Source organism: Haloarcula pelagica (genome assembly GCF_030127105.1).
In the GTDB taxonomy this organism is placed as follows: Archaea; Halobacteriota; Halobacteria; order Halobacteriales; family Haloarculaceae; genus Haloarcula; species Haloarcula pelagica.
The window spans coordinates 991,771-1,045,034 of record NZ_CP126161.1 but is presented as its reverse complement, the minus strand read 5'-3'; the positions used below and the strand labels follow the sequence as shown (position 1 = coordinate 1,045,034).

Here is a 53,264-nt window from a genome sequence, read left to right as displayed (position 1 = left end):
ACGGGATCGACCGCTTGAACGTCGAGACGGCGAAGGAGACGATTCCGCCGACCAGCATCGTCGCCACGGCGGTCCGTGCGGTGAAAGTGCCGTCCCGGACCAGCGGCGAGAGCACCGTCGCGCCGCTGGTGGTGTCGAGGGCGAACGCCGCTACCACGGGAATCGCCGCCCCGGGCAGTCCGAGCAGGCTCGCCAGGCCGTCGGCGGCGGTCGTCACCGTCGTCCCGCCCTGTCCCAGCGCCGCCATGATCGGATCCGCATAGGCGACGAGCATCGAGACGACGACGTAGATGGCCGCCAATCTGGGGAGGATCTCCCGGACCTTCTCGCGGGTCTCGCCGAGCGCTTCCCGGACGGCCGCCTCGTGGCCCTCGGGCCGGTCGTCGAGCGCGTCCCGGTCGCCGTGACCGCCGTCTGGAGCGGTCGCGCTGGCGGCTGTCTCGACTGTCGAGCGGGCGAGCAGGACGCGGCCGGCGGCGATTCCGGTGAGCGTGATCGCCAACGCGACCAAGCCGCGCATCGTGACGTACAGCAGGCCGACCCGGAGCCCGAGGATCGGGATCAGGATCGGCGCGTAGAAGGTGACGATGTGCTGGGCGAACCCGAAGAACGTGTTGATGGTCACGGCCACCAGCGTCGCCCGGTCGTCCAAGGTCCCGGATTCGCGGAAGTCCGCGAGCATCCCGTAGCCAGCGGTCGGCGAGGCCGTCGTCGTCAGGATGGCGGTCCCGACCTCGTCCGGGAGGTTGGCTGGCGCGGTGAGATACTGGGAGACGACGGCGATTTTCTCGACGAGACCGAACGCGACCGCCAGGTTCGCCAGGAACACCCCGAGCGAGAGGAAGACCGTGATCCGCAGGACGCGGACGGCGACATCGGTCAGCAGGTCGACCAGCACGGGCACACGCGAGCGTACGCCCGGCGGGCGCAAAGGAGCGTCGGTTCGACCGGAACGTTTTCCGGGCTCGATGTCGTCTCTGTGGGCTATGGACGACGGGTCGTCCGCGGTGATCGATGTGTGTTACGTCGATCTCCGACCGTCGGTGGCGTCGGCTGTCGAACCGCCCTTCGGGAGCGACCGGATCGAGCGTTCGACGGCCGTCGACGCCGACCGGGCGCTTGCGGCCCTCGCGGACGGCGCCGTCGATTGTCTGGTCGTCGTCTGCCGGGCGGTCGACGACGGCTCGCTCGCGCTCGTCGAGGCGGCGAGTTCGACCGCCCCCGAAGTCCCGCGACTCGTGGTCACGAACGGGGCTGCCGGCCTCTCCGACGCCGCGCTCGACGCCGGCGCGACCGACTGTGTGGTCGCCGAGGGCGCGGACCTGCGGGCACTGCTCCCGCACCGAATCCGGTCGGCCGTCGAGGACGGCCAGGTGGCACGCGAAACCCGCGCCGACGCCGCCCGCTTCGAGTCACTGACACAGAACACGAGTTTCGCCGTCGTGACGATCGACGAGGAGAGTACGGTCCAGTACGCCAGCGAGGCCGTCGACGACCTCTTCGGGTACGCGCCCGCGGAACTCGTCGGCGAATCGCTCACCGCGATCATGCCCGAGCGGTTCCACGACGCCCATCACGCGGCCGTCTCGGAGTACCTCACGACGGGCGAGCGCGCGCTGGCGTGGGACTGGATCGAACTCCCCGGCTGTCACCGCGACGGGACGGAGATCCCGCTGGGTGTCTCCTTCGGCGAGCGCGATGCTCCCGACGGCCACCGGTTCACGGCCGTCATCCGGGACATCTCCGAGCAGCGCGACCGCGTCGAGCGACTCGACCGACTGGCGACGGCGATGGAGGAGTCGATGGACGGAGTCGCACTGCTGAACGAGGACGGGGAGTACGTCTCGGTCAACGAGGCCCACGCCGACATCTACGGCTGCGACGCGGACGACCTCGTCGGCGAACACTGGTCGATGCTGTACGACGAGGACGAGACCGAACGGTTCCGCGACGAGATCATGCCCGTGGTCGAGCGCGAGGGCGAGTGGCGCGGGGAAGCACAGGGTCGGCGGGCCGACGGCTCGCCGTTCCCTCAGGAACTGTCGCTGACACGCCTCGACGAGGACGCGCTGGTCTGTATCGTCCGCGACATCACCGACCGGGTACAGCGCCGCCGGGAACTCGAATCGGAACGCCAGTTCGTCCGGACCGTCATCGACACGCTACAGGATGTCTTCTACGTCCTCGACACCGACGGCTGTTTCACCGAGTGGAACGACCGGATGGCGGAGGTGACCGGCTACACCGACGAGGAACTCGACGGGATGCCGGCGCTGAACGTCATCCCACCGGAGGATCGGGAGCACATCGCCGAGAACATCCACGCCGTCGTCTCCGAGGACGCCGACCGGACGCCACGCTCGGCGCTGCTGACAAAACAGGGCGACCGCATCCCCTACGAGTTCACTGGGAGCCAACTCACCGACGCCGACGGCGAGGTCATCGGCCTGACGGGGATCGGCCGGGACATCGCCATGGAGACGCTGCGCGAACAGCGGCTCTCGGTGCTCTCGCGTGTCCTCCGGCACAACGTCCGCAACAGGCTCACGGTCGTGCTCGCCCAGGCCGAACACATCGTCGAGACGGCCGACAGCCCCGCCTCGCGTGAGGGGGCCGAACGCATCCAGCGGGCCGGCTCGAACCTCCAGCGCGCCGCCGAACAGGCACACCGCGCCGAGACGCTGCTCCGGGATCGGCCGACGAAACAGCGGGTCGATCTGGTCGAGCAGGTCCGGGCCGGACGCGACCACGCGGCGGCCGACCCCGACAGCGTCGATCTGGTGCTCCCGGAGACGGCGCCGGTCGTGGCGACGCCGATCGTCGAGACGGCCGTCGCCGAACTGCTGGAGAACGCGCTCACGCACGTCTCGGATCCCACGGTACAGATCCACGTCAGCGTCGGCGAGGAGACGACGCGGGCGGTGGTCGCCGACGACGGGCCGGGACTCCCGGACCACGAGCGGGCAGCGCTACTGGGCGAGAGCGAGACCCCGCTCGAACACGGCACCGGACTGGGGCTGTGGCTCGTCAACTGGATCGTCGCGGCCTCGGGTGGCCGGGTCGCGGTCCCCAGCGAGGGCGGCGGTACCACCGTCGAACTCGCCTTCCCGACGGCCGAGTGACTCAGACGAGTAATCGAACGACGCCGAAGAGGACCAGCACGCCCAGCACGTCACAGAGGTTCGTCACCACGGGGATCACCACGTCGTCGGGGTCGAGTTCGAACCGATAGGCGGCGTAGGTCGTCGCCGTCGTGACGACGACCGCCAGCACGGCGAGGACGACACCGCTGAGGGTGGCGACCGCCACGACGGTCCGAAGGTCGAGGCGCGCCCCGCCAAGCAGCGTCTGTACCAGCCATGCGCCGGCACCCACGAGCGGGAAGACGGTCAGGGCCAGTCCGACGGTGGCGACGGCGTTCCCGCCCAGTCGGTCGTCGGCCGGCGAGAAGGAGACCAGGCCCAGGTGGACCGCCGTCGAGAGCCGGGCGGCGAGGATACTCCCGAGGTTCCCGGCCATCCCGATGGTCACCGGGACCAACACGAGCAGCGACGGGTACTGCAACAGCGTCGTCTCGAAGGTGTCCAACACCAGCCCGCTCCCCAGTTCGATGGCCGTCAGGACGATCAGGACGGGGAGCATCGTCCGGACGATACCACGGACCGACCACTGTGTCTCGTAGCCGGCCACGTCAGCCCCCTCCCAGCGCCAGCACCAGCCGGGTCGCAAGCAGGAGCGTCGCGATACCGACCACGTCGCCGGTGGTGGTCACGACCGGCCCCGCGAGCGTGTCGGGGTTCAGTCCCCGCCGGTAGCCGACGAAGACGACCGAGACGACCGCGACGGTGAGCAACAGGCCGGAGACGAGGCCGGCGATCAGGGCGATCCCGACGAGTGTCGCGAGCGGCGCCGACGGCCGGCCCAGGACCGCCAGCAGGGCGACGGTCATCACCGCGGCCAGCCCGCTGACGAGGACGCCGTTTGCCAGCGCCGCCGAGACGGCCGCGTTGACCCGGTAGTCGCCGGTCGAGAACCGCGGATCGATCAGCCCCTGGTGGAGCGCAGAGCCCAGGCGGGCCCCCAGGGAGCCGTAGACGTTGCCACGGGTCGCAAGCAGTGCGGGGACCAACACGAGGAGACCGGCGACCTGCTCCAGTTCGGCGTCCATCCCGCCGAGGACGACGCCGGCGAAGAGGCCGCCGACGGCACTGAGCCCGAGCACGGGTAGGGCCTCCCGGTAGGCCTCGACGGCGACCTCGCGGACGGTCATTGTCGGACGCAACTTCTCCCATCGGCAAAAAGGCCCGCGATGCCTCGGTCACCGCGGGATCGACACGTCAGGTGTCCCGACCGCTACAGACCAGCACGGGCCGGTCGGTGTCGAGGACGACCCGCTGGGTGACGCTGCCGAACAGCACCTTCCCGGTGGGCGTGCGTTTGCGGCCGGCGACGACGATGAGGTCGGCGTCCCGCTCGTCGGCCGTATCGAGGATCCCGTCGGCGGGGTTGCCCGTCGACGAGGCCAGCGACACGTCGAGCCCGCCGCCGGTCAGCGTCTCGCGGGCCTGCTGGACCGCGGCCACGTCCTCGATGTCGTGGTCCTCCCCGGCGTCCTGGAAGGTGTGTTGCAGCGTCACGTGGACCGTCTCGTCCGCGAAGGGCATATCGAGCACCTCCTCGGCCTGGATGCGAGCCCGGTTCTCGTTGTCGTCGATGCCGATGACGATCTCGTACATATCTGGATCGTGGGTCCGCTCCCTCCTCATACTACTGGTCACTGGCGTCGGGACCGAAGCGTTGACCCGGCCCGCTCCCCGACTGGGAGACGATGGCCGAGCCACAGGTCCTGCTGACCAACGACGACGGGATCGACGCGCCGGGGCTGGCGAGCGTCTACGAGGAACTGTCGGCGGTCGCGGATGTCACCGTCGTCGCTCCAATGGAGAACCAGAGCGGCGTCGGGCGGACCCGCAGCCACCGGACCGCCCGGGAGTCACACCCCTGGGGGTACGCGCTGGCCGGGACGCCAGCCGACTGTGTCGCCTACGGGCTCCGGGGGGTAGAGACCGACTTCGACCTGGTCGTCTCGGGCTGTAACCACGGGCCAAACGCCGGGAACTACCTCGTCGGGCGCTCTGGCACCGTCGGCGCCTGTATCGAGGCGGCCTTCCTCGGCACGCCGGGGATCGCCGTCTCGGCGTACCACGGCGAGGACTTCTTCGTCTCGCCCGCGGAGTCGTACGACTTCGACCGGCCGGCCCGCGTCACCCGCGAAGTGGTCGTCCGGGCGCTCTCGGAGACTGCCTTCGACAGCGCGGACATCCTCAACGTCAACGTCCCCGTCGACGTAGCCGATCCGGCGATGCGCCTGACCGATCCCCACCACGACTACGACCTGGTCGTCGACCACGAACCCGCCGAGGAAGGCGGGGACAGCGACGCCTCGACGGCCGTCGGCGCCGACGGCGACACCGGCGACATCGCGCTCCGGGACGTGGTCTGGCCCGACACCGTCGGCTGGGAGAACCCCTTCGGGACCGACGCCGCTCTCGACGACCGCTACCCGGTCGGGAGCGACCGCCGGGCGCTGGTCGACGGCGAGATCAGCGTCTCGCCGCTGTCGGTCCCCGCCTCGGAGGTCGCGGACCCCGCCCTGGACGCGCTGGTCGAGGGGTTCAACGAGAACGAGGCCGCCCGCCGCCGGGCCGGAGAGAACTGATTAGGGGCTGGCGACCGTAGCGCGGGTATGGCACTCGACCGGAACGTCGGCGGCATCGACCGCCTCGGCCGCGCACTGCTCGCAGTTGTCCTGACCGTCGTCGCGCTGGGCGCGCTCACGAGCGGGCGCCGAACCGTCGGCCTGCTGGCCGGCCTGGGCGCGCTCGGCGCCGGGTTCAATGCGACCACCTGTTTCTGTGGACTCAACGCCGCGCTCGGACTCGACACGACGAGCGACGGGGACTGAGCGACCGGGTATTTGTCGGTCCCCGCTGAACTCCTCCCCATGCAGGTCAGTCGGGACCGGGTCAGAACGGTGGGGTTGGCGATCGTCCACGAGGTCAGGACCGAGAAGATCACGTTTCTCGCCGGGTCGATCGCGTATCACGCCTTCCTCTCGATCCTGCCGCTATTGTTGTTGTTGCTTGCGATCCTCCAGCAGGCACAGTCGGTCGCGCTGCGTGATTCGATCGTCCGGATCATGCAACTCGTGTTGACGAGCCAGGCCAGCGACGTGATCCAGGAGGGGCTGGCACAGGCCGACACCTCCGTGTCGCTGCTCGGGGTGGCGATCCTCGTCTGGGGTGCCCTGCGGATCTTCCGCGGGCTCGACACCGCCTTCTCGGACATCTACGAGACCGAGCGGGCCAACACCTTCGTCGACCAGCTCGCCGACGGCCTCCTCCTGCTCGTGACCGTCGCGCTGGCTATCGTCGCCGCCAGCGTCCTGGGCGATCTGTTCACGGTCGAGGGCGACGGGCCACTGGCGGGGCTGCTCCGGGGGGCCGTCACGATCGTCGGGCTCTTTCTGGTCTTCTACCCGATGTACTACATCTTCCCGGACGCCGACTGCTCGTTCGTCGAGGTGGTCCCGGGGACCGCCTTCGCGGCGGTCGGCATCGCCGTCGCACAGGTCGTGTTCACGGCGTTCAAGTCCGGGAGCGCCGGCGGGAACCTCGTCGCCAGCATCCTCGTGTTGCTCACCTGGCTCTACGTCGTCGGCCTGGTGATCCTCCTTGGCGTGGTCATCAACGCCGTCCTCTCGAACCGCTCGAAAGACGTGGACATCGAGCCCGTCGTCGGCGGGGTCCCGCGGCGCAGGGGCCAGCGCGAGGCGGCAGTCGACCGCGAGACGCTCGTGGCCGAGCTAGACGACCTCTCGGAACAGCTCCGCCGACGGGGCGAGCCCGTCCGGATCGAACTCGACGGCCGGACGGTCACGCTCGAACGGCCACAGACGGCGAGTGTCGACCGCTCGACGGCCGTCTTCGGCCTGGACAACTCCGTCGGACTGACGCTACGCTGGTGGCCAGACGGCGGTGACCGCGAGGACTGACCCGCGTTCGCCGACCCAGCGAACGCGCCACCCCCTTTTACTGACGGGGGCCGGTAGCGTCGGGCGTGGCCGGTGACTGTGACCCCGCTGCCGTGTTCGCCCTCCTCGACGACGAGTACGCGCGCTCGCTGCTCGCCGCCACGAGTCACGAACCCATGACAGCACCCGAACTCAGCGACCAGTGTGAGATGTCGCTCTCGACAGTGTATCGACGGCTCGACCAGCTCGAAACCTGCGGGCTGGTCGCGGCCGAGACGGTCCCCGATCCCGACGGCGACCACACCAAGACCTACGAGGCCCAACTGGACGAACTCCTCGTCACCCTGGAAGACGGGAGCTTCGGGGTCAGCCTCTCGACGACCTCGACGACGGCGGAGTTCGCCGACGCCTTCACCGACCTCTGGGAGGGACTGTGATGGAGATCGCCGGGCTCGACCTGCGGACCTGGGCACGGATCGGCCAGGCGATCTGGTGGCTCTCGGCGCTCGTCGGGCTCTCGATCGTCGCGCTCGCGGTCGCCGGCTACCGGCGAAACCGGAGCACGTCGATGCTGTTTCTCGGCGGCGGCATCGCCACGCTGACGGTCGTGAGCTTCGTGACGACGCTACTCGCCGCCCGTCTGTTCAGTCCGGCACTTCTCTCGGGGATCTTTCCCCTGCTTGACGGACTCACACAGCTGGTCGGGATGTGCCTGATCCTCTACGCGATCGTCCTCGCCCGGCGGGAGTGATGGCGCTCACCCGAACGGACCGCCGGGACCGCCCATGCCGCCCATCCCGCCACCGCCGCCGCCGCCCTGCTGTTGCATCTGTTTCATCATCCGTTCCATGTCGCCGTCGCCCATCCCCTGGAACTGCTTCAACATCTGCTCCATCTGGCGGTGCTGTTCGAGCAGTTCGCGCACCCGCTCTTTGGGCTTGCCCGCCCCCTGGGCGATGCGCTCGGTCCGGGACTGGCCGACGACGCGGGGGTTCTCCAGCTCCTCCTCGGTCATCGAGTCCATGATGACATCGAAGTCCTGCATCCGCTCCTGGGTCACGTCCATCGCGTCGTCGGGAAGCTGGTCCATGAGCCCGCCGCCCAGGCCGGGGATCATGTCCATCACCTGGTCCAGCGGCCCCATGTTGTTCATCGTCTGCATCTGCTTTCGCATGTCCTTGAGGGTGAACGGCCCCTCCATCATGTCCTCGGGGTCCCAGTCGTCCTCGTCCTCGCCCGTCTCTTCCATCGCCCGCTCGACGCGCTCGGTCAACTGCTTCAGGTCGCCCATCCCCAGCAGGCGGGAAATGAACCCGGAGGGCTCGAAGCGCTCGATGTCCTTGACCGTCTCCCCCGACCCGAGGAAGGCGATCGTCGAGTCGGTCTCGTTGACCGCCGCCAGCGCGCCCCCACCTTTCGCCGTCCCGTCGAGTTTGGTGATGACGACGCCGTCGATGCCGATGGAGGCCTCGAAGTCGGCGGCCTGGCTCTTGGCGCTTTGCCCCATCGCGGCGTCCAGCACGAGCAGGTTCCGGTCCGGGTTCACTTCCTGCTCGATGCGCTCGATCTGGTCGATGAGTTCCTGATTGAGACCGTCACGACCGGCCGTGTCGACGATCCGAACGTCGGCGTCCTGGGTCGCTTCCAGCCCCGCACGGGCGATCTCGACGGGGTCGTCCTCGTCGGGGTCGCCGTAGAAGTCGACCTCGGCGCGGTCGGCCATCTCCTTCGACTGGTCGTAGGCGCCGGGTCGGTCGGTGTCGGTCTGGATGATCGCCGGTCGCAGCCCCTTCGTCGAGAACCACCACGCCATCTTGGCGGCGGTGGTCGTCTTCCCCGACCCGTAGAGGCCGGCGAGCATGATGGTCTGTTCTTCGAGCGGGAGATCCGTCGACTCCCCGACGAGTTCGACCAGTTCCTCGTAGACGATCCGCAGGACCCAGTCGCGGGGCGTCGTACCGGCCGGCGGTTCCTCGTCTAACGCCCGGCTCTCGATGTTGTCCGAGAGCTCCTGGACGAGGCCCACGTCGACATCTGCCTGGAGCAGCGAGCGCTGGATCTCCTTGACGATGTCCTCGATGTCCTCCTCGGAGAGCCGCGACTTCCCCCGGAGGTCGTCTAAGGTCCCCCTGAGTGAACTGCCGAGATTATCGAGTACCATTTGTGCTGGGTACGCGACCGCACCGGTAAAGGCTTGTTGTCACGCCGGGAACGGACACGGTCGGTTTCCGAAGGCTCAAGCCCGCCACTCCACCAGGGCGGAACATGGAGGGAGCTGTCGGCCGGTTCGCCTATCTCCTGGGGATGCTCGCGGTGGGCCTCGGCGCCCGCTACACCGGGCTCCTCGACGAACACCGGCGCGACCGGCTCAACGCCGTCGCCTTCTACGTCGTCCTCCCGTCGCTCATCTTCGTCTCGACGTACGACCGGGCGCTGGCGACGCTGCTGTCGCCCGAACTCGTCGTCGGCGTCCTGATCGTCGTCTTCGCCACCGTCGGGATGGCCTGGGTGATCCACCGCCGACAGAGCCGGGCCGACCGCCGCGGCGTCGCGGTCGTCCAGTCGTACCACTCGAACCTGGGCTATCTCGGGTTACCGCTCGTGGCGGCGACGTTCGGCCCCGACGCCACCGCGACCGCCGGCCTCCTGCTGGGACTGGTGACGCTCACGCAGATCCCGGTCACCGTCTGGGTGCTCGTCACCGTCGCCGACGCCGAGGTGTCGGTGCTTGACCAGGTGCGCGAACTGCTCACCAACCCCGTGCTGATCGCGCTGGCGCTTGGCGTCGTCGTCGCGTGGTTCGGTCTCGGCGTTCCCGCCGCCGTCGTGACTCCCCTCTCGCTTGCGGGCGAACTGGCGCTGCCGGTCGCGCTGATCCTCGTCGGCTCGGCGCTGGACCTCGACCAGTCGGTCGTCGACCCGACGGCGACCGCGAGCGTCGTCGCGCTCAAACTCGGCTGGATGCCCCTCGTGGCGTGGCTCACCTTCTCGACGCTGGGGGTCGACCCGGCCGTGTTCACCGCCAGCGTCCTCATGCTGGGGATGCCCACGGCCGTCTCGACGTTCGTCTACGCGACGGAACTGGGCGGGGACGCCGAGTTCGCCTCGGTGAACGTCTTCGCGACGACGCTCGCCTCGGTCGGAACGTCGTTCGTCCTCATCCTCATGCTGGGATGACCGGGGCAACTGGTTTCCCCGGCCGCCGGCAACGCCGGGTATGGCCTACCACCACCTCGACCCCGACGCCCTGCCCGAGACCGAGGACTACCCCTGTGATCGGCGTGGACTCTCCGAGGCCGCCGAGTTACACGCGCTCCACGCCGCCACGTACACGATGGCGCCCGGCGAACAACTCCCGCGCACGTACCACTACCACAAGCAACGCGAGGAACTGTTCTACGTCCGCTCGGGGACGCTGTACGTCGAGACGCCCGACGGGGAGTTTGTCGTCCCCGCCGACGAGGTGTTCGTCGCCGAACCGGAGAGCCCACACCGGGCGTACAACCCCGCGGACGCCGACGAGCAGGTGCGGGTCCTGGGCGTCGGCGCTCCGAAGACGGACATCGCCCTCCCGTACGATCCCGACGGGGACTGACGGCTTCCACATACGTTTTTGCCCCCTCCCCGCGCACGCCCAGCCATGACGAGCAAACAGGCGGTCCAGCAGCAACTCGTAGACAGCGGCGTCACGGCCGTCCTCCGTGGTATCCCCGAAGAACAGATGGTCGACGTGGCGACGGCGATCCACGAGGGCGGAGTCACCGCGCTCGAACTCACCGCCGACGCCAAGCGGTGTTCGGACATGATCGCCGCCGTCGACAAGGCACTCGACGACACGGACGCCGTCATCGGCGCCGGCACCGTGATGGACGCCGCCGCGGCCCGCAACGTCATCGAGGCCGGCGCGGAGTTCGTCCTCGCGCCCAACCTCAACGAGGATGTCATCGATGTCTGCAACCGCGAGGGCGTCGTCTGCATTCCCGGCGTGATGACACCGACCGAGGCCGCCCAGGCGATGGAGGCCGGCGCGGACATCCTCAAGATGTTCCCTGCCTCGACCGTGGGCCCGGGCCACATCGGCGCGCTCCAGGGGCCGCTCGGCGACGTGCCGATCATGCCGACCGGCGGCGTCTCGACCGAGAACGTCGCGGAGTACTTCGACGCCGGCGCGGTCGCGGTCGGCGCCGGCTCCGCGCTGGTCGACTACGAGGCCATCGAGAACGACGACATGGACCAGGTCCGCGAGAGCGCCGCCGAGTTCGTCGAGGCCGTCGAGGCCGCCCGCGAGTAGCGCAACCCGAATTCTCAAGAAACCCGGCGGCCAACCCTTCGACAATGCACGTCAGCATCGTCGGCAGCGGCTACGTCGGGACGACGGTCGCCGCTTGTCTCGCGGACCTGGGCCACGAGGTCACGAACGTCGACATCGACGAGGACATTGTCGCCGCCATCAACGACGGCGAGTCGCCGATCCACGAACCGGGTCTGGACGAGTTGGTCGCCGACCACGGCGGCGACCGCCTTCGGGCGACGACCGACTACGGCGTCGTCCCCGAGACCGACCTGACGATGCTCGCGCTCCCGACCCCCTCCAACGACGACGGCAGCATCGACCTGGCGTACATGGAAGCCGGCGCCGAGTCCGTCGGCGAAGCGTTGGCCGCCGCGGCATCCGACACCGACGACCCTCACCTCGTCGTCACGAAGTCGACGGTCGTCCCGACGACGACCGAACAGCGACTCGCGCCGGCGATCGCCGACGCCGGACTCGACCGCGGGACCGACTTCCTGGTCGCCTCGAACCCCGAGTTCCAGCGGGAGGGCACCGCCGTCGAGGACTTCCTGAACCCCGACAAACTCGTCTTCGGTGCCGACGACGAGCGTTCGTTCGCGGCCCTGCGGGACCTCTACGCGCCGCTGGTCGCGGCCGCCGACGACGAGGTCCCGATCGTCGAGACCGGCATCGCCGAGGCCGAGATGATCAAGTACGCCAACAACACCTTCCTCGCGAGCAAGGTCAGTCTGATCAACGACATCGGGAACATCTGCAAGGTGTTCGGCGTCGACGCTTACGAGGTCGCCGACGCCATCGGGCTGGACGACCGCATCGGCGCGCAGTTCCTCCGCAGCGGCGTCGGCTGGGGCGGCTCCTGTTTCCCGAAAGACACGAACGCGATCATCGCCGCGGCCCGCGAGCGCGGCTACGACCCGGCGGTCCTCTCGGCGGCCGTCGAACTGAACGACGCCCAGCCCGGCCGCCTGCTCGCCCTGCTCGACGACCACGTCGATGTCGCGGGCAAGCGCGTGGCCGTCCTCGGCCTGGCGTTCAAACCCGGGACCGACGATATCCGGAACACGCGGGCGGTCCCGGTCATCGAGGGACTGCTCGACCGCGGGGCCGAAGTGGTCGCCTACGACCCCGTCGCGACCGAGAACATGCGCGACCGCTACCCCGACATCGAGTACGCCGACTCGGCGGCGGCGGCCCTGAAGGGCGCGTCGGGCGCGGTGGTCGTCACCGACTGGGACGAGTTCGCCGCCCTCGATACGGAGTTCGATGTGATGGCCGACCCGGTCGTCGTCGACGGCCGCCGGATCGTCGAACCGCGTGAGGGAATTACCTACGAAGGGCTGACCTGGTAGCTGACGGAAGCGGACTCACGCCGCCGATGTGTCCTCGTGGCGTCCCAGCGCGTACCGGTCCAGCAGGAAGACCGCGACCGCGACGCCGACCGAGAGGACGGTGACGCGGCTGTCGGCCGTGACGTAGAGGCTCGGCGTCGGCGGCCGCCAGTAGATCGGATAGAGCCAGAAGTCGCTCCGACCGTCGGCGAACGCCCGTAACCCGTCGACGACGAGCGCGCTGGTGCCGCCGACCAGCAGGGCCGCGTACGCACGGCGTCTGAGGCCGTCACCGAACAGCAGGGCGATCGCGGCGCCGATGACCACCACGCCGCCAAGCGAACTGATCGGTGACCAGGCGAACCCGTGGCCGACGAGTGACTCGACCGCCTCGGCACCTACCACGAGATCGACCTTGCTCAGGTCCGGGATCGCGGCCCCGCCCATCGCGACCGGAACCCATCGCCGATCGAACTCGACGCGCCACCCGAGGGCCGTCAACACGACGTACGGGACGAGAACGTGGGTAAGCAACTCAGCCATCCGTGTCCTCCCGCGGGACGAACGCCCACTCTCGAACGTCGGGCCGCCAGCGGCGGAAAAAGGCCGCGAGCACGAGCAGCGCACCGACGGCCGAGACGGCGTATTTCACGGTTGCCGACGCCCCTGCCGGGTTGACGACGACGACGTTGGTCGCGTCGATGGTGGCGTCCCGTTCGACCGTTCCGTACACCTGGACGGCCCCACCCGGGTCGACGACGGCGTCGAACCCGGTGACGGTGAAGTCCAGTGTGCCACTGCCGTAGTCGACGGTAATCACAGCCGTCTCGGCGGCTGGATCGACACGCTGGACTGTCCCCCAGAGGCGCGTCTCGCTCCCGACGAACCGGTCGTAGTCGGCCGCGAGATCCTCACCGTCCGGGTACGGCGAGTGCTGCTGGTCGTAGGGTCGTTCTGTCCCCGCGTGCAACCCCATCCCGAACACCAGTCCGGCGAGGACGACGAGCAACCCTACCCGACGGACGGCCGTCAGTTTCACACCGGACGGTGCCGAGGAACCCGATTAGCTGTTACGCTTTCGCACGGACCGTCTCGCCGTTCCGGAAGGGTTAAAAATATCACCGGCGTTTGCTCAAATGCTATCGCACGGGCCGGTGGGGTAGCCTGGTATCCTTCGGCCTTCGGGTGGCCGTAACCGCGATTCGAATTCGCGCCGGCCCATTTTACCTCACTTCGCAACGCCGAGCGTAGCGAGGCGTCCGTAGTGAGTGTCAAACGAACCCAAGCGAATTCGAGCAGGGAAGTCGCAGCGCGAGCGAAGCGAGCGACCGTCTTCCCGTGTTCGATGTTCGCGCCGGCCCATACCATATAAACCCTTTTCCCGGGTTTCCTGATAATTAGCGGCCGCTCTCCGGGGTGGTCGCTGTGAGTCGATCCACCGAGTCGGATCGGCCGATCTGTCGGTGGTGTGGCGAGTATATCAACGAGCCTGGGCAGTCCTGTCGGTCACTGGATGAGGGGGTGTGCCAGGCGTGACCGACCTGAGCAACTCCAACAGGGGGAGCCTCACCGCCGACGGCCCTGGCGAGTTCCGGTGTGAATCGTGTCGCGCTCGCTGTACTCGGAGTTCCTCGACCGGCATCGAGTACGGCCACTGTACCGGCTGTCCCGACCGGCCAGCGGACTTGCCCAGCGGCGGGACCTACGTCGAGCACGCGCCCCACGTCGACACAGAGGTGGCCGATGCAGCGTGAGTTCGTCCGGGCCTCGCGACTGTACGACGCCGAGGCCAGCGAACCCCGTGAGTTCGACTGGAGACAGACGCGACTTATCACCGACGGCGGCTGTCGCGAGACCCACATCGGTGAGTCCGGACTGTTCGTCCCGTCGGACCTTCGGGAGTTCGAGGGGCAGGTCGTCTTTCGGACGCCGCGGTCGACGATCCAGCACTTCGGGTCGACCGATCTGGACGCCTACTACGGCATGGTCGAGCCCGGCGACTTCGGTGATCCCGACCAGTTCCGCGACGCCCAGAACCCCGGCCTGGCTCCTGATCGCCTGACGATCAAACCCCGGGGTGAGGACCCGGTCGAGTTCGTCGTCGAGACCGACCCAGATGTGCGGTGTGACGGCGGCTCGTCCTGGAAACACCTGGGGAACCGCTGGGCACACAGCGAGGAGTATCGCTGTACCGAGTGTGGGCGCGAGCGCTCTATCTCGAACCGGTCGGACCAGTACCAGGAACACGGCGAGCCCGAGCCATGTGGCTGCACTGCTGACCAGGAGGTCGCCCGATGAGCCAGGCGTTCGCCGACCCGAAGGCGATCGGGCTGGACATCGAGGCGCTGGTCGTCTCGCAGTTCGATTCGGTCGACGCCGTCGACCGGGACGACGCCCGTCACGACGCCGTCGTGACGGGGCTCCTGGCCCCCTCCCTCCAGACCGCCGACGTGCCCGTCGTGTTCGCCGGCACGCCGCTTGTCGAAGTCGGAACCCACGTGGAGATCAAGGCGTGCAAGCGGTTCGTCTCGAACGGCTCGCGAGAGACGCGTGGCCGCTGGACGCTGAAAGGTCGGGATGACGGCCAGCACGCCGCGCTACTTGAGGCGGCATCCGTGTACGCGCTGGCAGTCTACGAGGACGACCCACGCCGGCTGGTCGCGATCGCCGTAATCCCGGCGACGCTGGTCGACGAGCACCTGCGTGGCCACTGGCGAACGACCGAGCGGTCCGAAGGGACGCTGGCACAACTGCCCTGCCGCACGTGTTGGGGACGCTCGTCGGGGGTGCGGTGTAGATGGCTACCGTCGGTGTGGGGGCTCGTGGTCGTCGGGCAAGAAGACGCTCTGACGGTCCGGGTCGAAGTAGACGTTCAGTGCCCGGAGCGTCCCGGCATAGGCTGCACCCATCACGAACACGAACCCGACGAGAGCTGGCAGGAGGAGTTGGAGGACCATCACTCGCCCAGTACGACTGCCGTCCGGTAAGGGTCTGCTGGTCATCCACCGCCGGTGTCTCTTCGAGAGGTGAGCGGTGACCGATGCCGTCAGAAGTTCAATCGGGCGACCACGACGAGCGGCTGCGCTGTCCGAAGACTCGCAAGCGCATCGGCGAAGATCCCGCCCGCTGGCTCGATCAGGAACTCGTCACCAAGGCCAGCCCGCCGCAACATCGTCCTCACGCTCATCGACGGCATGGACTCGATCGAGCGCGTTCGTGCCTGGCGAGCCTGTGAGTTCCGGCTGGCGAACCCACAGTCGACGGACACGCCGCGGAATCCGCTGGAGGAGCCGCGGGCGAAGATCATCCAGCGCCTCGACAAGCGCGAGGAGTGGCTGGAGTTGCACGGCGAGCGCCCCGAGCGGCTGCCACTCGGCCCACGCCGGCCGTGTGAGTGCTGTGACGGCGAGTCGGGAGTGACCGCCGCCGACCTGCGGGCACGCGCCGAGGACGACGCTTGGCGGCTCGTCGAAGGGTACAGTCCCGACGGCGTCGACACCGACGAGACCAGCGCACAGACCGAGGAGGCGATGCTTGGTGCGTTCGCGACTGACGGGGGTGAGCCCGAGTGACCGTTGCCTCGACGATCGAGGACGTGGTCGCACTTCGCCCCCATCGCGTCGCCGCGAACCTGCTGTTCGACGACGCCGGGTTGTCGCCGTATCACGCAGTCGTCGGGCAGTACGAACCCGACCTCGACGAGCGTGAGGAGACGTTCGGGTTCGACGGTCGTGAGTGGGGTATCACGAACTCCGTCCACTGGGAGGGGAAGATCGAATCCGACGATGCGTATTTCGGGTTCGACGGCGCCCTGAACGAGTACAAGCTGAGTGTGTACGCCGACGATGACGAGCACGACGAACGCGGCGCCGATTTCACCTTTCGCCCGGGCTTTCCCGAGGCGAAACACGTCGAGACCGGCGACATGATCCAGGGGATGCCCACGCAGTGTCCCGAATCGATCCGCGTGCAGGTCGAAGCGACGAATCTCGAACAGCGGGAGATTCTGGGGCTGTTACAATCGCTGGCCGAGCACCTCGGGATCAACGCCGAGTACTTCGCGACGCCCCACGAGTGGTCGTCGATCTACGGGCTGGAGGTGTACGGCCGCATCCGTCGAGCGGTCGCGACCGGCAAGGTCGCCGGGAAGGGTGGTGTTCTGGAGCATATCGCCCAGTTCTCGAACGGACGTGGGCGTGGCGCGTACAAGTGGGACCACGAGGAGATCGTCGGTCACTACGAGGCCGTCTCGCTCAGCCCGGCCAACTGGGCGCGGTTGATCGACGGCCAGGGGCTCGCGAAGCGGCTGAAGTGTTACCAGCCCGAGTGGGTTCGGTCCGACGGTGAGGACGATCCGCTCTACCACCACAAGATCGAGTGTCAGTACTGGAAAGGCTACTATCCCGACGGCGACGACTCGCTTCGCTGGGATGGGTACGACAGTGCGGTCCAGGAGTTGGGCGAGACGATCGTGAACGCGCTGAACTGGGCCGGCGTCGAGTTCTCGCCGACCACCGAGACGTGGGTCGCGGACCCGTATTTCGATGTCGAGCAGGGCGAACGCAGTTACGAGGTCCACTCGAACCCGATGCCCGATCTCGAAGAGCAAGAACAGGCCAGCGCTCGCGACCAGTTGATGCGTCCCGAGACGACGGCCGCCGAGTGGGACATGCTGGAGGCCATGACCGACGGCGGTTCGCGGCGCTACGACGAGCTCGCCGACGACGCCGGTCGGAGTACGTCGACGGTGTATCGGGCCGTCGAGCAGTTCGACGATATCTTAGCCGTGGACGGCGGCGAGATCCGGTTTCGGGACGGCATCGTTCGCGACCAGATCGAGCAGGTCGCCGAGTGGTTCGGTTCGACGAAGGACGCGGCCGTCGAGTCGTTACGGAACGTCGCCGATCGGGCGACGCCGCTGTCGCGAGGTGAGGAGGGTGAGCCCTCGGCGCTGGAGCGGTGGGTGAATCGGCATGGGATCGCGGTTCGGGACGCTACGGATGGGATCGAGATGGAGCTGTCGCGGCCGGTCAGTCTCCAGGAGATGTTGAAGATCGTCCGGGCCGGCCCCGACGCTGCCGAAGCGTCCCCGATGCTCACCCGTCGGTTCGAGGACGCTCAGATCACGTGGAAGGAACCCGACAGCACCCGGCACAAGGGCGAGCGGGTCGTCGTGAACCGGCGGTTGCTCGGTCGGCACAACATGGACCGGCCGATCTGGTAGGCGGCTCCGGCAGAGTGGCAACGCTATCGAGCGGCGTCGTTCCTTTATATACTATCCGCGTTGCATCGATGTTGGTCCTATAAATTATTCTGCTGACTCCTTCGTTTCACTTCGATGGTGGGGTGTCGGCTGGCGCGTTTCCCGCCGGCTGGGCACAGGTCCCTTAGGTTGTGTGGCAAAGGCCACACAATCCAAATACCCCGGGCCCTCGCTGGCGCTCGGGCCGGGGACCGCACCGCAAAACCCGCAATACTACCGCTACCGCACCGCCGTGAGTGGGACGAGGAGAAACGAAGAGGGATTCAGTACGTTGACTGATCCGCGGCTGGTAGAGACAGCGTGCTACATAGAGAGGTCGTGTATGGAGCAAGCAATCGAGATTAACTCATTGCTGGGACAGCGGTACGAGTACCCCCTCAGGTTCGTTTAGTGAGGATGCGACCAGAGTCAATTCCCCTGGATCGCGTCGATCACAGCTGTTCCTGCCACAATCGGATCAACCGGGACTGAACTGCTGTCATTAATCGTGATTTCGTATTCATCAAAGACAGCAAAGTCACTCTTAATAGTGCCAACAGAATCGCCTTCGGCATCGGTTATCTCGAATTTGTGTCCGATCCACTGTCCAACTGGCAAGAGCTTTCGTCCGACAGTAAAGGGCGTCCCACGTGAATTGATTTCAGCGAGGAGAGACCCATCTTCAGCATCCCGAATCCGCCAGGTGTCTTGGAACAGTGACAGGTCGTTATCTAAAACAACGAGTTCTTCACCAGTCTGGCTATCTGTAAGCAAGTAATCGCCAGCGATATTCCAGTTACCGCTCGCTTCGACTGTGAACAGTTCCGTACCGTCAGTATCGATGAAGGGGAAAGTATCGTTCCCCTCGTACATATTATAGGTACATCGGAATATCGTGTCGCCAGAAACATCTCTGGCTTCGTACTCTGGACGAAAGTTCTTGTCCGTTCCCGTCTGTTCGACGGTATATCGAGTACCAGAGAGACCGAGAGCAGCAGTCTCGTATCGTTGTGGAGTGTCCATCGTTCGAGAGAGTTTGCTCGAACGATAAATCAAACCGGAACTACCGTCTCTATGTGTGAAATTGTCATTTTATTGTCTGGAATCTGATCTTACGTCAGCAGGTCCTGAGTAGCGGAGCCGGTTCGGCCTCGTGTATAGTGAGACCACGCGAAGAGATCACCGAGCAGTCCCTCCGCGGGAACTCACCGGCGTCGGAGAAGTTGATGTCCGTGACGGTGAACCGATAGGGGTTGTCGGCGGAGTCGTTGACGACACCGGGCAAGCGCGTGATCTCGCCGGCGTCGTTCTCGTACTGGACGGTGTCCCAGCCCATCATGTGCGTCGCCTTTGTGGTGTTGGCCTCGATGACGACGCCGTCGTAGCTGTCGGAGTTGGGGTTGAGCGGGGTCTCGGCGGCGGCGACGGGCTGGGCGACCAGCATCAGGACGGTCAGCGCGACGGTGAGGATGCCGAGTGTCTCGCGGAGACTCATTCCGAGCCTCCGGGTCGGGTCGGGTTGGTGGTCGGTGCGGATCGGGCTGCGTGGTGGTAGCTCATGTTCTCTGAGGAGTCGGTGGCGAGTCCGGCGACACGTCAGTAGGCGGGAGGTCGCGGCTGGCACCAGCCGCGGTGGCCCGGGCTCGGGCGCGCCGTCGCTCGTCGAGGTTGCGGAAGTCGATGCGCCAGGGTCGAGACGCGGTGTTGACCGCGCTGTCCGGCGGGTCTGTCTCGCCGGACGGGGTCGGTGGCATTCGTGTAGTCCTGCCCGCGGACTGCCCGCGGGATGAGCGCGTGTTTCTGGGGTCCGCAAAAGACGCGCCGCTCAGCACCATTTCTTGGCCAAAAGCTCCCCAAGATATGGTACCGTTGGGGTCATTTATTATCCAACAGTCGGGTAATGCTGATATGCCGCAGAAGCTACAGAACAAGAACGGTTCAGGGCTGGTGACGATCCCGAAAGACTTCCTTGACCGGGACGGTCTCCTCACCGAAGACGGGAATCCAGAGGATCGAGTGGTCTCGGTCGAACGGCTCGATTCGGGCGCCTATATCCTCCGTGTGTGTGACGAGCGTGGCGACCTCCCCGAACTGGCCGAGTGTGACGCGATCCAGCGTGTCGCGGCCTAGCAGTTGCTCACCGATGACGTGTACGGTGGTCCAGCTGACGACTGAGTGAACGAACCGAACCATTCGGTACAGGCGCCCACAGATCGTTCAGTCAGGGGATTCAGGATCCAAGGGGAGACGATCCAGGCCGACAGTGTCGTAGTCCTGCTCGGTCGAGAGGACACGCTCTTCCCCGGTCGTGACGAGTCCGGCGTGGAGCGCATCGAACGGAGTGAGGTCGTACTCGTCGAGAAACGCTGCGGCGGCCAAGACCGCATCCTCATGCTCTTCCGGTACGATCGGGACCAGTTCGAGTAGATTGGTGATCGCGCGCGGCGCATCGATATCATATTCGGCGGCTTCGCGGTCGTAGAACAACACGAGAACCTCGGCGTACGCGAGTATCGAGGTATGGATATCGTCGTGCTCTTCGAGAGCGGTGATCGCGGCGTCCTGTAGCCAGTCGTCGTCTTTCACCAGTACAATGAGAAAGTCGGTCTCGACGTACACAGCTTACTCCTCGCTGTCCTGTGTCCGGCTTTCTGCTTCCGTTCGAACCTCTCGTGAGATTGCCTCGCGTGCTTGTGTCTTCAACTCGCCGGCATCCGTCTCTGCAAAGGCATCTCCAACAGCCGCTCGAAGCCCCTCCAGCGGATCCTCGTCGACGGGGAAGAGCGCGACATGGCTTGGGAGTTCGACGATTCGATACTGGTCACCGAACCGCTCACGAACATCTTTCGGGAGGTAGATCCGTCCGCGTTCGTCTGTTGACTTGGACATGAGATAATCAGATCTTGTACGGGACAGAGCAAAAGTATTCCCGTGTTTGTGAGATTTTTCCCCACCTCATCTGGTTTCCGGTTCGACTACCCATCGAACGAGAGTGCTGCTGAATTCGAATACACGTCGGGAACACGGATCGACCGCGACCGCCGGCGGTTGTGCGTCGACGTGAGCGATCGAGCCAATATGAACACGAACCCCGCCATCGATGTGTTCATATTCAGTGGGTGGGCGTGGTTCGCGGGCGGTGTTGTCTCAGATAGGTGAGTGGTTCCCCGGTGTTTCGAGTGTTCTGGAGGGTCCCAGGAGGGCGAAAAAACTAGGATTCTCGGGGTCGTGTTCACGAGCATGGGTGACGTTCCAGGGTCGATCCGGATTCGCTGTGGCGAGGAGAACGCGCATCGGTACCATGCCGTCGAAGAGGCCGCCGAGTTCTACGGGTGCAATCGATCGGACGCAGTGGCGTTTGCGTGTGACAACGTGCCCGCGCTGGTCGACGCGATCGAGGAGGTGCTGGAGCGTGAGGATTTGACGATCGCGCAGAAGCAGGAGATTGCGGCAGCTGTGTCCGTGCGTGGGTTAGAGTTCGAGGTCGACGAGGCGGTCGGCGTCGACCGCGGGTGAGTTGTGACTGGTTAAGATCGATAAACCGGAAAAGTGGTGAGTCAGTTACGCGTCGGGACCGGTGTCTTGGCCGAGTGTGGCCGAGCTGTCGCCCTCAGCAGCTTCGTAGATGACGCGGATGTCATAGGCAGAGCCGACAGGCACCTTCGCGTTGTTGCCCGCCCTGATATCGCTGGTCGGGCCGGGACTGCTGGTGATTGCCGCGTTCGTCCAGTTCCCATTCGTGCCCCAATTTCCGCTCGCGCCCGAGTCAAATTCACCCCGTACATACACTTCGTCGGCAGCGATTGAATCACCCCCGTCGTGCGTAATGGTCAGGTTGCCGTCCGTATTCGAGACGTTGCCAGTACCGAGATTAGAGGCGATGTTGCTATTCGCTTGGTAATCGAACGAGAAGCTGGCCTGCGGCGTAGCATTCTGTGTCTGGTCCCCGAGTCCGAGGACGAACGATGCAATCACGGCGGCGAGAATCACCGTAATCGCGACCATCAGGATGACGCCGATAACCGGCGACACGGCGTCATCGTCATTGAACAGTTGCTTGAGCTGCATTACACCCTTCCAATATCCATCTGGTATAATAAAGTAATACTACGTTTCATGCAGAGAAGCTGTCTCAAGTCTGCCTTGACGGTCTCAGCACGATGCTGAAAGGGTGCAAACGCACCCCTGTAATGGATCTCAGGGCGTGTTCAGCGCCCGGTAGTGCCGTATTATCCGGGATTCGGGCATCTGCCCGCGACATGGTGTATCATCTTCGTATTGAAATGACTGGCGGAATTTATGTTCCCACTAACAGGATGTATTCCGGGCACAAGCTATCTGACGCAGATTCAAGTACGTCTTGAAAGCCGGTTCAAACCACTAAAATCGCCGATGTCTCACCGATAACTCTCACTGTGATTATCCAACGTGATATTTCGGCCTGAAGCGTGAAAACTACCTCCCAGATGCGACTCTGGAGCCTGTTCAGCGCCCGACCACTCGTTCGTGACCGTGTTACAATACACCGGCGGGACCACAAGCGAAAGCGGGGTTGGCTGGCTGTGCTGAACTCACTCTCCATCTGTCGCACAGGTCCCGACCCAGTCCGGCGAGGCGTACGTGTAGTCTGGAATCGTCATCGTCTGTACGTCCGAGAGGGCGTCCGAGATGTCGTCTCGATCCCAACCCACCGGCGACAGGACACTCTCGATCGCCCGGCGCAACTGCGTCTCGTAGTAGTCGGCATCGTAGCACTCCGGTGCCTCGTGGGCGAGCGCGACACGTTCGCGGGAGGATTTCGCGTCGTCGACGACGACGTATTCGACATCCTGGCCGGGATGAATCGCGATCCCCTGGTCACTGGCTCGCTCCAGCGCTGCGACGTTCTGTGTATACTGCGTGTACCCCTCGCGTGGTTTCGAGACACGATTCCGTTCGACGAGCGTGGACGGGTCGACGGCGCCGTGCTGGAGCGCGCGGATCGCCCGCTCTAGGCGCTCGATCACTACATCGGGATCCCGCGTCGCGTCGAACCGTTCGAGACAGTCACGCTGGACCTTCTCAATAAACGGCGGTGTTGAGCGCTGTCGGGCCTCGATTCCCCGGAGCTTGAATTCCTCGGCGTCACTTACTTTCCCGAAGTACTTCGTGAGCGCCCCTGCCTCGCTGGTGCGCTGTGGGACAAAGGCTACCCAGTCGTAGTGGGCCTCGTACTCCAGTCGAATGCCGATCTCCTCGGTGAGTTCGCTCGCGATCGTCGTGAGTTCTTGGCGGTCGGCCTCGGAAACGTCCGGGTCGGGGGTCACCCAGATTGAATCGACGATCCCGTGGACGACGCGCCAGCCACCGGCTTCCAGCCGTTGCTTGGCCGTGAGCAGGATGTCGCGAGCGTAGGCGTTGATCGCCTCGTGGCACTCGATCCGCCCGAACTTCGCGTTCGAGAAGCCCTGGTACCCAAAACAGGAGACGAGGATCCACTTGATCGCGCCGGACCGCCCCTCGAGTTCGGCGATCCGGGCCTCGTCGGGGTCGGCCTTCGCTGCCTCGCGCTCGATTTTGGCCTTGATCTCCCGTCGGTCGCTGATGAGCGGCTCGAGTACGTCGACGAGGTAGCCGCGCTCGTCACAGATCGAATACCCCATCTCGGGAACGTCGGCCCGGTCGCTGTGGCAGTCACATCGGATGACATCCGGCGAGACGTTCCGGGTACAGATGATGTTGGGGTAGAGACTCGCGAAGTCGAGTTCGTGGACGTTCTCGTGGACGCCGACTTCCGGCGAGAAGATGAACCCGCCGCGGTCGGCATCGTGGAGCGTCCCCATCGGCTTGAAGAATTCGTGGCGCCAGGAGTTCCAGGGCGTCAGCACGTCACGACGGTCCGCTTCGCAGATCTGGATCGCGGTGAGGACGTTCCCGATCGACGCCCAACTGAGTTCCTGCAGTGGCTTCCGTGACCGACCGACCAGGTCGATCATGCCATCCAAGTTGGTCTCGCTGTGGAAGAACGTGTTCGACTCGTCGATGAGCACCCGGCCGGGCACGTTGTACCGGGCCGGCGAGTGCCCGACACGGCCGTAGCTGGCGTAGGTCGACCGACTGGCGAGCTGTTGATAGTCGGCATCGGGCCACCGGCTCAGCGAAAACTCGGGGCGTCCGGCCTCGGCAGCCATCTCGGACAGTGTCGGGACGAGCTCCGCCGTCGAGCAGAGCAGTACGTCGGGGTCGATGGTGGCGACCGCCGTTGTGACCCTGTCGACGATGTCACCCGGCGGGGCGGAGACTGTCTCCCCGTCGACGACGAGCTGGTCGTACGATTCCGCGCCACGCTCGGCCATTGGAACGCCCAGCCGAAGCGTCGAGAGCGAGCCGGCCGGCGTGGGGTCGATGCCCTCCTCCAGGCAGTAGCGGAACTGCCGGGAGAAATCGACGTTGAAGCAGGCGAGATCGCCCACCGGCGTCTCCGGTTGCTCGTGGACGTTGCTCGCCAGCGGCCGGACGCGGTCGATATGTGCGACATCGACGGCTAGGACCTGTTCACGGTCCCGGCGGAAGCCAGGCCGTCGCTCGACGAGTTTCGTCTGGACGACCTCGGGGTGTCGTCGATACGCCGACTCGACCGCCGACACGTCGCCGTCCGACTCGGCGGTCCGCGGTGCGACGTAGAACCGCGGCGTGTACCCGGTCCGGACGCGTGATTCAGGCCCATCGTCGGTGACGGTCCACTCGATGACGCGCCCATCATCGAGGTAATCGAGCGTGAACACCACGCTACTCCTCCCGGTCGGTGGCTCCACCGTCGGTGAGTGTGGCCTCCAGTTCGGTCAGCCGCTCGTCGTGTTCGTCGAGCCGGCGTTCTTGCTCCAGATCGATCGACAGGAGTGCCGGAAGATGCGGGGTCGAGTGGTTCAACAGCCCGGCCGCATCCGCATGCTCCCGGGCGTAGCCGAACAACTGGTCGAAGTAGGGCTGGTCACGGTTGCGGAGCGCTCGTCGGTAGTCCTGCCAGCGCTCCTCGATGGCCCGAAGCGCATCGCGAAAGGTCGGGTTCGTGCGGCCCATCACCACCCTCCCGCGGACGATTCACTGAGTGCGTCCGCGACCGGGTCGGTGCGCATCGTGACGCCACCGTCGGCGGTCCCGATCGACGGCTCGTCGTCTTTCGTGGAGGTGTCGCTGGGTTCGATGCCGGCCTGGTCGGCCCGGTGGGCGAGAATGTCGCGCCAGTAGGCCAAGGTCGTCTGGTAGGCCCCGTCGCTGACCGGATAGACGGTCGTCTCGAACTCCTCGCCGACGAAGCGTGGCCCGAGGTCGGTCAGTTCACACTGGAGTCGGGTGTTCGCCCGCTGGGCGATCGGTGCGGCGAACGCGTCGTCGGCCGAGCGGGTAACGAGTACCGGCACGTCGTAGCCGTCGGCGTACCGTGCGAGTGCTGCGAGCCCCCTCGTCTGGAGGGTCTTGGCTCGCTCATCACCGAGGGTCTCGTTCGCCCGGTAGAACGTATCCAGGGCCGGGGCAACGACGAGTGTCGGCTCGATGTGGCCGCGCTCGCCGTCGGTGTCGGGGCCGTCTATGCGGCGGTCACGAACCGTTTCGATGGGGTCGCGCGTGGTTTCGGTCTGGATGTGGTCGGCCACGGCCCGGTCGAGATCCTGGACGATGCTGTAGTGCTGGTAGGCTGTGAAGGCACGTGCGACGTGGATCCGATCGAGGAGTCGACGACTGGGTGCCAACCTGGCCAGCGCGGTCGTCGTCGCGTACCCCTGTGCGTCGGCCCAGAACACGTGGCCCTCGCGCATCAGGAGGCGGTCCAGGACCAGGGATTGCAGCACTGGTACGCCTCGGCCACCGTCGATTTCCAACAGTGTGAGCCCTGGATCCAGCGAGGGCAGGAGGATGTCTTGGTCGTCGACTATCGAGCGGTTCGTCGCAGCGTTTCGCGTCGGTTGGTCCGGCGCCAACGATCGATCCATACTCACATAGAGACAGGCCGGTTCCGTAAGGCGAGGCGTGTCGTTTCCGGATTTCCAGAAAGCGCCGGGAGTCGTGGTGTAGCCTGCTGCCGTCAGGGGGTTTGTGCCGCTTCGCTATGCGTTTCCAGCCCCGGTTCCTGAATCGAGGGTTTTGGTGGAACTCGCGGTCGTTGCGAGACGTAGGTGGTAAACAGGGCGCGCACTGTACCATGTCCAGATTTCAGGCAGGCGAATCGGTCAGTACAGGGCAAACAGAGATGATCCGTTCGGATTACTGTTGCTTGACGACGACTGTATCCGCAACGAGGTCACCGACCCGTTGATTGTCGTCTGTAAGCAGTATTGAGACCATTGCGACGAGATTGAACGTCGGAAATGAGTCAACGATCCATAACAGGTTCCGTAGTACTGACGCGCCAATCGTACAGTTTGAACCGTCGGACTTGATAACGACTAATCCAAGTAGGTATTTCCCCGGCGTGTAGCCGTACAGTCCCTCGAGTAGAAACCCGTACACGAGTGTTACAGCCAGCCCTATGAACATCAGCACGAGGGAACCGATATCGCCGAGGGCTGCCCCGGCGACGATAACTGGAAGCCAGAGTAGCCCCATGAGGATCGAGTCGACAAAGAATGCTCCGACCCGGTGCCAGATCACATCTCCGTTCGTCCCTCGTTGCGGTTGCGGATGCTTTTCCATATTCCATTTCTGTCACTCACCACTTATTAAGCCCAGATCGGTGTTTCAGAGGCAGAGATATAGTATAGTTCGCATGGCTGCCGAATGGTTAGTTCGTCGATTTTAGCCTGGAAGCGAGGCGCGTGTGGTGCATCTACGCTCTGTCCGTATCACCGCGGATTAACCGATCACCGACCACAGTGTGCCCTGCGGACCGAATCGGACGAGACTACGTGGCCCACGACCGCCCCAACCCGCTCACCCCGTCTCGAAGATGTCGGAGGTCTTCGTCGAATCGACGACCGAGTAGGTTCGATCCCGGCTGGTGCCGTCTCCCTCGATCAGGTTGTACTGCTCCATCTTCGAGAGGTAGGTCCGACAGGTTCGTGCGGTGCGTGGGTCGTCGGCCTGCTCACTATACTGCTCGTAGATATCGCTTGGCGTGAGCGGCCCCTGTTCGCGCACGATGTCGTAGACGAGTCGCTGGTGGGGCGTCAGCGAGTCGATGCTCTTCTGTTTGATCTGTGTCCGGGCGTCTTCGGCCGCGTCCAGGAGCATACTGTCGGTGATCGTATCCTTACTCTCCCGGTCGGCGCGGCTGGCGGCCGACCGGAGCATCCCGATGGCCAGCCGCGCGTCGCCGGCGGCGGCGTCGGCGATCCGGTAGAGTTGGTCGTCGCTGATCACGTCCGGGTCGAGCCCGCGCTTCGCACGGGCCCCGAGAATGTCGTAGAGTTCCGGGTCGTGATAGCGCTCCAGGCGGACGTGTTCGCTGGCCCGGAGGCGACTCACGAGCCGTTCGTCGACGCTGTTGAACAGGTCCTGCTCCCTGTTGGCGATGCAGATCAGCGCGAACTGCGGGAGGCTATGGAGGTCGTAGATGAGGTTCGGATCTTCGAGTTGGTCGACTTCGTCGAGGATGACGACCGCTCGCGGCCCGTCGTACTGCTGGAGGCGATCGACCAGTTCGTCGTGGGGTGTGGACTGGCGGTGGATGTTGATCGTCTGGCCCAGGTCGTCGAGGATCTGGTACAGCGTGCGGTAGCGGGTGAAGTTCCGCCAGCAGTTGACGTACGTGGACTCGACATCGAGGACTTCCTCGCGGAGGCGTTCGGTGACGAACTTCGAGATGCAGGTCTTGCCAACGCCGCTGGGACCCGTGACGACGGCCGTGTCGGCCGGCTCGCCGTCCGTGATGGGTTGGAGCACGGTCGAGAGGTGATTGACTTCCGCATCCCGATGCTCGACTTCGGACGGGACGAACCCGGCTCGGAGCACGCGAGCATCGCGGATCATCTGTTATCGATCCGTTCGTGGCGCCGGCATATAACCGTGGCCGGGATGTTTCCGGAAACAGTCGGTGGCTATCGTGTGTTGTGGCTGGTGAGCGGGGTGTGAGGCGCTCTCGGGGCGAATTCGGTCGTGTCTCTCGACTCGCTTTCCGGAAACGGCCACCCGACCAAGCTGTCGACGAGGCTGGGTCCGGAACTCGGGAGCGACGGCCCGGCTCTCTGTGGGTTCTGCCGGCGTCAGTCATTCCGGAACCCGGGCAAACCGCAGGAAGGGGCCGTTCCGGAAACCCGGAAACGACACGCCGACGCGTATATCCGTCTCTGCAGATGGACTGGTATGGTCCCGCTGACTGTTGGTGACTGTCGCCGACTCGAATGGACGAATAGCCGATGGCTGCCCTCGCGGCCGCGGGTGATCGGATGACCGACAGTGACTCCGGTTCAGATACCGAGCGCATCGGCGATCTGCTGGCGACGACCTGGCGAATCCGCTGCCCACACGACCAATGATCACTGACGCTCGCGCCCTGAAACCCGACTTCGTCCCGCGCGATCTGCATCACCGTGATGGCCAGATCGACCACCTCTCCGCAGCGCTGGCGCCGACGGCGCTGGATCGGGCCGAGGACGTGTGCATCTTCGGTCCGAGCGGGGCCGGAAAGACGACTATCGCGAAGTATACGCTCTCCCGGCTGGAACGCGAGCTCTTGGAGTTGCGGTGGGGTTACGTCGACTGTACGGCCGACACCACCCCCGCGGCGGTGTTGCATCGGCTGGTACGGGAGGTGGGAGTCGGTGCCGACCTCCCACGTGAGGGTATGTCGACCGCTCACGCAATCGACCGGCTCCGGGAGTGTGACGACCAGATTATCGCTGTCCTCGACGAGGTTTCCGTGTTGGCGGAGCAACCCCTGCTGGCACTCTGGGGCCTGCCCAACGTCTCGCTCATCTGTATCACGCTCCAGGAGGACGAGTGGTTCGCCGACCTCAGCGCACAGGCAACGTCCCGGATGCAGAGCGCGGCCACCGTTCGACTGGACCGGTACAGCCACGCCGAGCTGTGTGATATCCTCGACAGTCGCGTCGCACACGGGCTCCTGAAGTCTCGCGTCGAGGACGCCGCTGTCGAGGCGATCGCCGACAGTGCCGCCGGTGACGCCCGCCGGGCGATCGCGATCCTTCGCCCGGCGGCCGACCATGTCGAATCGACTGATCGACGACGGTTGACACCCGACGTGGTCGCTGCTGTGATCGAAGACGCTGAGGCCGAGATTCGCGAGCTACGGGTCCGTTCGCTTGGGACCCACCCCCGGTCGTTGTACCGGATCATCGACGAGGCTGGCGAACTCGATGCCGGGACGTTGCATGCCCGCTACGAAGCCCGGTCGGACGCGCCGAAATCCCGATCGAGTCGGCGACGATATCTTCGGAGCCTGGGCCGGTACGACCTCATCGAAACCGAGGGGACCGGCTCCGCGACTATCTACCGGTCACTTCCGTAACCGCCCGAGGGCGGCGTCTCCAGTCACTCCCGGTTACGTCCCAGTCATCGGCCGTTCGTGGGTGTTGTGGGCAGTATGTGGGCTGATCTGGGTGACGAATTTACCGCTCTGTGGCTCCCGGTTACGCGCCCGCCTCAGCGTTATTCCCCCGGGTCTAGTCGACCCGACTGCATGGCACGAACACAGCAGCCACACCGCACTGTTACCGAGCGAATCGATGGGGAGCGCGTCGTCGTTCGACTGTTCCGCTCGGACCCGGACTTTGCTGGCCGGGTTGAGATCGAAGCCGACGAGTCGTGGGCCTTTGGCGTCGACGCCGAGGGCGTGGCACGACTGTTGACGACGACCGCGACCGCGGAGTTGGCCGTCGATGTCGACCCACCCGAGTGGGTCCTGGACCTGTTAGTGGCGTTCGACGGGATCTACGTCGAGGGCGTGGAGGAGGTCTGATCGTGGGCGATGCCGTCTTTCCGTTCCCCGGTGGGAAGAGTCGCCTCGCGTCGTGGATTTTGCAGGAGGTGCCCGAGCACGAGTGTTTCGTCGAGGTGTTCGGCGGCGCCGCGGGTGTGTTGGTGAACAAGGACACCGAGCGGAGTACGGTGGAGGTGTACAACGACCTCGACGAGGACCTGGTCCACTTCTTCGAAGTCTTGCGGGAGCAGCCCGACGAGCTGGTCGAGTGGCTGTCGGCGGTGCCGTATTCGCGGGCTTTCCGCATTCTGACAGGGGTGTCTGGTGGTCGATATTAACCGACAGTGGCGTGGTGTCGGGGGCAAGTGGTTGATACTGCTGAGAATAGGACTGTCGGGATTGTTGAAATCATCAACAGTTGATGAGTTCATCGCCTCGATCGCTCAGTACAGGCGGTTTCCGTATCACACAGCTGTAGATCTACTATACCCATCCCTCGGGAAGCTCGTCTTGGTGGTCCTGAACGAGCCGAAGCGATCGGGCGGGTCAGTCGGCCCTGTGGATGACGCTGAAGGTCGTCAACAGTTCCTCCAGTTCGCTGGCCTGTTCGGCGACCCGCGAGACGTTGTTGCTCACCTCGGTCATCGACGCGGTCTGTTCCTCGACGGCCGCGGAGACGCTTTCGGCCTCGGCAGCCGACTGTTCGCTGATCGCCGTGACCTCGTCGATCATGGAGACGACCTCCTCGCTGCTTGCCGCCTGCTCGTCCGTGGTTTGGCTGATCTCCCGGACGCCGGCGTCCGTCTGGTCCGCGTTGGTGCCGACCCGCTGGAACGCGTCGGCGACCTCGTTGACCGCCTCGATCTCGTCGGCCATCCGCTCGCTCGCTCCCCTGACCTGTGAGACGACCTCGCCGGTCTTGGCCTGTGTCTCCTCGATCCGCGTCTGGATGTCGCCGGCCGAGTCCTGGGTCTCCTCGGCCAACTGCTTGACCTCGGCCGCGACGACATCGAAGCCTTCGGCGGCCCCTTCGGCCCCGTTACCGGTCGCCCGCGCGGCCTCGATGTTGGCGTTGAGCGCGAGCATGTTGGTCTGTTCCGCGATGTCGGCGATGACATCGGTTATCTCCGCGATCTCGTCCATCTGTGTCTCTAGCTCCGCGACGGTCTCGGCTGCCGTCTCGATGGACGCCTGGACCTGTTCCGCGTCCGCGATCATGTCGTCGGCCAACGCCTGCCCGTCGGTCGCGATCTCGGTCGTCTCCGCGGACACCTGTGTGACTTCCTGTGCCGAGGCGGCGACCTCCTCGACGGTCGCCGAGAGGTCCGACATCTCCCCGGCGACCTCGTCGAGCATCTGTCGTTGGTCCTCGGTCGCCGTGGCCATCTCCTGGACGGACGTGCTCACGCTATCGCTGGCCGCTGCGGCCTGCCGAGTGCTCGTATCGGCGGCGTCCGTCTGTTCCTGAACGACCTCGGCGAAAGACTGTATCTGTGCGATGGTCGTCTCGATGTCCCCGACCATCCCGTTGAACGTCTCCCCGATCCCGACCATCGCGTCGCTGTCGCTCTCGGAGTCGACGCGGACGGTCAGGTCGCCGGCAGCGACCTGTTCCATGGCGTGTTGGTACGCTTCGGCCTTCGTCTGGAGGTGGTCGTTCAACTCCTCGACCTCGGCGCGCTCTCGCTCTGCCTCGGCTTTGAGCCGTTGGGCCTCCTGTTTCTCCTCCTCGATCTCGGCCTGTCGCTTTTCGAGGTTCTCGATCTCCGTCGCGCGCTCCCGTGCCCGTTCGAGTTCGTGTTGTGCGTTGCGTCGGGACTGTTCGATCGAACTCAGGTGGACGGTGAGGGCAGCCGCCAGCATGGCGACGAACGCGCCGTGGATCAGCCCCCAGACCCACGGGTGCATCTGTGCCGCGGTGTGGTTGTACACTCTGGACGGGTCGATCGTCCCGAAGATGCCGTGGGTGAGCACGACGTATGCGATCCCGATGCCGAACGGGAGCCAGTCCTCGTAGATCGCGGCGATCCCGATAGCGACGAAGAAGTGGAAGTGCGCCTCGATGTAGCCCCCAGTGACGTAGACGAGCGTTCCGGAAGTGAATGCCAGCCCGGTGACGGCAAGGACCGTCCGGAGCCGGCGGTTCAGCCGCGGGACCGCAGCGGCCAGCGCGAACGCCGCGATGACCCCGTTCTGCAGAAGGAGCATCCCCAGCGGGATCGACGGCAGCGTTATGCCGGTCACGGTCGTCTCGGTGCCCTCGAACAGGCCCAGCACCACGAGAAACGGGACGTGCCCCAACACCAGGAGAACGAAGTACTTGTGACGTGTCTCCCAGACCTCGTCCGGGATCGTCCTCCCGTCCGGGATGAACGCCAATCGCTGTCTGATACCGCCGAGAGCTTGTTCCCCGCTCCCCAGGTCCGTGCCCATATCCGTGATCTACCGGAGTCACATTTAGCTGTGTCTCTCCTCGTATCAGAATCAAAAATTGGGCGGGAGCAGTGCCGTGAGATACGTTATCCGGGTGTCACGATTCGGGACGGCGTCGCGTGGCCGTCACGGGGCCAGCCCGGGACCCAGTCTGTGAGACCCGCGTCTCGCGACTCGAACGCGAACCCGGACACGTGACGTGCCTTTCCGCCTGTATCACGGGAACGGGGTCACGGGCCGCCCGCCATCAGACATCACGGCCGCAGGAGAGACAGACTGTCGGCAGCCAGGGTTTGTCCTCGTGGACTGGCTGTTCGCCGTTGCAGTGTGCGCAGAACTCGGTTTTCGTCGCCATCGGCTAGTGATGTGTTAGCACGGTAGTTAAAGATTAGCCTGTGAACAGGTGTTGCGGTCGGTGTCGATGCACGTAAGGCGGTGCTGACCGACGGCTCGGTATGCGCCAGTTCGTCGTCGTCGGCCACGACGCGCCGACCACGCCCGATTTCTCGCTCGACGACCTCGCGGGCGGTGCCGGCCGCCTCGATGTCCTCTGTCGGTGTGTCACCAGCGCCTTCTTCCTGAGCCACGCGATCCGGGAGACAGTCAGGACGCATCTGGTGCTTGGCGACGAGTACACGATCACCTTCGACGGGACCGATCTGCGGCGACTCAACCCCGACGAGCGCTCGACGGCGGCGCTCGTCCGGAACGCGCTCGAAGAACGCGAGGAAGCCATCGGTCACGTTCCGGTCGAGACCTCGCCGGGCGTCTCGCTCACGCGGCGCGGGTTCGCGGGACTGCTGGAGGCCGTCGCCGAGTCGGGGACGGTCGTCCAACTCCACGGCGACGGCGACCCCGTCGTCGACGTACCGACGCCGACCGACCCCGTGTTCGTGCTGTCGGACCACCACGACTTCCGCGAGGAGGAGGCGGCGCTGCTCGCGGAGTACGCCGACGAGCGTGTCTCGCTCGGCCCCGAACGGCTCCACGCGGACCACGCGATCACCGTCGCACACAACTACCTCGACACCGAGGGGTTCACGACGTACTGACGACCGGGCCGGAAGACATATGCAGCCCTACCGATAGGTGGCCGGTATGTCGATTCGCTCTGCCCCCTGTCGTGACGGCTCTCGTGTGAGGCGGGAACGATGACCCCCGAGCCCGCTGGCTCGATCGACCGCCGGACCCTGCTGCGGACGGTCGCGGGTGTCGGTGGGGCGGCGCTGGCGGGCTGTCCCGGGACCGCACCGGAGCCCGACGGCCCGACGGTCCAGGTGACCGACGGCGACGGGACGGGGACACAGACCGACGAGCCCGACCCGTATCTGGACCTCGTCAGGACGTACGCGCCGACGCTGTACTTCGACACCGACGAGCGGTGGTTCCCGACCGATCCGCGACCGTACACGAGCGAGCGCGACGGCGAGACGGTCGTCGACGGCTTCGACGCGCTCGACGGCTATCACCGCGACTACGAGGCGGACGACCCGCCCGCACCGACCGTCTTCTACAACGTCGTCGCCTACGAGGAGTCGCCGCTCGTAGCGGTCCAGTACTGGTTCTACTCGGCGTTCGACCAGTTCACGACGAACTTCCACTGGCACGACTGGGAGGTGTTACACGTCCTCGTCGACACGGAGAGCGGCGAGCCACAGCTCCACGTCGCGAGTTCACACTCCCGACGGGTGCCGAACAACGAGTTCCTCGACCCGGAGCCCGAGCAAGTCCCCCGCGTCCTCTCGGAGCTGGGTTCACACTCCAGTGCGCTGTCGGTCAACGACGTGCCGGACCAGTTTCAGCGGCTTCCCACCGACGGCAGCTTCGCCGATATCACGAACAGTGCCCTCGAAGGCATCGAAGATGTCGCGTCGGTCCCGATCGCCTACGGACTCCCCCGGGACGAGGGCTCCCGACTGCCGTACGTGATCCCGGAACTCGACGGCGAACCGCTGTACGAGCACGACCGACTCCCGAACGTCGACCGGTCGGCACTGGTCCCGTCGGAACTGACCGTCCGCTCGTTTGCCGATCTCTCGGAGCCACCGTCGGAGCTGCCACGGCGGGAGAACGGACTCGTCTTCGACTACAGCGAGCGGGCGTCGTCGGCCGATATCGACTACGACCTGGTATCGACGACTGAGCTGGAACACATCACCGACTTCACCGGGCCACAGCTCAGCTTCGAGTTCTCGGTCCCACAGGCTGCCGAGGACGCGATCGCCGGCCACATCACGACGACGGGCGCGCCGTGGAACCAGCCGCGCTACGAGAACCCGGCGGCCGACATCACGGAACCGAACCACCGGCAGGCGCTGTCGGAGCGGTACGACGCGATCGGGGCACCCGCGCCCGGGACGGTCGTCTTCGGGACGGTCGCGGAGACCGTGACCTCGCCGGACGCGCCGGAGGGCTCCGGCGTCACGACCGAATCGACCTCGTACGAGGCGGTCGCACTCCTCGAGAGCGACCCCGAGGCAGTTCCGACCTTCGCCGGGACGGCGGTCCTCCGGGACGTGCCTCCGGGAGAGCACCGCCTGACGGTCAACGCCGCCGGGACCGCCCCCCACAGCGAGCCACTCACCGTCAGCGAAGGCGGGGAACCGACCGTGGCCGGCGTCGACGGGGAAATCCCCCTCGTGGCAAACGCCGACGCGACGAAGGTCACCGTCGACCCCTCGCAGGCAGACAGCGAACTGACCGAGCTGGCGATCGCCGACGACTTCGGCGGCCGGCTGTACGACGCGCCGCTGACCGGCCCGGACGCCGTCTACGTCCACAGCGGCGGCGCCTACACCACCGAGGTCCGCGACGCCGACGGCGCCGTCGGTGCCGCCCGCGTGAACCCGGCGGCGGACGCCACCGCGGTCGCTGTCGAGCAACTCACCACCGGGAAGGCGTCGCTGGCCCGGTTCCTGGCGGCGATCGCCGAGGAGACACAGACGGACATCGTCGCGGCGACCGACATCGAGAGCGGCGATATCGACACCGGCGACGTGGTAGACGCCGTCGGCGACGCCGTCTCCGGCGGGGACGTGACGGGCCAGGCAAACGCCGTCCGCGGGCTCACACAGGCGCTCTCGGCGGTCGCCTCGGGGGCGCAGAAAGCGGCGAACAGGGCAGAATCGGGCAACCGATCCGGGGCGGACAAACAGCTCAGGGGCGTCGCGAACGCGCTCGAACAGGTCGGGGAACGGCTGTCGATCGCGCGCTCGGCGCTCCCCGACGCCATCGTCAACGCCGCCGACAGACGGCTCGAAGAAGCGACGCGCCGCGCCGAGCAAGCCCAGCAACAGACGAAGCTCTAGGGGCCTACACGCCGAGCCAGCGGGCCAGCGCGCCCGCGAGAACCACGAGCGCGCCAGTGATGAACGTCCCCGGAAGCGGGAGGACGAACAGACCGATACCGACCAGCATGACCGTCGTCGATATTCTCATGCACCGACAGTTCCGTCGCCACAGGGGTACGTCTTGTGGCACCACCGACCGTCACGGGTTTGCCGGCGGCGTCCCCAGAGCGAGTCATGCCAGACGACCTCGCCTGGGAGACGCTGTCCGCCGAGACCGCCTACGACTGTCCGGGGTTCGACGTGGTCCACGAGGACGTGCGCCTCCCCGACGGCACCGAGACGGACTTCGACTACCTCCGGGAGGGCGACAGCGTCGTCGTGCTCCCCTTTACCGGGGAGGGCGATGTCGTCGTCATCGAGGAGTGGCGCCAGGCGGTCGGCCGCGTCAACTGTGGGCTCCCCGCCGGCAGTCTGGAGGACGACGACGCCGACCCGCGGGCGGCCGTCGACCGTGAACTCCGCGAGGAGACCGGCTACGAGACCGGCGGTGTCGACTTTCTCTACACGGCGGAGCCGGCCAACGGCTACGCCGACTCCGTGTTCCACTACTTCCTGGCGACGGACTGTACGCCGACGGGCCAGCAGGACTTGGACTTCAACGAGTCGATCCGTGTCGACACGACGACTTTCGAGGAGCTGCTCGAACGCGTCCGAACCGGCGATATTCGGGACGGTCGGTCGGCGGTCGGGATCATGTACTACGCGCTGTTCGAGCGGTAGTCGGCGGCGCCCGACAACACAACCCTTAGGCACGCGCCCCGTCCACCGGAGGTAATGAGCAACTTCGAGGTCAGGACCTACGACGCCGCAGGTCGGGTGGGGGAACTGACGGTGCCCAGAGCCGGAGTCACCGTCGAGACCCCGACGCTGATGCCGGTGGTCAACCCCCACGTCCAGACGGTCGCGCCGTCGACGCTCGAATCCGAGTTCGGCGCGGAGATCCTCATCACCAACAGCTACATCCTCCACGGGTCCGACGAACTCCGGGAGCCGGCACTGGAGCAGGGCCTGCACGACCTGCTCGACTTCTCGGGCGCGATCATGACCGACTCCGGTTCCTTCCAACTGGCCGAGTACGGCGAGATCGATGTCACCACCGAGGAGATCCTCGGGTTCCAGCACGAGATTGGGTCGGACATCGGGACGCCGGTCGACATCCCGACGCCGCCGGACGTGTCCCGCGAGCAGGCGACCGAGGAGCAGGAAACGACACAGAAGCGCCTGGAGCGGGCGACCGAAGTCGACACCGGCGAGATGCTCGTCACCGCGCCGGTCCAGGGCGCGACGTACCCCGACCTCCGCGAGCGAGCGGCACAGGATGCCGCCGCGACCGGGCTGGACGTGTTCCCCATCGGCGCGGTCGTCCCGCTGATGAACGAGTACCGCTACGACGACCTGGTCGATGTCGTCGCCGCGTGCAAGCGCGGGCTGGGCGAGCGCGGGCCGGTCCACCTCTTCGGCGCCGGCCACCCGATGATGTTCGCGCTGGCGGCCGCGCTCGGCTGTGACCTGTTCGACTCGGCGGCCTACGCGCTGTACGCCCGCGACGACCGCTACCTGACGGTCCGCGGGACCGAGCAACTGGACGAACTGGACTACTTCCCCTGTCAGTGTCCGGTCTGTACCGCACACGACCCCGAGGCGGTCCGGTCGCTGGCCGACGACGACCGGGAGGAACTGCTTGCCCGGCACAACCTCCACGTCACCTACGGCGAGATCCGGACCGTCCGGCAGGCGATCCGGAGCGGGAACCTCCTCGAACTGGTCGACTCCCGTGCTCGGGGCCACCCGACGATGCTCGACGGCTACCGGACGCTGCTCGACTACGCGGCGCAACTCGAACGGACCGATCGGGTCTCGAAGGACGCGTTCTTCCACACCTCGACCGAGAGCGCCCGCCGGCCCGAAGTCCTGCGTCACCAGCAACGGCTCGACCGGTTCGAACTCGCCGGCGCGGACGTGCTCCTGACCGAGGGGAGTTCCAACAGCGACTACGACGAGACCTGGGGCGTCGTCCCGCCCTTCGGCCCGTATCCGCGGGAACTCTCCGAGACGTATCCGCTGACCGCCGAGGTACCCGACCGGACCGACCGGGCGGCGTACGAGACGGCCGCGGACGGGGTCGCGCGGCTCGTCTCCCTCCACCCCGATACGTCGTTCACGCTCGTCCACGACGACTGGCCGGCGACGGCGCTCGAACGGGTCCCCGACCGGGTCCGGCTTCGGGATCTCCACGCCAGAGCGTAAGTGAGTTCTCCCCGCTCAGTGCATCTCACCGGTGATGTCCGACGAGGAGACCATCCCGATGTAGTCGTCGTCGACCACCGGGAGGTGGTTGATCCCGAAGTTCGTCATCATCGCCGCCGTCTCCGTCAGGGGCAACTCCGGGGGGACCGTCTCGACGGATTCGGTCATCAGGTCCGAGACCAGCAGATCGGCGGTGTCTCGTTCCTGGGCGACGGCGTCGAGGATGTCCGTGCTGGTGATGATCGAGGGCGGTGCGGTCGTGACGAGCAGGGCGCTGATGTCCTTGTCACGCATGACAGCCGCCGCCTCGACGATCTCGGCGTCCGGCGAGATGCGTTCCAGCGGCGTCGTCATGATGTCTTTTACGAGCGTTCGGTCGTCTCCCATGGACCCACCAAACGACGGCCAGGGGTATTGATGTTTGTGCTGGGGAGTCCCTATCCGGTCTAACGCCGTCTGCCAGCGAGCGGTACGCTGGAACCAGTTTTCCCCGAGGATGGCCGGCACCGTGACGAATAGTAACGTTAACCCAGTTGTAGACGAAACTCACAGGTATGGCGACGGCTGTCAAGATGGACGAGGACACCAAATCAAAACTCGAAGAGCTACAAGCCGAGATAAAGCTAAAAACCGGAAAGAAGGTCACACAACAGGATATTCTCGCACGACTTGTCGAGTCAGCGATCGACTCTCGAGCCGAATTCATCGACTCGTTCCGCGAGGGAACCACCTCACTCGATGCCGACGAACTCGAACGATTCAACGGCGGGATGATCTCTTCGGGTGTCGAGACTACCGAGGCGGACATCGACGACATCCTGTACGGATGAGTGTCTTCGTCGACACTGGCGTCTTCTACGCCCACCACGACACGGACGCCAGCCGTCATGCTGTCGGTGTTGCGGCATTGAACGAAGTCCTTCGCCAGGCATCCTACGGCCAGGTACTGACAAGCGAATACGTGTACGACGAGGTGGTGACACTCACCCATCGGCGGACTGGGAACACCGCTGCCGGACAGGCGGTCGGACGGCGTCTCCGAGGGGACGGTTATCCGTCCGCGATCGACCTCCTGTATAGCTCGCCGTCACTCTTCGACGATGCTGTGGCCACACACGAAACGTACGCCGATCACGAACTCAGTTTCACCGATGCGATGACCGTTGCGATGATCGATCACCACGATATCGATGCCGTACTGAGTTTCGACGACGATTTCGACGGTATCGTCGACCGCCTCGATCCGTCGTCCGTTGCCGACCGTTAGTTAGCGCCGTCGCGTGGCTCCAACCGGCTCCCGTCCCGCGGGCAGTAGTCGTACGACTCGACGGTCGCCTGGAACCCACAGTGGGGACACTCCTGGACGACCGTCGGACCGTCGTCGCCGAGTCGTCGGAACAGGAACGGGACGAACGGGACCAACAGGAAGACCAACAGCGTGTCGAAGTACCACCACAGCGCCGCCGTCACCAGGAGACTCAGGGCTACCCCGACGGCGGCCGTCGCGGCTCGGGAGCCGACCATAGCCTGCCTACGCTGGCGACGCCGAAAAGCCCACGCACGACGCGGGCACGCGGACGCCACCGCCCGCATCCGAGCGGGCTCCGAAGAGCAAGATAGTTACTCGCCCGTGGCGGACGGGAGGACATGACCGACTACTTCGAGGTCCACGAGCGCGACGCCGCCGCGCGACTGGGCGAGCTTCGCCTCGCCGAGTCCGTGACGACGCCGGCGCTGGTGGACGACGCCGACGCGGACACGCCGGGCGAGCCCCACCGGATCCTCGCCGACGCCGGGAGTCGCTGGACGAGCGACCCCGATCCGCCCGAGGGCGACGAGTCGACGCTGACCGTCCTCCCCCACCGGGGACTCCCCGCGGGGACCCCCGACGAGGTGAGCGAGGCCTTCGCCGCCGACCCCCAGTCCGTCGACTTTCCCAGCGCCGCCGTCGTCGCGCCCGACACTGCCACCGACCACGGCACCGACGCCTACGTCCTCTCGGGGGCGCCCGGCGTCGTCGGCCACGCCGCCGCGTTCGTCGACGCGGTGACGACCGTCCGCGAGGCGGTCCCGGCCGACACGGCGCTGTATCTGCCCGGCGTCGCCACGCCGCGCAACGTCGCCACGCTGGTGTACGCCGGTGTCGACCTGGTCGACCCCCACCGCGCCGTCATCCGGGGGACCGAGGGGCGCTACCTCACGACAGACGAGGCGTACTTCCTGGAGGACCTGGACGAACTCCCCTGTGCGTGTCCGGCCTGCCAGACGCCCCGTGACGAGTTCGACCGCCAGGACTGCGTGGCCCACAACGTCTACGCGCTGGCCGCGGAACTCCGGCGGGTCCGCCGCCGGATCAGGGACGGCCGGCTTCGGGACTACGTCGAGGGACAGGCCCGCCAGGACAACTGGCTGACGGCGACGGTCCGGCGGCTGGATCAGGGGTACGGCTACGTCGAGGAGCGCACGCCGCTGGTCCGGCGGGCACAACTCGCGGCCGCCACCGAGGACGCCATCCGCCGCGTCGAGATCCAGCGGTTCGCCCAGCGGGTCACCGAGCGATACCGACCCCGGTTCGACGACCGGCCGCTCGTGTTGGTCCCGTGCTCGGCACGCAAGCCCTACAGCGACTCACAGAGTCACAAGCAGTACCACGACGCGATCCAGTGGCGCGCCCACGTCGTCTCGATGACCTCCCCCATCGGCGTCGTCCCCCAGGAACTGGAACTGACCTACCCCGCGCAACACTACGATTCGGTGGTGACGGGCACCTGGAGCGCCAACGAGATCGAGTTCGTCAGTCAGGTCCTCGAACGGTACCTCGAAGACGCCGACTACCCGGAGATCATCGCCCACGTCCCCGGCGAGGGGTACCGCGAGATCTGCGAGCGCGTCGAGGACGCGCTGGACCGGGAGTTTACCTACACCGTCACGGACCACCCCACGACGGCCGACTCGCTCGGGAACCTCGCGGCCGAACTGGAGGGCTGGGGCAAGTACCCCAAGCGCGAACGCGAGCACAACACGATCCGGGCGGTCGCGGACTACCAGTTCGGTGCCGGCGCGGGCGACGAACTGTTCGACGACCTCTCGACGCAGGGGCGGTACCCACAGCTCAGGGCCGACGACGCCGACGGCGAGCAACTGGCGGCGCTGGCCCAGCAGTACGGCACGCTGTCGCTGACGACCGCGGGGGCGCGCCACTGGGTCGACAGCGACGTGCCGACCAAGACCGTCGAGATCGAGCCGTTCGTCCCGCACGGCTCCGTGCTGGCGCCGGGGATCGTCGACGCCAGCGACGACATCCGTGTCGGCGACGACGTGGTCGTCCGGGGCGACGCGGCCTTCGGCGTCGGCCGCGCCGAGATGAGCGGCCCGGAGATGCAGTCCTCGACGAGGGGGATCGCGGTCCAGATGCGCCACACCGACGAGCGCTAACTGGACCGGACCGCGCGACTTATCGGCCGACGGGGCGAACGGGACGCCATGGAACCGTCCCGGCGCCGGCGGCACCTCCCGGCGGCGATCCTGGCCCTGTTGATCCTCGCCGCCTCGCTGGTTCCGGTACCCGAGAGCGCCGGCGACCGGGTCCCGACCCTGTTCGGACTGGCGCTGGACAAGTGGGTCCACGCGGTCGGGTACGCGGCGTTGACGGGCGTGCTCGCGTGGGCCCGGAACCCCCGGACTGCCGGCCCGGCGGTCGCGCTGACCGTCGCGGTCGTCGCCTACGGCGGCGGCATCGAACTCCTCCAGGGGCTGCTCTCCTCCCGCGGGACGAGCGGCGCCGACTTCGTGGCAAACACCACGGGCGCGCTCCTCGCCTGTGTGGCGTGGCTCGTCGTCCGCCGTCACCTCGGCCAGGCCGACTAACGCAGGAGATTTACGCCCCCGTCGGCTACCCCGCCCCAATGAGCAAGCCCAGTCCCGAGGTCTACGAGCAGGGCAAGGGCATGGACGCCCACAACGCCGTGATGCGGGAGGTTCGGTCCCGCAACGACTCCACCTACGACCCCCGCGAGCCGACCCGGGTGTGGATCGACGAGGACAACACTCCCGACGGCGTCTACCAGAGCCTGACGATCATCTTGAACACCGGCGGCTGCCGGTGGGCGCGCGCCGGCGGCTGTACGATGTGTGGCTACGTCGCCGAGAGCGTCGAGGGCGGCAGCGTCGCCCACGAGGACCTGATGGCACAGATCGACCACTGTCTCGACCACGAGGCCGAGGAGGCCGACGAGGAGAGCGGCCTCATCAAGATCTACACCTCGGGGAGCTTCCTCGACGAGCGCGAGGTGCCCGCCGAGACCCGCAAGGCCATCGCCGACACCTTCAGCGACCGGGAGCGGATCGTCGTCGAGTCGCTGCCCGATTTCGTCGAACACGAGCGGGTGAGCGACTTCGTCGACGCCGGCCTGGAGACCGACGTGGCGGTCGGCCTAGAGACCGCGACCGACCGCGTGCGCCACGACTGCGTGAACAAGTACTTCGACTTCGCGGACTTCGAGGACGCCTGCACGGCCGCCCGCGACGCCGGAGCGGGCATCAAAGCCTACCTCCTGATGAAGCCGCCCTTCCTGTCCGAGGGGGAGGCACTGGACGACATGATCTCCTCGGTCCGTCGCTGTGCCGGCGTCGAGGGTTGTCACACCGTCTCGATGAACCCCTGTAACGTCCAGCGGTACACGATGGTCGAGGAGCTGTACCACGACGGCGGCTACCGCCCGCCGTGGCTCTGGTCGGTCGCCGAGGTACTGGAGGCGACCGCGGACGAGGACGTGATCGTCGTCTCCGATCCGGTGGGCCACGGCAGCGACCGCGGCCCGCACAACTGCGGGGAGTGTGACGACCGGGTCCAGCGGGCGATCAAGGACTTCGACCTGCGCCAGGACCCGACCGTCTTCGAGCAGGTCGAGTGTGAGTGCGAAGCGACCTGGGAGGCCGTCCTGGAACGCGAGCGCAGTTACTCGCTGCCGCTGGCGCGGTGACGACCGCGGCGCCACACGAACGCACCGACCGTGATCCAGGCCGCCCCGACCGGAACCAGAAACCCGGCCGTCCGAACCACGAGGCGCCGTACCGACAGCGGGAGGACGGCGTCGAACAGCAGGAGTCCGACGACGGCAACGGGGGCGAGCAGGCACAGCGCGGCCGTGACTCGCGGTGGCGTCGCGAGGCGTCCGAGCACCGCGCCGACGGCCCCCGTCCCGCCAGTGAGGAGCGTAGCCGGCGAGCGTGAGCCACGTTCGGAGGCGGCCGGCGGGGTCCTCGCCGGTGGCCGGCACCGGAACGAGCCTCGCGTCGAGTGCGACCCGAGACAGGCGGCCACCGCGGTCGACGACGACAGCCCCGAGCCCACTCCAGGCTGTCGCCCGCCGTCGCGTCGACCGGGCGTCCATATCGGTCTCTCGCCCCACTCCGGGAAACCGTTCGTGTCGGGACTCGGTCGCCTCGGTCTCGATTCGGGCCCGGAAGCCGATACCGGGACACAGACGGCTCCCTCCGGCCACTTTCACTTTCACTCCGGTAGGATGGCCATTATAAGCGTGGCGTCCATACCTGTCGATAGGGGCCGCCGGAACCTGTCACACGCTCCAGCGACCCCACCCTTTCCCTTTGGAGCACGACACAAGACACATACCCACGGTAGCGGAGCCTCCGGTATGCGCCGCCCACTCGCAGTCGCCCTCCTCGCAGTCGCGCTCGCCACCGCCGGCGCCGCGACCGCCGGCGTCGGCCCGTTCGCGGAACCGCCCGACGTGCGGATCACCGACGAACCGCCCGACGGGGTCCTCTGGCCGTTCCTCAACGACAGCGCGAGGACGGACGAGACGATCCACGTCGGAGCGTCCGCCAGCGGTGGTTCGGAGGCGGTCGGGTTCGTCGTCGAGAACGACGGCCCAGACACGTCAGTCCCGCTTACCGTCGTCCACCGCCCGACGAACGAGACGATCGTCGACCGGACGATATCGATGCCGACCGACACGGCGGCCGTGATCGTGTTCCACCGGCCCGCCGCCTATCGGGTCACCGTCGACACAGCACAGGGGACTGCAGTCTACCCGGTCGAGCGGTCGGCGTTCGACTGCAACGACCGCTCGCTCGGGGTCCGTATCGAGGAGGGCGGCCAGACCGCGTTCACGTCGATCTCGACCTCGATGGCCTGCCCGTCGCTACCGGGCGAACCCTTCGAGGACACCCTGACCGTCGGTCCGGCCCAGGTCTTCGAGTGAGGCCCGCTCTGGGTGGGGCATCATCACGGCGACGTGCTCGGCCTCGCCGACGACACCGGCGACGCTGTGTTTCGAGCCGTTGGGGTTGGCCTCGGGGGTGACTTCCCCGTCCTCGTCGCAGTATTTGAACAGGATGCGGTCTTCGGCCTCCAGTTCGTCGAGTCGGTCGTCGGTGATCTCGTACCGGCCTTCGCCGTGGGCGATCGGGAGTTCGACGACTTCGCCCTCGTCGTAGTGGCTCGTCCAGGGCGTCTCGGCGTTCTCGACGCGGAGGTGGACGTGTTCACACTGGAAGCGAGCGCTCTCGTTCGTGGTGAACACGCCCGGGGTGAGCGACGACTCACAGCCGATCTGGGCGCCGTTACAGACACCCAGGACCGGCGTCCCGTCGGCAGCGGCCGCCCGGACAGCCTCCATGATCGGCGAGCGGGCGGCCATCGCGCCGGCCCGCAGGTAGTCGCCATAGGAGAACCCGCCGGGGAGCATGATCCCGTCGGCGTCGGCGGGCAGGCCGTCCTCGTGCCAGACGAGTTCGGCGTCGAAGCCCAGCGATTCGAGCGCCTGGACGGAGTCGCGGTCGCAGTTCGAACCGCCGAACTGGATGACGGCGACGGTCACAGTGACCACTCCGTGGGGGAACCGGGGATCGGCGTCATCGTGGCGACGGTCATTCCCGCTGGGCGACCTCCACGTCGTAGTCGTGGATGGTCGGGTTCGCCAGCAGCCGTTCGGTCATCTCCTCGGCGCGCTCGCCGGCCTCGTCGGCGCTGTCGGCATCGAGATCCAGTTCGAACACGTCTGCCGAACGCAGGTCCGACAGTTCGAAGCCGAGCCGTTCGAGCGCCTGCTGTGTCGTCTCGGCCTCGGGGTCTAAGACGCCCCGCTTGAGCCGAACGGTGACGGTGGCAGTGTAGGCGGTCATTAGTGGCAAGCGTGCGGTGGGCGGAGAAAACGCTTGCGTTATCCCTCTACGGGCGTCCACTCCGTCGGCTGGCCGGGGAGGCCTCTGACCTTGAGCTCGTGACCGGTGTCGGACTCCCGGAGGTCGATCCGACCGTCGAACGCCTGGGCGATGCTCCCCAGGACGCGCTCGTCGTGTGCCCGGGGGTCGATGACACAGACGCCGAACCCGTCGGCGGTACGGATCCGGCTCGCGACCGTGTTGACGAACCGGTACACCGGGCGAACGTCGTCGCTGTAGACGAGCAGCGGCGTCAGCGTGTAGATCCCGGTCCGGACGGCGTCGAAGCCGCGGGCGTACACCTGTTCGTACTGGCCGGCGTACTCGATCCCGACCCCGGTGAGGTCGGCGGGCGTGCCGACCGACGCGACGAACTCGCCGAGGTCGCCGTCACGATCCTGTGTGCAGTCCACGACCCGGATTCGGCCGTCCGTGGCGTCCTCGGCCGTCCGGTCGAGCCCGGCGAGGACTTCCTGTGCGCTTACGTCGGCCGTGATGACGACGACCCCGTCGTCGGTCCCCGCGGTCAGCATTTCGAGCGCGAACCGGCGTGTCCCACCCAGTATCGGCCCGGCGACGAGGATGCTCGTCCCGGGGCCGACCGGCGACAGCGGGAGGTCACCGAACCCGTACTGCGTGTCGAGTTGGTCCATCTCACATCTCCTCCCCGGATAGTCGCTTCCGGAGCCGTAGTTGCTCCTCGACCTCGTCGGCGAACCGCCGGAGGTCCGCGCGCTCTGTGTGGCTGTACGAGCGCGGCTCCCCGTCGATACAGCAGACCGCTCCCAGCGCGTTCCCGTCCGCGTCGGTGATCCGCGCCCCGGCGTACGACCGGATGTCGAGTTCGTCGAGGCGATCGTTTGCCGCGAACCGCGGGTCCTCGTGGGTGTCCTCGACGACCATCACCTCGTCGGTCAACACCGTGTGGGTACAGACCGTGTCTTCGCGCGACAGCGTCGACCAGTTTGCCCCCTCGCAGGCGACGAACTGCTCCTCGTGGGCGTCGACGAGGCCGACGAAGGCAACGTCGATGTCGAAGTGGCTCACGACGAGTTCGGTCACCCGGTCGAACGCGTCCGCCGCACGGAGTTCGTCGATGTCGTACTCCCTGACTGCGGCGATCCGCGCCCCCTCGTCCTTGGGGACCGGATAGGCTGCCTGTCCCGCCCCCCCGAGCGTCGATCCGACGATATCGACGAGGCGCTCGCGGGCGTTCCGGACGGTCCGGGGGACGTACTCGACGACCTGCTCGGGCCGTCCCCGCGGGAGGTCGGAGGGAGAGGTGTCGGTAAACAGGATACAGACACAGTCCGGGTTCACTCCGCGGACCGCCTCGACAACGTCGAACGCGTCGCCGTCCGGGAACGCGGCCGCGGTCACGACACAGTCGGTCCACTCGTGGACGGCCTGCTCGATATCCGAGACGGTCGTCACCGCGTCGACTTCGTACCCGGCGTCGGCGAGCGCATCGACCGTGACCGACTGCTCGCTCTCGTCAGGGTCGGCACAGATGACCGCCGGCGAAACCTCACTCACACGACCACGCATGCTCTCGATCCACATAGATGTGACGCACTGACCGACGGAAAACGAAGGCTTTTGCACCGCGCCCGTCCAAGGCGGGACAATGAGTGTATCCGTCCGGAGGTGGTGGCCGTGACCCGCGGTTTCACCGAGATCACGGTGGTCGGCGACGACGACACCGGTCTCATCGCCGAGGTGACCAGCCTGCTGTTCGAACGCAGCATCAACATCGAGGACCTCGACCAGGCCGTCCGGGACGGGGTCTTCCGGATGACGATGCACGTCGACACCAACGAGATGGTGACAACCGAAGAGAAACTCCGAGAAGATCTCACCGAACTGGGCGAGGAACTGGGTGTCGACGTACAGGTCCGGTTCCCGGCCGACCGCGAGACACAGTCGATCGCCGTCCTCGTGACCAAGGAGTCTCACTGTCTCGAAGCCCTCTTCGAGTCCTGGGCCAACGGCGACCTGGGGGCCGACATCGAAGTCGTCATCGGGAACCACAGCGACCTCCAGCCCCTCGCCGAGAAGTACGACGTTCCCTTCCACGACATCGGCGACGAGAAGGGGACGCCAGACGAGGGCGAACTGCTGGACCTGCTGGCGGACTACGACGCCGACCTCATCGTCCTGGCCCGCTACATGCGCATCCTCTCGCCCGATGTCGTCTTCCGCTACGAGAGCCGGATCATCAACGTCCACCCGAGCCTGCTCCCCTCCTTCCCCGGCGCGTCGGCGTACATGCAGGCCATCGAGGAGGGCGTCCGCATCGCGGGTGTCACCGCCCACTACGTGACGACCGACCTCGACCAGGGGCCGATCATCACCCAGCGGGCCTTTAACGTGCCCGACGACGCCACCGAGGAGGACCTCCAGAAGATGGGCCAGCCCCTCGAAGCCGAGGCGCTGCTGGAGGCGATCCGCCTGCATCTCAACGACGAGGTCACCGTCCACCGCGGCCGGACGAAGCTCCGCGACGACGATGTCCAGGCCCAGCTTGGCGCACCCGAGGACCTCGACGATCTCAACCCCGACCGCCCTATCGACGGGCTGGGAGACTTCGTCGCCGAGCAGGACGACGAGCCGGAAGCCGAAGCCGACGACTAGCGCGGAGCCTCGAAGAAGGCGACCTGTATTTTCGATGGTGTCGAGAGACGTGGATTACGTTCGGACGTGTTCGCAGAGCGCCGCGACCGTCGGTTCGAACAGATCACGCAGCAGGTCGAGACTCGCGTCGGGTACCTCGCGTTCCGTGGCGGTGACGTAATCTCCGATCGCGAAGACGGCAGCGGCGTCCATCCCGAGCGCTCCGGCGACGGCGAACAGCGTCGCGGCCTCCATCTCGACGGTGAGGACGCCCTCACTGGCGTAGTGTTCGACTTCGGGGACGGTCTCGCGGAAGAACGCCTCTATCGTCCAGGTCGGCCCACGGTGGACGGGGATCGTTGCGTCACCGATGGCTCGCGCGAGTTCGTCGACGAGCGCCGGGGTCGGCTCTGCGGGGGCCTCGGGCGGGAGATAGTGATAGGACGCGCCGTCGTCACGGATCGCGCGGGTGGGGAGGATCGCTTCCTCGGGCGGGACCGACGGATCGAGGCAGCCCGCACCGCCGAGGATACAGACCGTCTCGACTCCGAGTGCGGCTTTCTCGTCTATGAGCCCGGCCGTCACCGCCGAGCCGATGCCGAAGTCACCGGCCACTGCGACCTGGTCGGTCACTCGGTAGATACGGCCGCTCACGCCACCGACATCGGTCAACTCCTCTCCGTCCGTGTACGTCTCGACGACGTGCTCGAAGAAGTGATCCTGGTAGCAGAGCACGAGGGCGGGCGGCAACTCCGGACGCTCTTCGGGCGGTGGAAGCAGATCGCCGGGCCGAAACACCGCCTCAGCGTCGTGCTTTCCGTCGAAGTTCGGGAGTGTCACGGGGCTGGATTTTCGCGAAGCGAATAAAAGCGCATCTCTGCCGTGCCGATGAGTCACGCACCGTTTGCAGTTCGCTGGGAGTTCCGCTCCCGGACGACTGGGGTCGGCTGTCGGTTCAGAGATCCCGGACGGCGTCGACGGCGGCGTCCAGTGACGGAGCGTCGAAGACCGCCCCGTCGACGTAGGCGTTCGTCCCGGCACAGTAGAGGTCCCGCATCGCGTCGATCACCGACCGGTCCAGCGGCTGTGGGGACACCTCACAGAGGGACTTCCAGTCGGCGACGCCCTCCTCGCTCGCGCGCTCTTTGGCCTCGCCGACGGCCGCGACCCACTCCGGTTGGGTCCGCTTGTGGTACTGGCGGACGACCTCCTTCGAGACCTGCTGGCCGTCGTAGGAGAAGCGATTCTCGTCGAAGGTGCCGACCACGTCGGCGATGCGGATCTGGCCATCGTGGTAGAGACACTCGATCTTGCCGTCTTCGTGGACCAGATCGGCCTCCTGGGCCTGGCGCGTGACGATGTGGTTCACCGCCCGGGCCAGCTCTTCCAGCTGGTCGATGTCGGCGACGCCGGCGATCCGGTCGGCCTCCTCGCGGTCGAGATAGCGGTCCTGTTCCTCGTACTTCGTCGAGAACTCGACGATTGGCCGGTCGAGGTCGACTGGCTCGTCGGGCCACGCCTCGGAGTCGAGACCGTGGTCGGCGGGGTCGGTCCGGGAGCGCAGCGACGACCCCACGGGGACGCGGTTGCGGAAGACGATCTCCAGGGGGATCAGGTAGTTCTCGCCGGCGTCGGCGTGGTAGGCGTCGTAGTCGTAGCTCCTGCCTTCGAAGGGGAGGTCGGGAACCTGGGTGAGCGAGATGACCATCTCTTCGGGTGCGGTCCCGGTCGAGAGGGCCTCTCCGAGGTCGAGTGTCCCCTCGTGGCCGGGCAGCCGGACGCCCTCGTAGTGGGTCGGGATGTGGTTCTCCTCTAGCAACTGGAAGTTGAACGCGCCCATCGTACACAGCGTGGCGCCCTTCTCGGGGATCTGGTTGGGCATCTTCCCCCAGTCGAACACCGAGTAGTCGTCGGTGAAGACGAAGGCCCCGCGGCCCAGGTCTGCTGTTGTCGCGGGCTCGTCGATACGGAAGTCCTTGACGCTCGTCATTGGCGGGGGGTTTCGCGGCGGGCACAAAGACGTTTCTCATACTCTCGGTCCGAACGGTTTTGGTGGCCCACGCCGACGCCTCGGATGATGGCCGCGAACCTGCTCGTCGAGGGTGGTATCATCGTCGCTGCGACGCTCGCGATCTGGAAAGGCAGCGACTGGCTGGAGTCGTCGAGCGAACAGCTCTCGACGTACTACGGGCTCCCGCAGGTCGTCCAGGGAGCGATCGTCGTCGCCGTCGGCTCCAGTTTCCCCGAACTGGCGACCGTCGTCGTCGCCGCGATCGGGGGATCGATGCCCCTGGGCGTCGGTGCGATCGTGGGCTCGGCGATCTTCAACATCCTGGTGATCCCGGCCGTCGCGGGGATCGCCACCGAGGACGACATCGAGTCCAACCGCACGCTCGTCTACAAGGAGGCCCAGTTCTACATGCTGGCGGTGTCGGTGTTGCTCATCACCTTCGCGATGGCGGTGATCTACTACCCCGGCGGACCGTCGCTGACGGGCGACGTGACCCGCCCGCTGGCACTGCTGCCGCTTGGCCTGTACGGCCTGTACATCTTCATCCAGTACCAGGACACCGCGGACCACCAGACCACCGACGACGGTGGCGACATCGCCGTCGGCAGGCAGTGGCTCCTCCTGCTCGCGGGGCTTGGCGTCATCCTGGTCGCCGTCGAGAGTCTGGTCCACTCCGTCGGCGTCATCGGCCGTGCGGCTGGTATCCAGGAGTTCCTGCTCGGGGTGACGATCCTGGCGGCGGCGACCTCGCTCCCCGATACCCTCGTGAGCCTCCGGGCGGCCAAGGACGACCGCGGGGTCACCTCGCTGGCGAACGTCCTGGGCTCGAACACGTTCGACCTGCTCGTTGCGATCCCCCTGGGCGTGCTCATCGCCGGGACCTGGACGGTCGATTTCGCCATGGCCGTCCCGATGTTCGCGATCCTGACGGGCGCGACGATCCTGCTGTTCACCGCGCTCCGGACCGACCTGCTGTTGAGCACGGTCGAGTCATACGCGCTGTTGGGCGCGTATCTCGCCTTCGTCGGCTGGGTCGTCGTCGAGTCCCTCGGGCTCGTCACCGGCGTCCTGCCCGCCTAGGATACTGGCCAGAACACCCGGTCCCGCCATGCTTTTGAGTGCTTGCCCCTAGTCGGAGACAGATGTCCGACGCCTTCGACGCCGCCACGACGGGTGACCTGGAGTTCACCCACCAGCCGATCACCGACCAGTCCTTCGAGAACGCGCTGGCGAAGGCACGCGACGGGGACCGGCTGACCGTCGCCGACGGCGTCGAACTCATCACGACCGGGACCGACCGCGACGGGATCGACCCCCGGCGCAAGGAACAGGTGTTAGAGGCCGCCGACCGCCGGCGGGCCGAGGTCGTGGGCGACGAGGTGACCTTCGTCGCCAACCTCAACAACAACGTCACGACGGCCTGCAACACGGGCTGTCTGTTCTGTAACTTCAAGGACCGCTCCGAGCAGTTCCGGACGAGCTACCAGGACGACCACGGCGGGTTCACGAAGACGCCCGCCGAATCCCGCGAGATCGTCGCAGACGCCGTCGAGCGGGGGATCTACGAGGTCTGTTCGGTCTCCGGGCTCCACCCGGCGCTCGTGCTGGACGACGAGCACCGCGACCTGCTGGAGGCGAGCGACCGAGGAGACCTGAACTACCGCTCGCCGGCCGAGTACGAGGTCGACCCCGGCACCTACTGCGAGCAGATTCGGGCCATGAACGTCGGCGGCGTCCACGTCCACTCGATGACGCCCGAGGAGGCCTACCACGCCCGCCGGGGGACCGACTGGTCCTACGAGGAAGTGTTCCGCCGGCTGAAGCGGGCCGGCCTGGACAGCGTCCCCGGCACCGCCGCCGAGATCCTCGTCGACGAGGTCCGCGAGGTCATCTGCCCGGCCAAGATCGACTCCGGGGAGTGGCTCGACGCGATGGAAGCGGCCGCAAGCGTCGGCCTGGACACCACGGCGACGATCATGTACGGCCACGTCGAGAACGCGAAACACCGGCTTCTCCACCTGAAGCGGGTTCGAGAGCTCCAGGACCGGACGGGCGCGATCACGGAGTTCGTCCCCCTCTCGTTCGTTCACGAGGAGACCCCCCTGTACGAGCGGGGGCTGGTCGAGGGTGGCGCGAGCCGGGACGAGGACGAACTGATGATCGCCGTCTCGCGGCTGTTCCTCGACAACGTGATCCACATCCAGTCCTCCTGGGTCAAATATGGCGACGCCCAGGGGCTGAAGATGCTGACCTGTGGCGCCGACGACTTCATGGGGACGATCCTCTCCGAAGAGATCACGAAACGCGCCGGCGGGGGGTACGGCGAGTTCCGGTCGGTCCGCGAGTACGCCGACATGATCTCGGCGATCGGCCGGACGCCGGTCGAGCGCTCGACGGACTACGAACAGCGCCGTGTCGTCGACCCCGACGCCGACGTTGTCGGCCCGGAACTCGGACCAGCGGCCGACGGGACGCCGCTGCTGGAGTGAGCCGCCGCGTCGCCGACGACTTCGGCTCGGCGGTCGCCGAGCGGCTACGCCCGCCGACCGGCCGGGTTCTCGCCGCGTTCCAGCACTGCCCGGAACCGCTCGCCGTGGGCGTCCTCGCGGGCCAGCGCCGTCTCGATCCGTTCGGAGAGCCACTCGTCGGTCGCGTAGCGGTCGTACACGGGCAGTCGTTCGGAGAGGGGGACGCCGGCGTGGTCGGCGACAGCGTCGAGTTCGGCCAGCGCCGGCCACTCGTAGTCGGGGTTGATGTGGTCGACCGTCACGGGCGAGACGCCGCCCAGATCGTCGATCCCGCAGTCGACCAGTTCGCGTGCCGGTGCGAGGTTCGGCGGGACCTGGACCGACACCGAGTCGGGCAGGGCCGCCCGCGCCATCGCGGTGACGCGGCGCATCGTCGCCAGGTCGGGTGAGCCGTCCCGCCAGCGCTCGTTCTCGGCGACCGGCTGGACGATCACCTCCTGGACGTGGCCGTAGCGCTCGTCTAGCTCGCGGATCGCCAGCAGGCTCTGGGCTCGGTCGCGCCAGTCCTCGCCGATGCCGACGAGGATGCCGGTCGTGAACGGGACGCCCAGTTCGCCGGCGGTCCGGATCGTCGCCAGGCGCTGGCCGGGGTTCTTCGCCCGCGGCCCGCCGTGGGCCTGCACGTCCGCGGTCGTCTCCAGCATCACGCCCATCGAGGCGTTCAGGCCCGCGACGGTCGCCATCTGCTCGCGGGTCTGGTCGCCCGGGTTCGCGTGGGGGAGCAGCCCTTCCCCCAGTGCGATCTCGCAGGCCGCTCGCAGATACTCGTGGATCGTCTCGTGGCCCCACTCGGCCAGTTGGTCGTACACCGCGGTGTAGCGGTCGTCCGGGTCGTCGCCGAACGTGAACAGCGCCTCCGTACAGCCGGCGTCGGCGCCCCGCCGGCAGGTCTCGCGGATCTCCTCGGGCGACATGAGGTCGGCCTCGCCGGGCGGGTCGTAGTAGGTGCAGTACGTGCAGGTGTACCGGCAGGCCGTCGTCAGCGGGACGAAGACGTTCCGACAGTACGAGAACTCCGTGGCCGCGTCGACATCTTCGGGCGTTATCGACAGCAGGCGCTCGACAGCCCGCCGATCGAACGCGATGTCGATGTCGTAGGCGTCGGCGCCGGGAATCACGTCCTGGGCTGGGCGCCCCGCGCCC

The 53,264-nt window shown here is 66.5% G+C and carries 62 protein-coding genes, 1 tRNA gene and 1 pseudogene (1 of these 64 running past the window's edge); 35 read left to right on the top strand and 29 right to left on the bottom strand.

The features are described from left to right. Positions 1-904: the 5' portion of a nucleoside recognition protein gene (locus tag P1L40_RS05635; protein ID WP_379773197.1), read on the bottom strand. Its footprint begins 125 nt before the window's first position; the window shows 904 of its 1,029 coding nt (coding positions 1-904); it begins with the start codon at positions 902-904; its stop codon lies beyond the left edge, outside the window. 82 nt (positions 905-986) lie between these two features. Between P1L40_RS05635 and P1L40_RS05630 the strand changes: the two genes are divergently transcribed. Next, positions 987-3,122, top strand: coding sequence for a PAS domain S-box protein (locus tag P1L40_RS05630; protein WP_284010348.1), 2,136 nt, complete (start codon positions 987-989; stop codon positions 3,120-3,122). Position 3,123: 1 nt separating this feature from the next. Here P1L40_RS05630 and P1L40_RS05625 read toward each other — a convergent pair whose 3' ends face one another. The 3 genes from P1L40_RS05625 to P1L40_RS05615 form a co-directional block, all read right to left on the bottom strand. Further along, the gene (locus P1L40_RS05625) at positions 3,124-3,642 is read right to left on the bottom strand and encodes a magnesium transporter (protein WP_379775789.1); all 519 of its coding nucleotides are present in this window, start codon (positions 3,640-3,642) and stop codon (positions 3,124-3,126) included. Positions 3,643-3,691: 49 nt separating this feature from the next. Next, positions 3,692-4,270, bottom strand: a complete 579-nt coding sequence (locus P1L40_RS05620; RefSeq protein ID WP_284010346.1) for a magnesium transporter — start codon at positions 4,268-4,270, stop codon at positions 3,692-3,694. 67 nt (positions 4,271-4,337) lie between these two features. Then, complete coding sequence (locus tag P1L40_RS05615) at positions 4,338-4,766, bottom strand: universal stress protein (RefSeq protein ID WP_284010345.1); 429 nt, start codon at positions 4,764-4,766, stop codon at positions 4,338-4,340. A 62-nt stretch (positions 4,767-4,828) separates the two neighbouring features. Here P1L40_RS05615 and surE point away from each other — a divergent pair, with 62 nt between their 5' ends. The 5 genes from surE (at position 4,829) to P1L40_RS05590 (ending at position 7,784) form a co-directional block, all read left to right on the top strand. Next, positions 4,829-5,719, top strand: coding sequence for a 5'/3'-nucleotidase SurE (surE, locus tag P1L40_RS05610; RefSeq protein WP_284010344.1), 891 nt, complete (start codon positions 4,829-4,831; stop codon positions 5,717-5,719). Positions 5,720-5,746: 27 nt separating this feature from the next. After that, the gene (locus P1L40_RS05605) at positions 5,747-5,965 is read left to right on the top strand and encodes a YgaP-like transmembrane domain (RefSeq protein ID WP_284010343.1); all 219 of its coding nucleotides are present in this window, start codon (positions 5,747-5,749) and stop codon (positions 5,963-5,965) included. Between the two features lie 39 nt (positions 5,966-6,004). Continuing rightward, positions 6,005-7,054: a YihY/virulence factor BrkB family protein gene (locus tag P1L40_RS05600; protein ID WP_284010342.1), complete on the top strand. Its 1,050-nt coding sequence runs from the start codon at positions 6,005-6,007 to the stop codon at positions 7,052-7,054. A 65-nt stretch (positions 7,055-7,119) separates the two neighbouring features. After that, positions 7,120-7,470 carry an ArsR/SmtB family transcription factor gene (locus P1L40_RS05595; RefSeq protein WP_284010341.1) on the top strand — a complete coding sequence of 117 codons (351 nt, stop codon included), beginning with the start codon at positions 7,120-7,122 and terminating at the stop codon, positions 7,468-7,470. After that, positions 7,470-7,784 (top strand): hypothetical protein, encoded by a 315-nt coding sequence (locus P1L40_RS05590; RefSeq protein ID WP_284010340.1) that lies wholly within the window; start codon positions 7,470-7,472, stop codon positions 7,782-7,784. Before P1L40_RS05595 ends, P1L40_RS05590 begins: the two co-directional genes overlap by 1 nt. Positions 7,785-7,790: 6 nt before the next feature. Here P1L40_RS05590 and P1L40_RS05585 read toward each other — a convergent pair whose 3' ends face one another. Next, on the bottom strand, positions 7,791-9,194 hold the full coding sequence (locus P1L40_RS05585; protein ID WP_284010339.1) for a signal recognition particle protein Srp54: 1,404 nt from the start codon (positions 9,192-9,194) through the stop codon (positions 7,791-7,793). A gap of 104 nt (positions 9,195-9,298) precedes the next feature. Between P1L40_RS05585 and P1L40_RS05580 the strand changes: the two genes are divergently transcribed. From P1L40_RS05580 to aglM, 4 genes are read left to right on the top strand one after another with little or no spacing between them, the layout of a single operon-like run. Then, positions 9,299-10,210: an AEC family transporter gene (locus tag P1L40_RS05580; RefSeq protein ID WP_284010338.1), complete on the top strand. Its 912-nt coding sequence runs from the start codon at positions 9,299-9,301 to the stop codon at positions 10,208-10,210. 40 nt (positions 10,211-10,250) lie between these two features. Further along, positions 10,251-10,628 carry a cupin domain-containing protein gene (locus P1L40_RS05575; RefSeq protein ID WP_284010337.1) on the top strand — a complete coding sequence of 126 codons (378 nt, stop codon included), beginning with the start codon at positions 10,251-10,253 and terminating at the stop codon, positions 10,626-10,628. Between the two features lie 45 nt (positions 10,629-10,673). After that, positions 10,674-11,324, top strand: a complete 651-nt coding sequence (locus P1L40_RS05570) for a bifunctional 4-hydroxy-2-oxoglutarate aldolase/2-dehydro-3-deoxy-phosphogluconate aldolase (RefSeq protein ID WP_284010336.1) — start codon at positions 10,674-10,676, stop codon at positions 11,322-11,324. 44 nt (positions 11,325-11,368) lie between these two features. Beyond that, positions 11,369-12,676 (top strand): UDP-glucose 6-dehydrogenase AglM, encoded by a 1,308-nt coding sequence (gene aglM, locus P1L40_RS05565; protein ID WP_284010335.1) that lies wholly within the window; start codon positions 11,369-11,371, stop codon positions 12,674-12,676. 15 nt (positions 12,677-12,691) lie between these two features. On the opposite strand, the gene P1L40_RS05560 is transcribed toward aglM, so the two are convergent. Further along, positions 12,692-13,198 carry a hypothetical protein gene (locus P1L40_RS05560; RefSeq protein WP_284010334.1) on the bottom strand — a complete coding sequence of 169 codons (507 nt, stop codon included), beginning with the start codon at positions 13,196-13,198 and terminating at the stop codon, positions 12,692-12,694. After that, positions 13,191-13,694: an OB-like fold-containing membrane protein gene (locus tag P1L40_RS05555; RefSeq protein ID WP_284010333.1), complete on the bottom strand. Its 504-nt coding sequence runs from the start codon at positions 13,692-13,694 to the stop codon at positions 13,191-13,193. Before P1L40_RS05555 ends, P1L40_RS05560 begins: the two co-directional genes overlap by 8 nt. A gap of 109 nt (positions 13,695-13,803) precedes the next feature. Between P1L40_RS05555 and P1L40_RS05550 the strand changes: the two genes are divergently transcribed. From P1L40_RS05550 to P1L40_RS05535, 4 genes are all read left to right on the top strand, one after another. Further along, positions 13,804-13,876 (top strand) — tRNA-Pro (locus P1L40_RS05550). 311 nt (positions 13,877-14,187) lie between these two features. Next, the gene (locus P1L40_RS05545; protein ID WP_284010332.1) at positions 14,188-14,409 is read left to right on the top strand and encodes a hypothetical protein; all 222 of its coding nucleotides are present in this window, start codon (positions 14,188-14,190) and stop codon (positions 14,407-14,409) included. Beyond that, positions 14,399-14,953 carry a hypothetical protein gene (locus P1L40_RS05540; protein WP_284010331.1) on the top strand — a complete coding sequence of 185 codons (555 nt, stop codon included), beginning with the start codon at positions 14,399-14,401 and terminating at the stop codon, positions 14,951-14,953. The genes P1L40_RS05545 and P1L40_RS05540 overlap by 11 nt, the downstream gene beginning before the upstream one ends. Continuing rightward, positions 14,950-15,642, top strand: coding sequence for a PD-(D/E)XK family putative nuclease (locus P1L40_RS05535; protein ID WP_284010330.1), 693 nt, complete (start codon positions 14,950-14,952; stop codon positions 15,640-15,642). The genes P1L40_RS05540 and P1L40_RS05535 overlap by 4 nt, the downstream gene beginning before the upstream one ends. Positions 15,643-15,701: 59 nt before the next feature. Here the strand turns inward: P1L40_RS05535 and P1L40_RS05530 are convergent, their stop codons facing one another. Next, positions 15,702-15,842, bottom strand: a complete 141-nt coding sequence (locus P1L40_RS05530) for a hypothetical protein (protein WP_284010329.1) — start codon at positions 15,840-15,842, stop codon at positions 15,702-15,704. A gap of 7 nt (positions 15,843-15,849) precedes the next feature. Between P1L40_RS05530 and P1L40_RS05525 the strand changes: the two genes are divergently transcribed. Together P1L40_RS05525 and P1L40_RS05520 are read left to right on the top strand one after the other, a co-directional pair. Further along, on the top strand, positions 15,850-16,227 hold the full coding sequence (locus tag P1L40_RS05525) for a hypothetical protein (protein ID WP_284010328.1): 378 nt from the start codon (positions 15,850-15,852) through the stop codon (positions 16,225-16,227). Beyond that, positions 16,224-17,879, top strand: coding sequence for a DUF7845 domain-containing protein (locus P1L40_RS05520; protein WP_284010327.1), 1,656 nt, complete (start codon positions 16,224-16,226; stop codon positions 17,877-17,879). Before P1L40_RS05525 ends, P1L40_RS05520 begins: the two co-directional genes overlap by 4 nt. A gap of 447 nt (positions 17,880-18,326) precedes the next feature. Here the strand turns inward: P1L40_RS05520 and P1L40_RS05515 are convergent, their stop codons facing one another. Both P1L40_RS05515 and P1L40_RS05510 read right to left on the bottom strand, forming a co-directional pair. After that, positions 18,327-18,920: an LURP-one-related family protein gene (locus tag P1L40_RS05515; protein WP_284010326.1), complete on the bottom strand. Its 594-nt coding sequence runs from the start codon at positions 18,918-18,920 to the stop codon at positions 18,327-18,329. Positions 18,921-19,014: 94 nt separating this feature from the next. Beyond that, positions 19,015-19,392, bottom strand: coding sequence for a hypothetical protein (locus P1L40_RS05510; RefSeq protein WP_284010325.1), 378 nt, complete (start codon positions 19,390-19,392; stop codon positions 19,015-19,017). Between the two features lie 413 nt (positions 19,393-19,805). Between P1L40_RS05510 and P1L40_RS05505 the strand changes: the two genes are divergently transcribed. Continuing rightward, positions 19,806-20,027 carry a DUF8053 family protein gene (locus tag P1L40_RS05505; protein ID WP_284010324.1) on the top strand — a complete coding sequence of 74 codons (222 nt, stop codon included), beginning with the start codon at positions 19,806-19,808 and terminating at the stop codon, positions 20,025-20,027. 87 nt (positions 20,028-20,114) lie between these two features. Here P1L40_RS05505 and P1L40_RS05500 read toward each other — a convergent pair whose 3' ends face one another. Both P1L40_RS05500 and P1L40_RS05495 read right to left on the bottom strand, forming a co-directional pair. After that, entirely contained in the window at positions 20,115-20,516 is a 402-nt protein-coding gene (locus tag P1L40_RS05500) for a PIN domain-containing protein (RefSeq protein ID WP_284010323.1), read from the bottom strand. A gap of 3 nt (positions 20,517-20,519) precedes the next feature. After that, entirely contained in the window at positions 20,520-20,786 is a 267-nt protein-coding gene (locus P1L40_RS05495; RefSeq protein WP_284010322.1) for an AbrB/MazE/SpoVT family DNA-binding domain-containing protein, read from the bottom strand. A 351-nt stretch (positions 20,787-21,137) separates the two neighbouring features. Between P1L40_RS05495 and P1L40_RS05490 the strand changes: the two genes are divergently transcribed. Further along, a complete protein-coding gene (locus tag P1L40_RS05490) occupies positions 21,138-21,413 on the top strand; it encodes a DUF7692 domain-containing protein (protein WP_284010321.1) in 276 nt (91 codons plus the stop codon). Positions 21,414-21,458: 45 nt separating this feature from the next. On the opposite strand, the gene P1L40_RS05485 is transcribed toward P1L40_RS05490, so the two are convergent. From P1L40_RS05485 to P1L40_RS05460, 6 genes are all read right to left on the bottom strand, one after another. Then, a complete protein-coding gene (locus P1L40_RS05485) occupies positions 21,459-21,965 on the bottom strand; it encodes a type IV pilin domain-containing protein (RefSeq protein WP_284010320.1) in 507 nt (168 codons plus the stop codon). A gap of 503 nt (positions 21,966-22,468) precedes the next feature. Next, positions 22,469-24,664 carry a type B DNA-directed DNA polymerase gene (locus P1L40_RS05480; RefSeq protein WP_284010319.1) on the bottom strand — a complete coding sequence of 732 codons (2,196 nt, stop codon included), beginning with the start codon at positions 24,662-24,664 and terminating at the stop codon, positions 22,469-22,471. A gap of 1 nt (position 24,665) precedes the next feature. Next, positions 24,666-24,956 carry a DUF8156 family protein gene (locus P1L40_RS05475; protein WP_284010318.1) on the bottom strand — a complete coding sequence of 97 codons (291 nt, stop codon included), beginning with the start codon at positions 24,954-24,956 and terminating at the stop codon, positions 24,666-24,668. Further along, positions 24,956-25,726: a hypothetical protein gene (locus P1L40_RS05470; RefSeq protein WP_284010317.1), complete on the bottom strand. Its 771-nt coding sequence runs from the start codon at positions 25,724-25,726 to the stop codon at positions 24,956-24,958. The genes P1L40_RS05475 and P1L40_RS05470 overlap by 1 nt, the downstream gene beginning before the upstream one ends. A gap of 412 nt (positions 25,727-26,138) precedes the next feature. After that, positions 26,139-26,525, bottom strand: coding sequence for an RDD family protein (locus P1L40_RS05465; protein WP_284010316.1), 387 nt, complete (start codon positions 26,523-26,525; stop codon positions 26,139-26,141). Positions 26,526-26,804: 279 nt separating this feature from the next. Next, positions 26,805-27,842, bottom strand: a complete 1,038-nt coding sequence (locus P1L40_RS05460) for a Cdc6/Cdc18 family protein (protein ID WP_284010315.1) — start codon at positions 27,840-27,842, stop codon at positions 26,805-26,807. Between the two features lie 502 nt (positions 27,843-28,344). On the opposite strand from P1L40_RS05460, the gene P1L40_RS05455 reads away from it, so the two are divergent. From P1L40_RS05455 to P1L40_RS05445, 3 genes and pseudogenes are all read left to right on the top strand, one after another. Further along, a complete protein-coding gene (locus P1L40_RS05455; protein WP_284010314.1) occupies positions 28,345-29,340 on the top strand; it encodes a Cdc6/Cdc18 family protein in 996 nt (331 codons plus the stop codon). Positions 29,341-29,511: 171 nt separating this feature from the next. Then, positions 29,512-29,790, top strand: a complete 279-nt coding sequence (locus P1L40_RS05450; protein ID WP_284010313.1) for a hypothetical protein — start codon at positions 29,512-29,514, stop codon at positions 29,788-29,790. Between the two features lie 2 nt (positions 29,791-29,792). Beyond that, positions 29,793-30,047: pseudogene (locus tag P1L40_RS05445) on the top strand (DNA adenine methylase); the annotation flags it as partial. Positions 30,048-30,297: 250 nt separating this feature from the next. Here the strand turns inward: P1L40_RS05445 and P1L40_RS05440 are convergent. Next, positions 30,298-32,184 carry a methyl-accepting chemotaxis protein gene (locus P1L40_RS05440; RefSeq protein ID WP_284010311.1) on the bottom strand — a complete coding sequence of 629 codons (1,887 nt, stop codon included), beginning with the start codon at positions 32,182-32,184 and terminating at the stop codon, positions 30,298-30,300. A 455-nt stretch (positions 32,185-32,639) separates the two neighbouring features. On the opposite strand from P1L40_RS05440, the gene trmY reads away from it, so the two are divergent. Continuing rightward, complete coding sequence (gene trmY / locus P1L40_RS05435; RefSeq protein WP_284010310.1) at positions 32,640-33,236, top strand: tRNA (pseudouridine(54)-N(1))-methyltransferase TrmY; 597 nt, start codon at positions 32,640-32,642, stop codon at positions 33,234-33,236. A 99-nt stretch (positions 33,237-33,335) separates the two neighbouring features. Continuing rightward, the gene (locus P1L40_RS05430; RefSeq protein WP_284010309.1) at positions 33,336-35,492 is read left to right on the top strand and encodes a hypothetical protein; all 2,157 of its coding nucleotides are present in this window, start codon (positions 33,336-33,338) and stop codon (positions 35,490-35,492) included. Between the two features lie 4 nt (positions 35,493-35,496). Here P1L40_RS05430 and P1L40_RS05425 read toward each other — a convergent pair whose 3' ends face one another. Then, positions 35,497-35,622 carry a hypothetical protein gene (locus P1L40_RS05425; protein WP_284010308.1) on the bottom strand — a complete coding sequence of 42 codons (126 nt, stop codon included), beginning with the start codon at positions 35,620-35,622 and terminating at the stop codon, positions 35,497-35,499. 86 nt (positions 35,623-35,708) lie between these two features. Between P1L40_RS05425 and P1L40_RS05420 the strand changes: the two genes are divergently transcribed. Together P1L40_RS05420 and tgtA are read left to right on the top strand one after the other, a co-directional pair. Further along, positions 35,709-36,254: an NUDIX hydrolase gene (locus tag P1L40_RS05420; protein WP_284010307.1), complete on the top strand. Its 546-nt coding sequence runs from the start codon at positions 35,709-35,711 to the stop codon at positions 36,252-36,254. A 54-nt stretch (positions 36,255-36,308) separates the two neighbouring features. Further along, the gene (gene tgtA / locus P1L40_RS05415; protein ID WP_284010306.1) at positions 36,309-37,781 is read left to right on the top strand and encodes a tRNA guanosine(15) transglycosylase TgtA; all 1,473 of its coding nucleotides are present in this window, start codon (positions 36,309-36,311) and stop codon (positions 37,779-37,781) included. A 15-nt stretch (positions 37,782-37,796) separates the two neighbouring features. Here tgtA and P1L40_RS05410 read toward each other — a convergent pair whose 3' ends face one another. Then, positions 37,797-38,168, bottom strand: coding sequence for a CBS domain-containing protein (locus P1L40_RS05410; protein ID WP_284010305.1), 372 nt, complete (start codon positions 38,166-38,168; stop codon positions 37,797-37,799). Positions 38,169-38,335: 167 nt separating this feature from the next. On the opposite strand from P1L40_RS05410, the gene P1L40_RS05405 reads away from it, so the two are divergent. Continuing rightward, positions 38,336-38,611, top strand: a complete 276-nt coding sequence (locus P1L40_RS05405; RefSeq protein WP_379773153.1) for a hypothetical protein — start codon at positions 38,336-38,338, stop codon at positions 38,609-38,611. Then, positions 38,608-39,048, top strand: a complete 441-nt coding sequence (locus tag P1L40_RS05400) for a type II toxin-antitoxin system VapC family toxin (protein WP_284010303.1) — start codon at positions 38,608-38,610, stop codon at positions 39,046-39,048. Before P1L40_RS05405 ends, P1L40_RS05400 begins: the two co-directional genes overlap by 4 nt. Here P1L40_RS05400 and P1L40_RS05395 read toward each other — a convergent pair. Further along, a complete protein-coding gene (locus P1L40_RS05395) occupies positions 39,045-39,305 on the bottom strand; it encodes a hypothetical protein (protein WP_284010302.1) in 261 nt (86 codons plus the stop codon). The genes P1L40_RS05400 and P1L40_RS05395 overlap by 4 nt on opposite strands. A gap of 123 nt (positions 39,306-39,428) precedes the next feature. Here P1L40_RS05395 and arcS point away from each other — a divergent pair, with 123 nt between their 5' ends. The 5 genes from arcS to P1L40_RS05370 all read left to right on the top strand — a co-directional run bounded on the left by arcS (position 39,429) and on the right by P1L40_RS05370 (position 44,008). Then, a complete protein-coding gene (gene arcS, locus P1L40_RS05390) occupies positions 39,429-41,216 on the top strand; it encodes an archaeosine synthase subunit alpha (protein ID WP_284010301.1) in 1,788 nt (595 codons plus the stop codon). A gap of 48 nt (positions 41,217-41,264) precedes the next feature. Then, entirely contained in the window at positions 41,265-41,648 is a 384-nt protein-coding gene (locus P1L40_RS05385) for a VanZ family protein (protein ID WP_284010300.1), read from the top strand. Positions 41,649-41,686: 38 nt separating this feature from the next. Then, positions 41,687-42,763, top strand: coding sequence for an archaeosine biosynthesis radical SAM protein RaSEA (locus tag P1L40_RS05380; RefSeq protein ID WP_284010299.1), 1,077 nt, complete (start codon positions 41,687-41,689; stop codon positions 42,761-42,763). Then, positions 42,760-43,014, top strand: coding sequence for a hypothetical protein (locus P1L40_RS05375; RefSeq protein WP_284010298.1), 255 nt, complete (start codon positions 42,760-42,762; stop codon positions 43,012-43,014). The genes P1L40_RS05380 and P1L40_RS05375 overlap by 4 nt, the downstream gene beginning before the upstream one ends. Before the next feature lie 424 nt (positions 43,015-43,438). Beyond that, positions 43,439-44,008: a hypothetical protein gene (locus P1L40_RS05370; protein ID WP_284010297.1), complete on the top strand. Its 570-nt coding sequence runs from the start codon at positions 43,439-43,441 to the stop codon at positions 44,006-44,008. Here P1L40_RS05370 and purQ read toward each other — a convergent pair. From purQ to P1L40_RS05350, 4 genes are read right to left on the bottom strand one after another with little or no spacing between them, the layout of a single operon-like run. Beyond that, the gene (gene purQ / locus P1L40_RS05365; RefSeq protein ID WP_284010296.1) at positions 43,949-44,626 is read right to left on the bottom strand and encodes a phosphoribosylformylglycinamidine synthase I; all 678 of its coding nucleotides are present in this window, start codon (positions 44,624-44,626) and stop codon (positions 43,949-43,951) included. The two genes, P1L40_RS05370 and purQ, sit on opposite strands and share 60 nt — an antisense overlap. Positions 44,627-44,675: 49 nt before the next feature. Further along, on the bottom strand, positions 44,676-44,930 hold the full coding sequence (gene purS, locus P1L40_RS05360) for a phosphoribosylformylglycinamidine synthase subunit PurS (RefSeq protein ID WP_284010295.1): 255 nt from the start codon (positions 44,928-44,930) through the stop codon (positions 44,676-44,678). Between the two features lie 38 nt (positions 44,931-44,968). Further along, positions 44,969-45,622 (bottom strand): DUF7504 family protein, encoded by a 654-nt coding sequence (locus P1L40_RS05355; RefSeq protein ID WP_284010294.1) that lies wholly within the window; start codon positions 45,620-45,622, stop codon positions 44,969-44,971. Between the two features lies 1 nt (position 45,623). Next, complete coding sequence (locus P1L40_RS05350) at positions 45,624-46,505, bottom strand: GAF domain-containing protein (RefSeq protein WP_284010293.1); 882 nt, start codon at positions 46,503-46,505, stop codon at positions 45,624-45,626. Between the two features lie 111 nt (positions 46,506-46,616). Between P1L40_RS05350 and P1L40_RS05345 the strand changes: the two genes are divergently transcribed. Next, positions 46,617-47,603, top strand: a complete 987-nt coding sequence (locus P1L40_RS05345; RefSeq protein WP_284010292.1) for a formyltetrahydrofolate deformylase — start codon at positions 46,617-46,619, stop codon at positions 47,601-47,603. A 54-nt stretch (positions 47,604-47,657) separates the two neighbouring features. Here P1L40_RS05345 and P1L40_RS05340 read toward each other — a convergent pair whose 3' ends face one another. Beyond that, a complete protein-coding gene (locus P1L40_RS05340; protein WP_284010291.1) occupies positions 47,658-48,422 on the bottom strand; it encodes a nucleoside phosphorylase in 765 nt (254 codons plus the stop codon). A gap of 115 nt (positions 48,423-48,537) precedes the next feature. Continuing rightward, the gene (locus P1L40_RS05335) at positions 48,538-49,572 is read right to left on the bottom strand and encodes a phosphoribosylaminoimidazolesuccinocarboxamide synthase (RefSeq protein ID WP_284010290.1); all 1,035 of its coding nucleotides are present in this window, start codon (positions 49,570-49,572) and stop codon (positions 48,538-48,540) included. An 87-nt stretch (positions 49,573-49,659) separates the two neighbouring features. On the opposite strand from P1L40_RS05335, the gene P1L40_RS05330 reads away from it, so the two are divergent. Then, positions 49,660-50,673 carry a sodium:calcium antiporter gene (locus P1L40_RS05330; protein ID WP_284010289.1) on the top strand — a complete coding sequence of 338 codons (1,014 nt, stop codon included), beginning with the start codon at positions 49,660-49,662 and terminating at the stop codon, positions 50,671-50,673. 62 nt (positions 50,674-50,735) lie between these two features. Further along, positions 50,736-52,082 (top strand): 7,8-didemethyl-8-hydroxy-5-deazariboflavin synthase subunit CofH, encoded by a 1,347-nt coding sequence (cofH, locus tag P1L40_RS05325; RefSeq protein ID WP_284010288.1) that lies wholly within the window; start codon positions 50,736-50,738, stop codon positions 52,080-52,082. A 44-nt stretch (positions 52,083-52,126) separates the two neighbouring features. On the opposite strand, the gene cofG is transcribed toward cofH, so the two are convergent. Next, complete coding sequence (cofG, locus tag P1L40_RS05320; RefSeq protein WP_284010287.1) at positions 52,127-53,239, bottom strand: 7,8-didemethyl-8-hydroxy-5-deazariboflavin synthase subunit CofG; 1,113 nt, start codon at positions 53,237-53,239, stop codon at positions 52,127-52,129. Between the last annotated feature and the right edge of the window lie 25 nt (positions 53,240-53,264).

What these genes read in the sequence shown, in the direction of transcription:
- P1L40_RS05630 (WP_284010348.1), top strand. Translation starts at nt 987, where the DNA reads ATGGACGACGGGTCGTCCGCGGTGATCGATGTGTGTTACGTCGATCTC.
- P1L40_RS05625 (WP_379775789.1), bottom strand. Translation starts at nt 3,642, where the DNA reads ATGCTCCCCGTCCTGATCGTCCTGACGGCCATCGAACTGGGGAGCGGG.
- P1L40_RS05620 (WP_284010346.1), bottom strand. Translation starts at nt 4,270, where the DNA reads ATGACCGTCCGCGAGGTCGCCGTCGAGGCCTACCGGGAGGCCCTACCC.
- P1L40_RS05615 (WP_284010345.1), bottom strand. Translation starts at nt 4,766, where the DNA reads ATGAGGAGGGAGCGGACCCACGATCCAGATATGTACGAGATCGTCATC.
- surE (WP_284010344.1), top strand. Translation starts at nt 4,829, where the DNA reads ATGGCCGAGCCACAGGTCCTGCTGACCAACGACGACGGGATCGACGCG.
- P1L40_RS05605 (WP_284010343.1), top strand. Translation starts at nt 5,747, where the DNA reads ATGGCACTCGACCGGAACGTCGGCGGCATCGACCGCCTCGGCCGCGCA.
- P1L40_RS05600 (WP_284010342.1), top strand. Translation starts at nt 6,005, where the DNA reads ATGCAGGTCAGTCGGGACCGGGTCAGAACGGTGGGGTTGGCGATCGTC.
- P1L40_RS05590 (WP_284010340.1), top strand. Translation starts at nt 7,470, where the DNA reads ATGGAGATCGCCGGGCTCGACCTGCGGACCTGGGCACGGATCGGCCAG.
- P1L40_RS05585 (WP_284010339.1), bottom strand. Translation starts at nt 9,194, where the DNA reads ATGGTACTCGATAATCTCGGCAGTTCACTCAGGGGGACCTTAGACGAC.
- P1L40_RS05580 (WP_284010338.1), top strand. Translation starts at nt 9,299, where the DNA reads ATGGAGGGAGCTGTCGGCCGGTTCGCCTATCTCCTGGGGATGCTCGCG.
- P1L40_RS05575 (WP_284010337.1), top strand. Translation starts at nt 10,251, where the DNA reads ATGGCCTACCACCACCTCGACCCCGACGCCCTGCCCGAGACCGAGGAC.
- P1L40_RS05570 (WP_284010336.1), top strand. Translation starts at nt 10,674, where the DNA reads ATGACGAGCAAACAGGCGGTCCAGCAGCAACTCGTAGACAGCGGCGTC.
- aglM (WP_284010335.1), top strand. Translation starts at nt 11,369, where the DNA reads ATGCACGTCAGCATCGTCGGCAGCGGCTACGTCGGGACGACGGTCGCC.
- P1L40_RS05560 (WP_284010334.1), bottom strand. Translation starts at nt 13,198, where the DNA reads ATGGCTGAGTTGCTTACCCACGTTCTCGTCCCGTACGTCGTGTTGACG.
- P1L40_RS05540 (WP_284010331.1), top strand. Translation starts at nt 14,399, where the DNA reads ATGCAGCGTGAGTTCGTCCGGGCCTCGCGACTGTACGACGCCGAGGCC.
- P1L40_RS05535 (WP_284010330.1), top strand. Translation starts at nt 14,950, where the DNA reads ATGAGCCAGGCGTTCGCCGACCCGAAGGCGATCGGGCTGGACATCGAG.
- P1L40_RS05530 (WP_284010329.1), bottom strand. Translation starts at nt 15,842, where the DNA reads ATGAGCGTGAGGACGATGTTGCGGCGGGCTGGCCTTGGTGACGAGTTC.
- P1L40_RS05525 (WP_284010328.1), top strand. Translation starts at nt 15,850, where the DNA reads ATGGACTCGATCGAGCGCGTTCGTGCCTGGCGAGCCTGTGAGTTCCGG.
- P1L40_RS05515 (WP_284010326.1), bottom strand. Translation starts at nt 18,920, where the DNA reads ATGGACACTCCACAACGATACGAGACTGCTGCTCTCGGTCTCTCTGGT.
- P1L40_RS05510 (WP_284010325.1), bottom strand. Translation starts at nt 19,392, where the DNA reads ATGAGTCTCCGCGAGACACTCGGCATCCTCACCGTCGCGCTGACCGTC.
- P1L40_RS05505 (WP_284010324.1), top strand. Translation starts at nt 19,806, where the DNA reads ATGCCGCAGAAGCTACAGAACAAGAACGGTTCAGGGCTGGTGACGATC.
- P1L40_RS05495 (WP_284010322.1), bottom strand. Translation starts at nt 20,786, where the DNA reads ATGTCCAAGTCAACAGACGAACGCGGACGGATCTACCTCCCGAAAGAT.
- P1L40_RS05490 (WP_284010321.1), top strand. Translation starts at nt 21,138, where the DNA reads ATGGGTGACGTTCCAGGGTCGATCCGGATTCGCTGTGGCGAGGAGAAC.
- P1L40_RS05485 (WP_284010320.1), bottom strand. Translation starts at nt 21,965, where the DNA reads ATGCAGCTCAAGCAACTGTTCAATGACGATGACGCCGTGTCGCCGGTT.
- P1L40_RS05475 (WP_284010318.1), bottom strand. Translation starts at nt 24,956, where the DNA reads ATGGGCCGCACGAACCCGACCTTTCGCGATGCGCTTCGGGCCATCGAG.
- P1L40_RS05460 (WP_284010315.1), bottom strand. Translation starts at nt 27,842, where the DNA reads ATGATCCGCGATGCTCGCGTGCTCCGAGCCGGGTTCGTCCCGTCCGAA.
- P1L40_RS05455 (WP_284010314.1), top strand. Translation starts at nt 28,345, where the DNA reads ATGATCACTGACGCTCGCGCCCTGAAACCCGACTTCGTCCCGCGCGAT.
- P1L40_RS05450 (WP_284010313.1), top strand. Translation starts at nt 29,512, where the DNA reads ATGGCACGAACACAGCAGCCACACCGCACTGTTACCGAGCGAATCGAT.
- P1L40_RS05440 (WP_284010311.1), bottom strand. Translation starts at nt 32,184, where the DNA reads ATGGGCACGGACCTGGGGAGCGGGGAACAAGCTCTCGGCGGTATCAGA.
- trmY (WP_284010310.1), top strand. Translation starts at nt 32,640, where the DNA reads ATGCGCCAGTTCGTCGTCGTCGGCCACGACGCGCCGACCACGCCCGAT.
- P1L40_RS05430 (WP_284010309.1), top strand. Translation starts at nt 33,336, where the DNA reads ATGACCCCCGAGCCCGCTGGCTCGATCGACCGCCGGACCCTGCTGCGG.
- P1L40_RS05425 (WP_284010308.1), bottom strand. Translation starts at nt 35,622, where the DNA reads ATGAGAATATCGACGACGGTCATGCTGGTCGGTATCGGTCTGTTCGTC.
- P1L40_RS05420 (WP_284010307.1), top strand. Translation starts at nt 35,709, where the DNA reads ATGCCAGACGACCTCGCCTGGGAGACGCTGTCCGCCGAGACCGCCTAC.
- tgtA (WP_284010306.1), top strand. Translation starts at nt 36,309, where the DNA reads ATGAGCAACTTCGAGGTCAGGACCTACGACGCCGCAGGTCGGGTGGGG.
- P1L40_RS05410 (WP_284010305.1), bottom strand. Translation starts at nt 38,168, where the DNA reads ATGGGAGACGACCGAACGCTCGTAAAAGACATCATGACGACGCCGCTG.
- P1L40_RS05405 (WP_379773153.1), top strand. Translation starts at nt 38,336, where the DNA reads ATGGCGACGGCTGTCAAGATGGACGAGGACACCAAATCAAAACTCGAA.
- P1L40_RS05400 (WP_284010303.1), top strand. Translation starts at nt 38,608, where the DNA reads ATGAGTGTCTTCGTCGACACTGGCGTCTTCTACGCCCACCACGACACG.
- P1L40_RS05395 (WP_284010302.1), bottom strand. Translation starts at nt 39,305, where the DNA reads ATGGTCGGCTCCCGAGCCGCGACGGCCGCCGTCGGGGTAGCCCTGAGT.
- arcS (WP_284010301.1), top strand. Translation starts at nt 39,429, where the DNA reads ATGACCGACTACTTCGAGGTCCACGAGCGCGACGCCGCCGCGCGACTG.
- P1L40_RS05385 (WP_284010300.1), top strand. Translation starts at nt 41,265, where the DNA reads ATGGAACCGTCCCGGCGCCGGCGGCACCTCCCGGCGGCGATCCTGGCC.
- P1L40_RS05380 (WP_284010299.1), top strand. Translation starts at nt 41,687, where the DNA reads ATGAGCAAGCCCAGTCCCGAGGTCTACGAGCAGGGCAAGGGCATGGAC.
- P1L40_RS05370 (WP_284010297.1), top strand. Translation starts at nt 43,439, where the DNA reads ATGCGCCGCCCACTCGCAGTCGCCCTCCTCGCAGTCGCGCTCGCCACC.
- purS (WP_284010295.1), bottom strand. Translation starts at nt 44,930, where the DNA reads ATGACCGCCTACACTGCCACCGTCACCGTTCGGCTCAAGCGGGGCGTC.
- P1L40_RS05355 (WP_284010294.1), bottom strand. Translation starts at nt 45,622, where the DNA reads ATGGACCAACTCGACACGCAGTACGGGTTCGGTGACCTCCCGCTGTCG.
- P1L40_RS05335 (WP_284010290.1), bottom strand. Translation starts at nt 49,572, where the DNA reads ATGACGAGCGTCAAGGACTTCCGTATCGACGAGCCCGCGACAACAGCA.
- P1L40_RS05330 (WP_284010289.1), top strand. Translation starts at nt 49,660, where the DNA reads ATGGCCGCGAACCTGCTCGTCGAGGGTGGTATCATCGTCGCTGCGACG.
- cofH (WP_284010288.1), top strand. Translation starts at nt 50,736, where the DNA reads ATGTCCGACGCCTTCGACGCCGCCACGACGGGTGACCTGGAGTTCACC.